The sequence below is a fragment of the Microbacterium sp. NPDC056044 genome (assembly GCF_042267145.1).
Taxonomy (GTDB): Bacteria; Actinomycetota; Actinomycetes; order Actinomycetales; family Microbacteriaceae; genus Microbacterium.
Window position 1 is genome coordinate 517,436 of record NZ_JBHJWZ010000004.1, and the last position, 56,515, is coordinate 573,950.

52 protein-coding genes (2 of these 52 cut by a window edge) are annotated in these 56,515 nt (G+C 70.8%); 37 read left to right on the forward strand and 15 right to left on the reverse strand.

What is annotated here, in order from left to right; all coding sequences use genetic code 11:
* From ACFC1I_RS14270 to rbfA, 5 genes are all read left to right on the forward strand, one after another.
* Positions 1-616: the end of a lipase family protein gene (locus ACFC1I_RS14270; RefSeq protein ID WP_376010546.1), read on the forward strand. Its footprint begins 1,253 nt before the window's first position; only the last 616 of its 1,869 coding nucleotides appear in the window; its start codon lies beyond the left edge, outside the window; the stop codon is at positions 614-616.
* A 126-nt stretch (positions 617-742) separates the two neighbouring features.
* Positions 743-1,732, forward strand: coding sequence for a transcription termination factor NusA (nusA, locus tag ACFC1I_RS14275; RefSeq protein ID WP_376010549.1), 990 nt, complete (start codon positions 743-745; stop codon positions 1,730-1,732).
* A 40-nt stretch (positions 1,733-1,772) separates the two neighbouring features.
* Positions 1,773-2,024 carry a YlxR family protein gene (locus ACFC1I_RS14280; protein ID WP_376010551.1) on the forward strand — a complete coding sequence of 84 codons (252 nt, stop codon included), beginning with the start codon at positions 1,773-1,775 and terminating at the stop codon, positions 2,022-2,024.
* 95 nt (positions 2,025-2,119) lie between these two features.
* Positions 2,120-4,927 carry a translation initiation factor IF-2 gene (infB, locus tag ACFC1I_RS14285; protein WP_376010554.1) on the forward strand — a complete coding sequence of 936 codons (2,808 nt, stop codon included), beginning with the start codon at positions 2,120-2,122 and terminating at the stop codon, positions 4,925-4,927.
* A 66-nt stretch (positions 4,928-4,993) separates the two neighbouring features.
* Positions 4,994-5,428 carry a 30S ribosome-binding factor RbfA gene (gene rbfA, locus ACFC1I_RS14290; RefSeq protein ID WP_045296353.1) on the forward strand — a complete coding sequence of 145 codons (435 nt, stop codon included), beginning with the start codon at positions 4,994-4,996 and terminating at the stop codon, positions 5,426-5,428.
* A gap of 69 nt (positions 5,429-5,497) precedes the next feature.
* Here the strand turns inward: rbfA and ACFC1I_RS14295 are convergent, their stop codons facing one another.
* Complete coding sequence (locus ACFC1I_RS14295; protein ID WP_376010556.1) at positions 5,498-6,364, reverse strand: A/G-specific adenine glycosylase; 867 nt, start codon at positions 6,362-6,364, stop codon at positions 5,498-5,500.
* A gap of 130 nt (positions 6,365-6,494) precedes the next feature.
* On the opposite strand from ACFC1I_RS14295, the gene ACFC1I_RS14300 reads away from it, so the two are divergent.
* The 11 genes from ACFC1I_RS14300 (at position 6,495) to ACFC1I_RS14350 (ending at position 15,494) form a co-directional block, all read left to right on the forward strand.
* Entirely contained in the window at positions 6,495-7,133 is a 639-nt protein-coding gene (locus ACFC1I_RS14300) for a hypothetical protein (protein WP_376010559.1), read from the forward strand.
* Positions 7,134-7,168: 35 nt separating this feature from the next.
* Positions 7,169-7,849, forward strand: a complete 681-nt coding sequence (locus ACFC1I_RS14305; protein WP_376010561.1) for a uridine kinase — start codon at positions 7,169-7,171, stop codon at positions 7,847-7,849.
* Entirely contained in the window at positions 7,849-8,736 is an 888-nt protein-coding gene (gene truB / locus ACFC1I_RS14310) for a tRNA pseudouridine(55) synthase TruB (RefSeq protein WP_376010563.1), read from the forward strand. The genes ACFC1I_RS14305 and truB overlap by 1 nt, the downstream gene beginning before the upstream one ends.
* Positions 8,733-9,101: a hypothetical protein gene (locus tag ACFC1I_RS14315; RefSeq protein WP_376010565.1), complete on the forward strand. Its 369-nt coding sequence runs from the start codon at positions 8,733-8,735 to the stop codon at positions 9,099-9,101. Before truB ends, ACFC1I_RS14315 begins: the two co-directional genes overlap by 4 nt.
* Positions 9,102-9,142: 41 nt before the next feature.
* Entirely contained in the window at positions 9,143-9,589 is a 447-nt protein-coding gene (locus ACFC1I_RS14320) for a hypothetical protein (RefSeq protein WP_376010567.1), read from the forward strand.
* Positions 9,586-10,593 carry a bifunctional riboflavin kinase/FAD synthetase gene (locus tag ACFC1I_RS14325; protein ID WP_376010570.1) on the forward strand — a complete coding sequence of 336 codons (1,008 nt, stop codon included), beginning with the start codon at positions 9,586-9,588 and terminating at the stop codon, positions 10,591-10,593. Before ACFC1I_RS14320 ends, ACFC1I_RS14325 begins: the two co-directional genes overlap by 4 nt.
* 33 nt (positions 10,594-10,626) lie before the next feature.
* Positions 10,627-11,019: a hypothetical protein gene (locus ACFC1I_RS14330; protein ID WP_376010573.1), complete on the forward strand. Its 393-nt coding sequence runs from the start codon at positions 10,627-10,629 to the stop codon at positions 11,017-11,019.
* Positions 11,020-11,114: 95 nt separating this feature from the next.
* Entirely contained in the window at positions 11,115-12,059 is a 945-nt protein-coding gene (locus ACFC1I_RS14335) for a sugar-binding transcriptional regulator (protein WP_376010575.1), read from the forward strand.
* A gap of 52 nt (positions 12,060-12,111) precedes the next feature.
* Positions 12,112-13,119 carry a deoxyribose-phosphate aldolase gene (deoC, locus tag ACFC1I_RS14340; RefSeq protein ID WP_376010578.1) on the forward strand — a complete coding sequence of 336 codons (1,008 nt, stop codon included), beginning with the start codon at positions 12,112-12,114 and terminating at the stop codon, positions 13,117-13,119.
* Between the two features lie 18 nt (positions 13,120-13,137).
* Positions 13,138-14,634, forward strand: coding sequence for an aldehyde dehydrogenase family protein (locus ACFC1I_RS14345; protein WP_376010581.1), 1,497 nt, complete (start codon positions 13,138-13,140; stop codon positions 14,632-14,634).
* Complete coding sequence (locus ACFC1I_RS14350) at positions 14,631-15,494, forward strand: aldehyde dehydrogenase family protein (protein ID WP_376010583.1); 864 nt, start codon at positions 14,631-14,633, stop codon at positions 15,492-15,494. The genes ACFC1I_RS14345 and ACFC1I_RS14350 overlap by 4 nt, the downstream gene beginning before the upstream one ends.
* Positions 15,495-15,741: 247 nt before the next feature.
* On the opposite strand, the gene ACFC1I_RS14355 is transcribed toward ACFC1I_RS14350, so the two are convergent.
* The gene (locus ACFC1I_RS14355; RefSeq protein ID WP_376010586.1) at positions 15,742-16,458 is read right to left on the reverse strand and encodes an NRDE family protein; all 717 of its coding nucleotides are present in this window, start codon (positions 16,456-16,458) and stop codon (positions 15,742-15,744) included.
* A gap of 70 nt (positions 16,459-16,528) precedes the next feature.
* Here ACFC1I_RS14355 and coaBC point away from each other — a divergent pair, with 70 nt between their 5' ends.
* The 6 genes from coaBC (at position 16,529) to ACFC1I_RS14385 (ending at position 26,071) form a co-directional block, all read left to right on the forward strand.
* Positions 16,529-17,764, forward strand: a complete 1,236-nt coding sequence (coaBC, locus tag ACFC1I_RS14360) for a bifunctional phosphopantothenoylcysteine decarboxylase/phosphopantothenate--cysteine ligase CoaBC (protein WP_376010589.1) — start codon at positions 16,529-16,531, stop codon at positions 17,762-17,764.
* Positions 17,765-17,843: 79 nt separating this feature from the next.
* Positions 17,844-18,740 (forward strand): glycerophosphodiester phosphodiesterase, encoded by an 897-nt coding sequence (locus ACFC1I_RS14365; protein WP_376010591.1) that lies wholly within the window; start codon positions 17,844-17,846, stop codon positions 18,738-18,740.
* Positions 18,741-18,846: 106 nt separating this feature from the next.
* A complete protein-coding gene (locus ACFC1I_RS14370; protein ID WP_376010892.1) occupies positions 18,847-19,485 on the forward strand; it encodes a hypothetical protein in 639 nt (212 codons plus the stop codon).
* A gap of 237 nt (positions 19,486-19,722) precedes the next feature.
* A complete protein-coding gene (locus tag ACFC1I_RS14375) occupies positions 19,723-21,873 on the forward strand; it encodes a DEAD/DEAH box helicase (protein ID WP_376010594.1) in 2,151 nt (716 codons plus the stop codon).
* A gap of 161 nt (positions 21,874-22,034) precedes the next feature.
* A complete protein-coding gene (locus ACFC1I_RS14380) occupies positions 22,035-23,063 on the forward strand; it encodes an ATP-dependent 6-phosphofructokinase (RefSeq protein ID WP_045297351.1) in 1,029 nt (342 codons plus the stop codon).
* 86 nt (positions 23,064-23,149) lie between these two features.
* Positions 23,150-26,071 carry an AAA family ATPase gene (locus tag ACFC1I_RS14385; RefSeq protein WP_376010597.1) on the forward strand — a complete coding sequence of 974 codons (2,922 nt, stop codon included), beginning with the start codon at positions 23,150-23,152 and terminating at the stop codon, positions 26,069-26,071.
* A gap of 106 nt (positions 26,072-26,177) precedes the next feature.
* On the opposite strand, the gene ACFC1I_RS14390 is transcribed toward ACFC1I_RS14385, so the two are convergent.
* A complete protein-coding gene (locus ACFC1I_RS14390) occupies positions 26,178-28,301 on the reverse strand; it encodes a S9 family peptidase (protein WP_376010600.1) in 2,124 nt (707 codons plus the stop codon).
* A gap of 156 nt (positions 28,302-28,457) precedes the next feature.
* Here ACFC1I_RS14390 and ACFC1I_RS14395 point away from each other — a divergent pair, with 156 nt between their 5' ends.
* From ACFC1I_RS14395 to ACFC1I_RS14415, 5 genes are all read left to right on the forward strand, one after another.
* Positions 28,458-29,762, forward strand: a complete 1,305-nt coding sequence (locus tag ACFC1I_RS14395) for an anion permease (protein WP_376010603.1) — start codon at positions 28,458-28,460, stop codon at positions 29,760-29,762.
* On the forward strand, positions 29,759-30,088 hold the full coding sequence (locus tag ACFC1I_RS14400; protein WP_376010606.1) for a peptidase: 330 nt from the start codon (positions 29,759-29,761) through the stop codon (positions 30,086-30,088). Before ACFC1I_RS14395 ends, ACFC1I_RS14400 begins: the two co-directional genes overlap by 4 nt.
* A gap of 53 nt (positions 30,089-30,141) precedes the next feature.
* Positions 30,142-31,053: a phosphodiesterase gene (locus tag ACFC1I_RS14405; protein WP_376010608.1), complete on the forward strand. Its 912-nt coding sequence runs from the start codon at positions 30,142-30,144 to the stop codon at positions 31,051-31,053.
* 148 nt (positions 31,054-31,201) lie between these two features.
* Positions 31,202-32,683: an aspartate ammonia-lyase gene (locus tag ACFC1I_RS14410; RefSeq protein ID WP_376010611.1), complete on the forward strand. Its 1,482-nt coding sequence runs from the start codon at positions 31,202-31,204 to the stop codon at positions 32,681-32,683.
* 62 nt (positions 32,684-32,745) lie between these two features.
* A complete protein-coding gene (locus ACFC1I_RS14415; protein WP_376010613.1) occupies positions 32,746-33,318 on the forward strand; it encodes a DUF4190 domain-containing protein in 573 nt (190 codons plus the stop codon).
* Between the two features lie 66 nt (positions 33,319-33,384).
* On the opposite strand, the gene ACFC1I_RS14420 is transcribed toward ACFC1I_RS14415, so the two are convergent.
* Positions 33,385-34,248: a fumarylacetoacetate hydrolase family protein gene (locus tag ACFC1I_RS14420; RefSeq protein WP_376010616.1), complete on the reverse strand. Its 864-nt coding sequence runs from the start codon at positions 34,246-34,248 to the stop codon at positions 33,385-33,387.
* Between the two features lie 85 nt (positions 34,249-34,333).
* On the opposite strand from ACFC1I_RS14420, the gene ACFC1I_RS14425 reads away from it, so the two are divergent.
* From ACFC1I_RS14425 to ACFC1I_RS14435, 3 genes are all read left to right on the forward strand, one after another.
* The gene (locus tag ACFC1I_RS14425) at positions 34,334-35,560 is read left to right on the forward strand and encodes a PrsW family intramembrane metalloprotease (protein ID WP_376010619.1); all 1,227 of its coding nucleotides are present in this window, start codon (positions 34,334-34,336) and stop codon (positions 35,558-35,560) included.
* A gap of 196 nt (positions 35,561-35,756) precedes the next feature.
* A complete protein-coding gene (locus ACFC1I_RS14430) occupies positions 35,757-36,125 on the forward strand; it encodes an FKBP-type peptidyl-prolyl cis-trans isomerase (RefSeq protein WP_056370156.1) in 369 nt (122 codons plus the stop codon).
* Between the two features lie 173 nt (positions 36,126-36,298).
* A complete protein-coding gene (locus ACFC1I_RS14435) occupies positions 36,299-36,862 on the forward strand; it encodes a YceI family protein (protein WP_376010621.1) in 564 nt (187 codons plus the stop codon).
* Positions 36,863-36,931: 69 nt separating this feature from the next.
* On the opposite strand, the gene ACFC1I_RS14440 is transcribed toward ACFC1I_RS14435, so the two are convergent.
* Positions 36,932-37,579 (reverse strand): NAD(P)-dependent oxidoreductase, encoded by a 648-nt coding sequence (locus ACFC1I_RS14440; RefSeq protein ID WP_376010624.1) that lies wholly within the window; start codon positions 37,577-37,579, stop codon positions 36,932-36,934.
* Between the two features lie 98 nt (positions 37,580-37,677).
* On the opposite strand from ACFC1I_RS14440, the gene ACFC1I_RS14445 reads away from it, so the two are divergent.
* On the forward strand, positions 37,678-38,625 hold the full coding sequence (locus ACFC1I_RS14445) for an AraC family transcriptional regulator (RefSeq protein ID WP_376010626.1): 948 nt from the start codon (positions 37,678-37,680) through the stop codon (positions 38,623-38,625).
* 22 nt (positions 38,626-38,647) lie between these two features.
* Here the strand turns inward: ACFC1I_RS14445 and ACFC1I_RS14450 are convergent, their stop codons facing one another.
* Positions 38,648-39,586: a DMT family transporter gene (locus tag ACFC1I_RS14450; RefSeq protein ID WP_376010629.1), complete on the reverse strand. Its 939-nt coding sequence runs from the start codon at positions 39,584-39,586 to the stop codon at positions 38,648-38,650.
* A gap of 230 nt (positions 39,587-39,816) precedes the next feature.
* Between ACFC1I_RS14450 and rpsO the strand changes: the two genes are divergently transcribed.
* Positions 39,817-40,086, forward strand: a complete 270-nt coding sequence (gene rpsO, locus ACFC1I_RS14455; protein ID WP_005048780.1) for a 30S ribosomal protein S15 — start codon at positions 39,817-39,819, stop codon at positions 40,084-40,086.
* A gap of 84 nt (positions 40,087-40,170) precedes the next feature.
* Here rpsO and surE read toward each other — a convergent pair whose 3' ends face one another.
* From surE to ACFC1I_RS14480, 5 genes are all read right to left on the reverse strand, one after another.
* Positions 40,171-40,941 carry a 5'/3'-nucleotidase SurE gene (surE, locus tag ACFC1I_RS14460; RefSeq protein ID WP_376010632.1) on the reverse strand — a complete coding sequence of 257 codons (771 nt, stop codon included), beginning with the start codon at positions 40,939-40,941 and terminating at the stop codon, positions 40,171-40,173.
* A complete protein-coding gene (locus ACFC1I_RS14465; RefSeq protein WP_376010635.1) occupies positions 40,938-41,960 on the reverse strand; it encodes a 1-phosphofructokinase family hexose kinase in 1,023 nt (340 codons plus the stop codon). The genes surE and ACFC1I_RS14465 overlap by 4 nt, the downstream gene beginning before the upstream one ends.
* 81 nt (positions 41,961-42,041) lie before the next feature.
* Complete coding sequence (locus ACFC1I_RS14470) at positions 42,042-43,064, reverse strand: isopenicillin N synthase family dioxygenase (protein ID WP_376010638.1); 1,023 nt, start codon at positions 43,062-43,064, stop codon at positions 42,042-42,044.
* A gap of 99 nt (positions 43,065-43,163) precedes the next feature.
* On the reverse strand, positions 43,164-44,366 hold the full coding sequence (locus tag ACFC1I_RS14475; protein WP_376010641.1) for an oxygenase MpaB family protein: 1,203 nt from the start codon (positions 44,364-44,366) through the stop codon (positions 43,164-43,166).
* Positions 44,367-44,536: 170 nt separating this feature from the next.
* Positions 44,537-45,715, reverse strand: a complete 1,179-nt coding sequence (locus ACFC1I_RS14480) for an acyltransferase family protein (protein ID WP_376010643.1) — start codon at positions 45,713-45,715, stop codon at positions 44,537-44,539.
* A 132-nt stretch (positions 45,716-45,847) separates the two neighbouring features.
* Between ACFC1I_RS14480 and ACFC1I_RS14485 the strand changes: the two genes are divergently transcribed.
* Both ACFC1I_RS14485 and ACFC1I_RS14490 read left to right on the forward strand, forming a co-directional pair.
* Positions 45,848-47,344 carry a carboxylesterase/lipase family protein gene (locus tag ACFC1I_RS14485; protein ID WP_376010646.1) on the forward strand — a complete coding sequence of 499 codons (1,497 nt, stop codon included), beginning with the start codon at positions 45,848-45,850 and terminating at the stop codon, positions 47,342-47,344.
* Between the two features lie 13 nt (positions 47,345-47,357).
* A complete protein-coding gene (locus tag ACFC1I_RS14490) occupies positions 47,358-48,239 on the forward strand; it encodes an alpha/beta fold hydrolase (RefSeq protein WP_376010648.1) in 882 nt (293 codons plus the stop codon).
* Between the two features lie 38 nt (positions 48,240-48,277).
* On the opposite strand, the gene ACFC1I_RS14495 is transcribed toward ACFC1I_RS14490, so the two are convergent.
* Genes ACFC1I_RS14495 through ACFC1I_RS14510 form a run of 4 tightly spaced genes read right to left on the reverse strand, consistent with a single transcriptional unit; the run spans position 48,278 to position 53,623 of the window.
* Positions 48,278-49,195 (reverse strand): carbohydrate ABC transporter permease, encoded by a 918-nt coding sequence (locus ACFC1I_RS14495; RefSeq protein WP_376010651.1) that lies wholly within the window; start codon positions 49,193-49,195, stop codon positions 48,278-48,280.
* Positions 49,195-50,133 carry a carbohydrate ABC transporter permease gene (locus ACFC1I_RS14500; RefSeq protein WP_376010653.1) on the reverse strand — a complete coding sequence of 313 codons (939 nt, stop codon included), beginning with the start codon at positions 50,131-50,133 and terminating at the stop codon, positions 49,195-49,197. Before ACFC1I_RS14500 ends, ACFC1I_RS14495 begins: the two co-directional genes overlap by 1 nt.
* Position 50,134: 1 nt before the next feature.
* A complete protein-coding gene (locus tag ACFC1I_RS14505; protein ID WP_376010655.1) occupies positions 50,135-51,421 on the reverse strand; it encodes an ABC transporter substrate-binding protein in 1,287 nt (428 codons plus the stop codon).
* A 33-nt stretch (positions 51,422-51,454) separates the two neighbouring features.
* Positions 51,455-53,623 (reverse strand): alpha-galactosidase, encoded by a 2,169-nt coding sequence (locus tag ACFC1I_RS14510; RefSeq protein ID WP_376010658.1) that lies wholly within the window; start codon positions 53,621-53,623, stop codon positions 51,455-51,457.
* Between the two features lie 125 nt (positions 53,624-53,748).
* On the opposite strand from ACFC1I_RS14510, the gene ACFC1I_RS14515 reads away from it, so the two are divergent.
* From ACFC1I_RS14515 to ACFC1I_RS14525, 3 genes are all read left to right on the forward strand, one after another.
* Entirely contained in the window at positions 53,749-54,864 is a 1,116-nt protein-coding gene (locus ACFC1I_RS14515) for an ROK family protein (protein ID WP_376010660.1), read from the forward strand.
* A 167-nt stretch (positions 54,865-55,031) separates the two neighbouring features.
* Positions 55,032-56,231: an LLM class flavin-dependent oxidoreductase gene (locus ACFC1I_RS14520; RefSeq protein WP_376010895.1), complete on the forward strand. Its 1,200-nt coding sequence runs from the start codon at positions 55,032-55,034 to the stop codon at positions 56,229-56,231.
* Between the two features lies 1 nt (position 56,232).
* Positions 56,233-56,515, forward strand: partial view of an FMN reductase gene (locus ACFC1I_RS14525; protein ID WP_376010663.1) — the 5' portion only. The gene runs 368 nt beyond the window's last position; the window shows 283 of its 651 coding nt (coding positions 1-283); it begins with the start codon at positions 56,233-56,235; its stop codon lies beyond the right edge, outside the window.

Consider the following 56,515-nt stretch of genomic DNA (forward strand, 5'->3'; position numbering starts at 1 on the left):
GCAGATCGCGGAGGACTACGCACCCGGCCTCGACGTGCGCGGCACCGCGCTGCTGGCGCCCGCCGCGGAACCCGTCGCGCTCGCGGAGGAGCTGACCAGCGGCGACGCGAACGCGCTGCTGTCGATCCTCATCTCGTGGGTGCTCGTGCCGTACGCCGACACGTACGACGACGTCGACCTCACCCGCTACATCGCCCCCGGCTCGGAGGCGATCGTCCGGGAGATGACGCAGCGGTGCCCGTCGGAACCCGGCGTGATCGTGTCGGTCGCGACCGCGCTCGGCGTCTCGGAGGACCGTCCGCTGTACGTCGGCGACCTCACCGCCGGGGCGCTCGGCCGGCGCCTGGAGGACAACACCCCGAACGGGCCGTGGACCCAGCCGATCCTCATCGCGTGGGGCGACGAGGACGAGGTCATCCCGCCGCACCTGCAGGACGAGTTCGTGGACCGGCTCTGCGCCGACGGCAATCAGGTGCGGAGCCTCCAGTACCGCGGCTACGACCACCTGCGCACCCTCCTTCCGGGATCGCATTTCGTGCCGGTGCTGATCGAATGGACCGACGCCCGGTTCCGCCACTCCGACACCCACGTGGACGACTGCCCGGCGCAGGGATGAGCGGTGCGACGGCGGCCCCGTGGGGCTCGGAGCCGACTCGCAGAACCGCCGGACGCGGCATCCGGTAATGTTGGAGGGTTCCGGCGCGCGCAGGCGTGCCGGTGAGAGCTGAATACGGAGGCCACTGTGGACATCGATCTCGGACTGCTGCGGACTGTCGAGCGCGAGAAGGAGATCCCCTTCGACGAGCTTGTGCGCATCATCGAACAGGCGATCCTGACCGCCTACGCCAAGCACACCTCGCCCACCGGCGAGCTGCCGGAGGGCGCGCGCGCGGAGCTGGACCGCAAGACCGGTCACGTGGCCGTGTTCATCCCGCTGCTCGACGACGAGGGCGCGGTCGTCGGCGAAGAGGAGTCGACCCCCGAGGACTTCGGCCGCATCGCCGCGTTCGCCGCGAAGCAGGTCATCAGCCAGCGCCTCCGCGACATCGCGGACGATGCCGTGCTGGGGGAGTTCCGCGGCAAGGAGGGCGACATCGTCGCCGGCGTCGTGCAGCAGGGCCCGAACCCGCGCATGGTGCACGTCGACCTCGGCACCGTCGAGGCGATCCTGCCGCCCGAGGAGCAGGTGCCCGGCGAGGACTACGCCCACGGCGCCCGCCTGCGCGTCTACGTGACCTCGGTCGCGAAGGGCACCAAGGGCCCGCAGATCACCGTGTCGCGCACGCACCCGGGGCTCGTCCGCAAGCTCTTCGCGCTCGAGGTGCCCGAGATCCCCGCGGGCCTCGTCGAGATCGTCTCGCTCGCGCGCGAGGCCGGCCACCGCACCAAGATCGCGGTGAAGGCCAACGACCCGTCGATCAACGCCAAGGGCGCCTGCATCGGCGAACTCGGTCGCCGTGTGCGCGCGGTCACCGAGGAGCTCGGCGGCGAGAAGATCGACATCGTCGACTACGACCCCGAGCTCGCGAAGTTCGTCGCGAACGCGCTGTCGCCCGCGAAGGTGACCTCGAGCTTCATCCTGGATGCCTCGAACAAGGCCGTGCGCGCGCTCGTGCCCGACTACCAGCTGTCGCTCGCGATCGGCAAGGAAGGGCAGAACGCCCGCCTCGCCGCGAAGCTCACCGGCGCGAAGATCGACATCCAGCCGGACTCGATCCTCGAGGAGCGCTGAGGCGCCCGCGCGGCGCTGGCTCCCAGCCCCGGGGTGTAACATGGAAGCCGTACGAACGTGCGTCGGATGCCGTACGCGTACTCTCCGGTCCGCTCTCCTCAGAGTGGTCTCCATCGATTCCGTCCTCGTCGTCGACGAGCGCGCATCGATGCCCGGAAGAGGCGCGTGGGTGCACGAGACGCCGGAGTGCGTGGATGCCGCCATCCGGCGCCGCGCCTTCGTGCGGGCATTGCGTGTGTCAGGCCCGCTTGACACGCAGACCATCGAAAAGCACATCCAGCGAAAAGGCTGAACGGCTATGGAAACAAAGTGAACGGCTCGAAATGAGACCCGTCCGCGAATAACGGTCTGCCCTGTCCCGGGGTGGACCCCAGACAGGAGAAATTAGTGGCTGGCAAACCACGCGTGCACGAGATCGCTTCCGAGCTCGGCGTCGACAGCAAGGTCGCACTCGAGAAGCTGAAGGCGCTCGGCGAATACGTCAAGAGCCCCTCGTCCACCATCGAACCCCCCGTAGCGCGCAAGCTCCGCGCTGCGCTCGAAGCCGACGGCGCGGCCAAGTCCGCTGACGCGGCGCCCGCTGCGGCGAAGCCCTCTGCGGCGCCCGCCGCCCCCGCGGCGAAGCCCGGTGCACCTGCGGGTCGTCCCGGCCCGGCTGCGAAGCCCGGCCCGGCGCGTCCGGCAGCCCCCGCCGCTCCGGCGGCGAAGGCGGCACCGGCGGAGGCCGCACCGGCGGCTCCCGCCGCGAAGGCCCCTGCTGCTCCGGCACCCGCCGCCCAGGCGGCTCCCGCCGCCAAGGCTCCGGCCGCGCCCGGCGCGCCCAAGCCCGGCCCCGCCGCGGCGACGCCGCAGCCGCCGCGTCCGGGTGGCACGCCGCGCCCCGGCAACAACCCCTTCGCGTCCTCGCAGGGCATGGGCCAGCGTCCCGCCGGCCCGCGTCCGGGCAACAACCCGTTCGCGTCGTCGCAGGGCATGGGCCAGCGCCCGAGCCCCGGCAACATCCCGCGTCCCCAGGCCCCGCGCCCTGGCGCTCCTCGCCCCGGCGCCCCGCGTCCGGGTGGCGCAGGTCGCCCCGGTGGCGGCGGTCGTCCCGGCGCCCCGTTCCAGCAGCGTCCCGGCGGTCCCGGTCGTCCCGGCGGTGCCGGCGGCTTCCAGCGTCCCGGCGGCGCGCCCGGTGCGGGCGCACCCGGCGGCTTCGCCGGTCGTCCCGGTGGCGGCGGCGGTCGTGGCCGTGGCCCCGGCGGTGGTACCGCAGGTGCCTTCGGCAAGGGCGGCGGCAAGTCGAAGCAGCGCAAGTCGCGTCGGGCGAAGCGTCAAGAGTTCGAGATGCGGTCGGCGCCGGTCGTCGGCGGCGTCAACGTCTCGAAGGGCAACGGCGAGATCATCCGCCTGCGCCGCGGCGCATCGATCGCCGACTTCGCCGACAAGCTCGAGGCCCTGCGCGGCTACACCGTGCAGCCCGGCACGCTCGTGACGATCCTCTTCAACCTCGGCGAGATGGCCACGGCCACCGAGTCGCTGGACGAGGCCACGTTCGAGGTGCTCGGCGCCGAGCTCGGCTACAAGATCCAGATGGTCTCGCCCGAGGACGAGGACAAGGAGCTCCTCGAGGGCTTCGGTCTCGATCTCGAGGCCGAGCTGGAGGCGGAGAACGAGGAAGACCTCGAGATCCGGCCTCCGGTCGTGACCGTCATGGGTCACGTCGACCACGGTAAGACGCGACTGCTCGACGCCATCCGCCAGACCAACGTGGTCGCGGGCGAGGCCGGCGGCATCACGCAGCACATCGGTGCCTACCAGGTCTGGACCGAGCACGAGGGCATCGAGCGCGCGATCACCTTCATCGACACCCCGGGTCACGAGGCGTTCACCGCCATGCGTGCCCGTGGTGCGCAGGTGACCGACCTCGCGATCCTCGTGGTCGCGGCCGACGACGGCATCATGCCGCAGACGGTCGAGGCCCTGAACCACGCGCAGGCGGCCAACGTGCCGATCGTGGTCGCGGTGAACAAGGTCGACAAGCCCGACGCCAACCCGGCCAAGGTGCGCCAGCAGCTCACCGAGTACGGCCTGGTCGCAGAGGAGTACGGCGGCGACGTCATGTTCGTGGATGTGTCGGCCCGTCAGGGCACCGGCATCCAGGAGCTGCTCGACGCGGTGCTGCTCACGGCGGACGCCGGCCTGGACCTCACGGCCAACCCGAACAAGGACGCCCGCGGTGTCGCCATCGAGGCGAAGCTCGACAAGGGTCGCGGATCGGTGGCCACGGTGCTCATCCAGTCCGGAACGCTGCGCGTCGGCGACGCGATCGTCGCGGGCACGGCCTACGGCCGCGTCCGTGCCATGGCGGACGAGAACGGCGACCCCGTGCTCGAGGCCTACCCCTCGCGTCCGGTGCAGGTGCAGGGTCTCAACTCGGTGCCGCGAGCCGGCGACACGTTCATCGTGACCGAGGAGGACCGCACCGCCCGCCAGATCGCCGAGAAGCGTGAAGCGGCCGAGCGCAACGCGCAGCTGGCCAAGGCCCGCAAGCGCATCTCGCTCGAGGACTTCACCCGTGCTCTCGAAGAGGGCAAGGTCGAGTCGCTCAACCTCATCATCAAGGGTGACGTGTCGGGTGCCGTCGAGGCGCTCGAGGAGTCGCTGCTCAAGATCGAGGTCGACGACTCCGTCCAGCTGCGGATCATCCACCGCGGCGTGGGTGCGATCACCGAGTCCGACATCAACCTCGCGACGATCGACAACGCGATCGTCATCGGCTTCAACGTCCGTCCCGACACGAAGGCGCGCGAGCGCGCCGCCCGCGAGGGTGTGGATGTCCGGTTCTACTCGGTCATCTACAACGCGATCGACGACGTCGAGCAGTCGCTCAAGGGCCTGCTCAAGCCGGAGTACGAAGAGGTCCAGTCGGGTGTCGCCGAGATCCGCGAGGTGTTCCGCTCCTCGAAGTTCGGCAACATCGCGGGTGTCATCGTCCGCTCGGGCACGATCACGCGCAACGCCAAGGCGCGCGTCATCCGCGACGGCGTGGTCCTCGCGGACGGTCTGGCGATCGAGTCGCTGCGCCGCTTCAAGGACGACGTGACCGAGGTCCGCACGGACTTCGAGTGCGGTATCGGCCTCGGCAAGTACAACGACATCCAGGTGGGCGACGAGATCGAGACCACCGAGATGGTCGAGAAGCCCCGCGCGTAAGCCGCGCACCGTGAGGGGCGTCCTGATCCGTCAGGGCGTCCCTCACGCTTCGAAAGGAGCACGTCAATGTCTTCTGAACGTCAGGCCCGTCTGGGCGACCGCATCCGCGTGATCCTGGCCGAGCGTCTCGAGAAGGGTCTGCGCGACCCGCGGCTGGGCTTCGTCACCATCACTGACGTCCGCGTCACCGGCGACCTGCAGCATGCGTCCGTGTTCTACACGGTGCTGGGTTCGGCGGAGGAGCGCGAGGATTCCGCGAAGGCCCTCAAGGCGGCGACCGGGATGCTGCGCTCCGAGGTGGGCAAGCACCTCAACGTGCGTCTCACCCCGTCGCTCGAGTTCATCCCCGACGCGATCCCCGAGAACGCCGGTCACATCGCCGACCTGCTCCGCGAGGCGCAGGAGCGGGATGCCGCGGTCGCGGGTCTCGCCGCGTCGGCCACGTACGCCGGCGACGCCGACCCGTACCTCAAGCCGCGCGAACTCGACGAAGACGAGTAAGCGCCCTCCACGCACGCAGAACGCCGCGATCGAGTTCCTCGGTCGCGGCGTTTCGCGTCGACGGCGCCGTCAGGCCGGCAGCCGCAGCATCCCGTCGACAGCTTCGGCGAGTCCGTCTGTGATGAGCGAGTCGATGGCGCGGTCGCGCTGCAGCGCGTCAGGCCAGTCCGGTACGACCTCGGCCAGCGGGACTGCGTGGGTCGCGGCATCCCTCAGCGTCTTGAGCACCGCGCCCCGCGCCTGCCGGTCGCTGCCTTCGTACCGTGCCTGCTTGCGCCGCTCGTCGCCCGTGTCGGGCCTGCCCGCGGCGAGCCAGGCGCAGCGATCGCTGAGCGGGCAGACGTCGCACCGAGGAGTGCGGGCCGTGCACACCGTCGCCCCGAGCTCCATCGCGGCCGCGTTCACGATGGCAGCCGTCTCGCGGTCGCGGGGGAGGATCGCGTCCATGGCGTTGAGGTCGCGCCGTGCCGGGGGACCCGGCTGCGACCTGCCGTCGACGGCGCGTGCCAGGACGCGACGGGTGTTCGTGTCGACGACCGGATGCCGGTCGCCGTATGCGAAGACCGCCACGGCACGGGCGGTGTAGTCGCCGATGCCGGTGAGGGCGAGGAGTGCGTCGACATCGCGCGGGACGACGCCGTCGTGACGGTCTCGGATCTCGACCGCGGCACGGTGCAGCCACAGCGCCCGCCGGGGGTACCCCAGGTTCGCCCACTGCCGCACCGCGTCGGCGGGGGCGGCTGCGGCCATGTCGGTGGGCGTCGGCCATCGTTCAAGCCACGCCTCGAGGTGGGGGATCACGCGGTTCACCGGCGTCTGCTGGAGCATGAACTCGCTCACCAGCACCCCCCACGCCCCGAACCCCGGCCGCCGCCACGGCAGGTCGCGCGCATGCTGTCGGTACCACTCGACCAGCGGAGCGGCGAGGTCGGGCATGTCATCCAGCGTAGGCGTCGCGCACCTCGGATCGGCCACGCATCACGACTGCGTCACGAAGCGGGGGCTTCGTCCGCGCGACCCTCCGGCGGCCTTGTACTGTGCTCGTGACATCCCTCAGGAGAGATTCATGCGCCTCACGGCATCCGCCGCCCTTCTTGTCTTGACCGCCGTCGTTCTGGCCGGCTGCGCGAGCCCGGCCGGGCCGCAAACCTCGACGCCTCCGACGCGTCCCGACGCCTCTGCCACGGCAGCCGCAGCGGAACCGAGCGCGACCGCCGGCGCGACACCGACGATCGACCCCGAGGACCCCTCGACCTGGCTGATCACGGACTCTGGAATCGGTCCGATCGAGCTGGGCATGCCGTTTTCCGCTGCGCTCGAGCTGATGCCCCCGGGCACGACGAACGATCCTGAGCGGTGCGCCTGGCTGGCGTGGTGGACCGCGGAGGACCAGGACTACAACGTTTACACCGCCGGATCCTCAGACGCGGCGGACGCCGGTCCCGTCGGCCTGGTCGCGACGGAGGCATGGGCGAACGCCGTGGCGGGGCCCGGCCCTCGTACGGCGGACGGCATCGGCGTGGGCTCGACGGTGGACGAAGTGCGTGCCGCCTACCCCGAGGCGGTCGAGACGGTGGACACGATCGACTCGTCGATCGTGCACCTGCGGGCAGGAAGGATCTTCTTCACCTATCGGGAGGATCCGGTGATCGCCTCCGTCACCGTGACGGCCATGGAGATGCCCCCGTACGAGCTCTGCGGCTGACGAAGGCGTCCCGCCGCCGGCCGTAGGCTGGAGGCATGCGCCTGCCCGTCACCCCGACCACGACGCTGTGGCGCGAGCTGCGCGACCGCGTGCGGCGGAAGTACCCCGCCGGGCGGGTCATCGTCGCGATCGACGGGTTCGACGGCGCGGGCAAGACGGTGTTCGCCGACGGCCTCGCCGAGGTGTTCGCCGAGACCGGCGATGCGGTGTTCCGCGCCGGCATCGACGGCTTCCACCGCTCCCGTGCGGAGCGCTACGCCCGCGGGCGACGCAGCCCCGAGGGCTTCTACCGGGATTCCTACGACTACGCCACGTTCCGGCGCGTGCTGATCGATCCCTTTCGCGACGGAGCGCAGACCGCGGGTACGACAGGGTTCCAGCTGACGGCGTTCGACGTCGCGCGTGACGCGCCGGTCGAGTCGCAGTGGGTCACCGCCCCGCTCGACGCGGTGCTCGTCGTCGACGGCATCTTCCTCCACCGGCCCGAGCTGCAGGACCTGTGGGACTGGTCCATCTGGCTCGACGTGCCGTTCGACGTGGCATACGCCCGCATGGCGCTCCGCGACGACTCCGATCCCGATCCCGATGCCCCCTCGAACGCGCGCTACCGGCAAGGACAGGAGATCTACCTGAACGAGGCGCAGCCGCGGGACGCGGCATCCGTCATCGTCGACAACGCCGACCTCGCACACCCCCGGATCGTGGGGCGCAGCTGATGGCCGCCCCCGGAATCCTGCTGGTCGACAAGCCCGGCGGCATCACCTCGCACGACGTCGTCGCGCGTGCGCGACGCGCGCTCGGAACGCGCAAGATCGGCCACGCCGGCACGCTCGACCCGATGGCGACGGGACTGCTCGTCCTCGGCGTCGAGGGCGCGACGCGCCTCTTGACCTTCGTGGTCGGGCTCGACAAGACGTATGAGGCGACGATCCGCCTCGGGGTCGCGACCGACACCGACGACGCCGAGGGCCAGGTGATTTCCCAGACGGATGCCTCGTCCCTGGACTCCGCCGCGATCTCCGCGGGCATCGCGGCGCTGACCGGGCGCGTCTCGCAGGTTCCGAGCACCTATTCGGCGATCAAGGTCGACGGGCGCCGTGCCTACGACCTCGCGCGGTCGGGGGAGGACGTGCAGCTCAAGGCCCGCGAGGTCACCGTGTCGCGGTTCGACGTCGTCGCCGAGCGCCGGACGGGCGCCACCGTCGACCTCGATGTCGTCGTGGACTGCTCGAGCGGCACGTACATCCGCTCGCTCGCGCGCGACCTCGGCACCGCGCTCGGCGTCGGCGGTCATCTGACCGCCCTGCGGCGCACGCGCATCGGCCCCTTCGACGTGGCCGAGGCCGCGGCCGTCGACGCGATCGCCGAGGCGCCGCTGCTCGATCCGGCCGCCGCGGCCGCCGCCGTGCTCGGCCGGTTCGACGTGACCGCCGACGAGGCGCGGGACCTCCGCCACGGCAAGCGGCTCCTCGGCGCCGCCGAGCGCCTGCCGGCGAACCCGACCGCCGCGATCGACCCGGCCGGCGTGCTCGTCGGCGTCGTCGAGCGGCGCGGCGCCGACGTCAAGAGCGCCATGAACATGCCCGAGGAGGCAGCCCGTTGATCCTGTGGTTCACGATCGTCCAGGTCGTCGCCGCCGTCGTGGCGGGACTCTTCTGCATCATCGCGGGCCTCGCCGGCCGTCGCCCCAGCGACTGGACGGTCGGCTCGCTCGCGGTCGTCGAACTGCTGCTGCTCGCGCAGGTCGTGATCGCGATCGTCGCGCCGTTCGCGGGCAACCCGCCGTCGGGGAGCCTGCTCGAATTCTGGGTCTATCTCGTCTCGGCCGTGCTGCTGCCGCTCGCCGCCGTCGCGTGGGCGCTCCTGGAACGCAGCCGCTGGAGCACCGTCATCATGGGCATCGCGGCGCTCTCGATCGCCGTCATGGTGTGGCGCATGTACGTCATCTGGACCGTGCAGGTCGCGTAGCGCGGCTCGGCCACAGCGACACGAACTAAACTCGTCTGGTTATGTCGACCACTTCCGCTCGCCCCCGCATGACCGGCATCGGCCGCGTGCTCGTGATCGTCTACGCGATCATGGCCCTCGGCGCCACCGGTCGGTCCTTCGTGCAGATCGTCGAGCGCTTCGACGAGGCGCCGGTCGCCTACACGCTGTCGGCGCTGTCGGCCGTCGTGTACATCGTCGCGACGCTCGCGCTGGTGTTCGCAGGCCGCCGCGGCTGGTACGCGGTGGCCTGGGTGGCGATCGTGTTCGAACTCGTCGGCGTGCTCGTGATCGGAACCCTGAGCCTCGTCATCCCCGAGCTCTTCGCGCACCCGACGGTGTGGTCGTGGTTCGGCATGGGGTACCTGTTCGTGCCGCTGGTGCTGCCGTTCCTCGGCATCTGGTGGCTCGCGACCCATCACCCCGTCGCCGAGGCGCCTGCGCCCGCAGCCGCGGCGGCGCTGTCGTGATCGTCTTCCGCGACCCGCGCGAGGTGCCGGCGGGCTTCGGCCCCTCGGTCGTCGCGATCGGCAAGTTCGACGGCGTGCACTCAGGACACCGTGCGGTCATCGATCGCGCGATGGTGGATGCTGCGGCCTCCGGTGCGCGCGTCGTCGCGGTGACCTTCGACCGCAACCCGCTGGCGCTGCTGCGCCCCGAGATCTGCCCCGAGAGCCTGGTCGGCGTCGAGCAGAAGCTGCGGCTGCTCGCCGACGCCGGCGTGGACGCGACCCTGATGCTCACGTTCGATCGCGCCCTCGCCGACCTCGGGGCGCGCGAGTTCGTCGAGCACGTGCTCGTCGGCGCACTGGGTGTGCGCATCGTGATGGTCGGTGCGGACTTCCGCTTCGGCCGCGGCGGCGCCGGCAACCCCGACCTCCTGCGCGAGATGGGGGCCGAGTTCGGCTTCGAGGTCGACGTCGTCGACGACGTCCGCGCCATCGACGCCGGCCGCCGCGTCTCGTCGACGTGGGTGCGCGAGCTGCTCGACGCCGGCGACGTCACCGGCGCGACCCGTCTGCTCGGTCGCCCGCACGCCGTGCGCGGTGAGGTCGTCCACGGACTCAAGCGCGGTCGCGAGCTGGGCTTCCCTACGGCGAACCTCTCTGCCGACCTCGAAGGATTCGTGCCCGCCGAGGGCGTCTATGCCGGCTGGCTCGTGGACGAGGGCGTGCCAGGGGACGGGGCATCCGTCCCGCGCAGCAGCGTGCGGTACCCGGCGGCGATCAGCATCGGCACGAACCCCACGTTCGACGACGTGAAGGTGCGCCAGGTCGAGGCGTACGTGCTCGACGAGACCGACCTCGACCTCTACGGCCACGTCGTCGAGATCGAGTTCGTGTCGCGGATCCGCGGCATGGTCGCGTTCGAGGGGATCGAGCCGCTGATCGAGCAGATGAACGACGACATCGACCGCGTCCGGCACGAACTCGCCGGGCCCGCCGGGTCGGCCCATCCGTCCGCTCACCCGTAGACCCGCGCGCCCGCTCGCCCCTACGATCGAGGCGTGCACGCGCTGGACCTGCTGGCGGCCGCCGGTGCCGCCGATTCCGTCAACCTGTGGGGTGCGCTCGGGTGCGCCGTCGCGTACTCGGCCTCGCTGCTCGCGACGCTCGACGCGTTCGCCGACCTCATCCTCGCGCGCGGCGGCTCGCCGGCCGGCCGGCTGACGCCGGGCATCGGCATGAAGTTCGCGTCGAAGCTCATCGCCGCGGCGATCGCCGTGGTGTCGGCGGCCATCGTTCTCGCACTCGACAGCAACTGGTTCGCGTTCACGACGCTGTCGATCGCGTTCGTCGTCGTGGTGGGCATCGGCATCATCTTCCTGCTGCGGCACGCGAAGGTCACCGCCGCACCGCCGGCCACTGCGGGCGGCGGAGGCGTTCGTCCTGCCTCCTGATTCGGGGCGCCGTGCTCATGTGAGCAAAGTTTGTGCAGATGTTGGCGCGTCACCGCGGTCTGTGTCAGCCTGGAAGGGACGACGAAGGGAGGATCGTGGACGCCGTCGACGAACTCCTCTCGATCCGTGCCGCCGAGCTCTACTACGAAGAGAACCTCACGCAGGAGGAGATCGGCAAGAACCTCCAGATCACGCGCTGGAAGGTCGGGCGCCTCCTCACGCAGGCGAAGGAGGAGGGCTTCGTCCGCATCGAGATCCTCCACTCGCGCGCCCGCCGGCCGCAGCTCGAGCGCCGGCTGCGCGACGAGCGGGGCCTCGCCGATGCCGTCGTCGTGTCGCGCGCGGGCGTCCGCAGCGAAGACGAACTGCAGCAGCGCGTCGCCCAGGCCGCCGCCGACTATCTCGCGGGACTCCAGCCGAGCCCGCCGGTGCTGGGCGTCAGCTGGGGGCGCACCCTCTCCGACATCGCGCATCATCTGCGCGACGGCTGGTCGCGCGGCACCGACGTCGTGCAGATCAACGGCGGCGTCAGCATGAGCCAGCGGCCGGGCACCGCGGCGGCGACCGCGGTCAGCATCGCGCAGAAGGGCGGGGGAGCGGCGGCGCTCCTGCCGAGCCCCGCGATCCTCGAGCGGCGCGCGACGAAGGAGGCCATCGAGGCCGACCGCGTCGTGGCCCGCGTGCTCGACGCCGCCCGCTCCGCGAACGCGTACCTGTTCAGCGCGGGCGCCGCCGACCACGGGTCGGTGCACGTCGGCAGCGGCTATCTCACGACCGCCGACATCGACCGCCTCGTCGCGGCCGGGGCCGTCGGCGACGTCGTCGGCCGCTACATCGCCGCCGACGGCCGCATCGTCGACGACGAGCTCGATGCCCGCACGGTCGGCCTCTCGCTCGACGAACTCCGCGCCGCCGACGTCGCGATCGCGGCGATCACCGGCACGCCCAAGCGTGCGATCGCAGCCGCCGTCGTCGCCTCCCGCCTGTGCACCGTGCTCGTCACCGACGAGTCGACGGCACAGCACCTGCTCGACGGGTGACCGCGGGCCGCGGCATCCATCTTCCGATTCCCAACGAAAGCCAGGTCAGGACATGTCAGGCACCTCCATCGTGACGCTGCCCGAGCGGGCCGTCGAGCTGCTCGGCGGGCAGCCCGACGACACGACGCTGCGGCGCTACCTCCACGGTCTCGCGGGCGTCGACGCTGTCGGCCTCGAGCAGCGCGCTGCCGCGCTCGGCACCCGCTCCATCAAGACCACGTCGAAGGCGTGGGCACTCGACAAGATCATCGAGCTGATCGACCTCACGACGCTCGAAGGCGCCGACACCCCCGGCAAGGTGCGGTCGCTCGTCGCGAAGGCATTGAATCCGGATGCCTCGGATCCGGCGTGTCCGCGCGTCGCAGCGGTGTGCGTGTACGGCGACATGGTGCCCTACGCCGTCGAGGCGCTCGGCGCCGCCCACGGCGACCCCGACGACGGGCTCGTGTCGGTGGCGGCGGTCGCGACCGCGTTCCCGAGCGGTCGCGCGTCGCTCGACATCAAGCTCGCCGACACCGCCGAGGCGGTGGCCCACGGCGCCGACGAGATCGACATGGTGATCGACCGCGGGGCGTTCCTCGCGGGCCGCTACGGGCTGGTGTTCGACCAGATCGCCCGCGTCAAGCAGGCGTGCCGCCGTGCCGACGGCACCTACGCGTCGCTCAAGGTGATCCTCGAGACCGGCGAGCTCAACACCTACGACAACATCAAGCGCGCGTCGTGGCTGGCGATCCTCGCGGGCGGCGACTTCATCAAGACCTCGACGGGCAAGGTGCAGCCGGCCGCGACCCTGCCGGTGACGCTCCTCATGCTCGAGGTTGTGCGCGATTGGCACCGTGCCACCGGCGAGAAGGTCGGGGTGAAGCCTGCGGGCGGCATCCGCACGTCGAAGGACGCCATCAAGTACCTCGTGACCGTCGCCGAGACGGTGGGCGAGGAGTGGCTGCAGCCGCACCTCTTCCGGTACGGGGCATCCAGCCTCCTCAACGACGTGCTGCTGCAGCGACAGAAGCTGCAGACCGGGCACTACTCCGGCGCCGACTACGTGACCATCGACTGAGATCAGGGACCAGAAGACATGAGTTTCCTCGAGTACGCCCCGGCGCCCGAGTCGCGCGCGATCCTCAACCTCAAGCCCGAGTACGGGCTGTTCATCGAAGGCGACTTCCGCGACGGCTCGGGCGAGTCGTTCGTCACGATCTCGCCCGCCGACGAGAAGCACATCGCCACCATCGCGACGGCGAGCGATGCGGATGTCGACGCCGCCGTCGCCGCCGCGCGCCGCGCCTACGACAAGACGTGGTCGAAGATGAGCGGCCGCGACCGCGGCAAGTACCTGTTCCGCATCGCGCGCCTCGTCCAGGAGCGCGCCCGCGAGCTCGCGGTGGCCGAGAGTCTCGACAACGGCAAGCCCATCAAGGAGAGCCGCGACGTCGACGTGCCGCTGGTGGCCGCGTGGTTCTTCTACTACGCCGGCTGGGCGGACAAGCTCGACTACGCAGGCCTCGGCGCCGACCCGCGCTCGCTGGGGGTCGCCGGCCAGGTGATCCCGTGGAACTTCCCGCTGCTCATGCTCGCGTGGAAGATCGCGCCGGCCCTCGCCGCCGGCAACACCGTGGTGCTGAAGCCCGCCGAGACGACGCCGCTGTCGGCGCTCATCTTCGCCGAGATCCTGCAGCAGGCCGACCTGCCCCCGGGCGTCGTCAACATCGTGACGGGTGCGGGAGCGACCGGCGCGGCGCTCGTGCGCCACCCGGACGTGAACAAGGTCGCCTTCACCGGGTCGACCGCCGTCGGCCGCGAGATCGCGAAGGCCGTCGCCGGCACCGACAAGAAGCTCACGCTCGAGCTCGGCGGCAAGGCCGCGAACATCGTGTTCGAGGACGCCCCCATCGATCAGGCGATCGAGGGCATCGTCAACGGCATCTTCTTCAACCAGGGGCACGTCTGCTGCGCCGGCAGCCGCCTGCTCGTCCAGGAGTCGATCCACGACGAGGTCGTCGACCGGCTGAAGGACCGCCTGTCGACGCTGCGCCTCGGCGACCCGCTCGACAAGAACACCGACATCGGCGCCATCAACTCGCGCGAGCAGCTCGACCGCATTCGCGAGCTCAGCAAGGTCGGCGAGGAGGAGGGCGCCGAGCGCTGGAGCGCGCCGTGCGTCATCCCCGACAACGGCTTCTGGTTCGCGCCCACGATCTTCACGAACGTGCAGGCGTCGCACCGCATCGCGCGCGACGAGATCTTCGGCCCGGTGCTGTCGGTGCTGACCTTCCGCACGCCCGCCGAGGCGATCGAGAAGGCCAACAACACCCCGTACGGACTGTCGGCCGGCATCTGGACCGACAAGGGCTCGCGCATCCTCGCCGTCGCCGACCGCCTCCGTGCGGGCGTCGTGTGGGCGAACACGTTCAACCGGTTCGACCCGTCGTCGCCGTTCGGCGGCTACAAGGAGTCCGGCTACGGCCGTGAGGGCGGCCGTCACGGACTGGCGGCGTACCTCAAGGGTGCGCCCGTCGGAACCGGCGCCGCCCGCGTCGAAGCCGGCCGTTCGAAGAAGGAGGTCTCGGCATGAGCAAGCGACTGACCGTTCCTAAGACGTACAAGCTCTACATCGGCGGCGCCTTCCCGCGCAGCGAGTCGGGCCGCACGTACGAGGTCGACACGCCCAAGGGCGACTTCCTCGCGAACGCCGCGCTGGCCTCCCGCAAGGACGCCCGCGATGCCGTCGTCTCGGCGCGCGGCGCCGTCAAGGGCTGGTCGGGCGCCACCGCGTACAACCGCGGCCAGGTGCTCTACCGCGTCGCCGAGATCCTCGAGGGTCGTCGCGCGCAGTTCGTCGACGAGATCGTCCAGCAGACCGGCGTCTCGGCCGCGGTCGCCGGCGCCGAGGTCGACGAGTCGATCGACCGCTGGGTCTGGTACGCCGGCTGGTGCGACAAGTTCGGCCAGGTCGCAGGCAACGGCAACCCCGTCGCCGGCCCGTACTTCAACATCTCGGTGCCCGAGCCCACCGGCGTCGTCGGCGTGATCGCCCCGCAGGACACCGCGCTCGTCGGCCTCGTGTCGGCGATCGCGCCCGCTCTCGTCACCGGCAACTCGGTCGTCGTCGTCGCCTCGCAGCGCTACCCGCTCTCGGCGATCTCGCTCGCCGAGGTGCTCGCGACGAGCGACGTGCCCGGTGGCGTCGTCAACGTGCTGACGGGCTCGCCCGCCGAGATCGCCCCGTGGCTCGCGTCGCACCCCGACGTGCACGCCCTCGACCTCGTCGGCGCCGGCGACCTCGACTGGATCGACCTGCAGATCGCCGCGGCCGAGACGCTGACGCGGGTGCTGCCTCCCGAGAACGGGACGGATGCTGCGGCCCCGAGCCTCGCCCGCATCACCGCGTTCACCGAAACCAAGACCGTCTGGCACCCGAAGAGCCTGGTCTAGCGCCGCGGGTCGCGCGACATCGCGGAGCGGGATGCCTCGTGCCGAGGCATCCCGCTTTCGTGTGGTCACCCCCTTCCGCGCACAGAATCGGATCCGCAGGAGCGGACGACCGGCGCAACACGCCGGTCGCCGGCGCCGACCACCGGCGTGTCGCCCTCGGCGTCCGCAGGTGCGGATCCGATTCTGTGTCGAGGGGAAGTGGGTGCCCATCGATGGCGGGACCCACGGGCACACCCAGGGCGGTGGGTCAGCGAAGCTCGAGGCCGCCCCACTGACCGGGCTCGCGGAGCTCGCCGTAGTGCACGTCCACGTCGTCGGACGTGACCGAGGCGACGCACGCGAGGAGCGACAGGGTCGGGTAGCCGAGCGGGCGGTTGTCGCGGATGATCGCGCCGTCGTCGGTCGGCGCGAGCTCGGCGGAGCGCTCGAGCACCTCGACCCACGGCATCCACCATCGTCCTTCGGTGGCGGGCTCGGTCGCCTGGAAGTCGCCCAGCCACCGGGCGATGCGCGGCGTGGCGCTGTCGTCGACGTCGTCGTGGGCGATCATGTGCGTGCCGGGTGCGAGCTCGGTCGTGCGCAGGGTGACGCCGTCCCACGTGTGCACGCGTGCGTGCGGGCCCTCGACCTGGACGAGGTTGAAGCCGTGCGTCGACGGGTCGCCGGCGGGGGAGCGGCCCGCGACCGCCTCGAGCACGATGCCGCCGCGCGAGACGAGCTCGGACTCGGGTCGCGTCGACTCGTCGGCACGGTTGAGGAGCACGGCGAGCCGGCCCGCCGTGGGGTCGGCCGCGAGCCACGCGCCACCCGCACGCACATCCCGCACCCCGACGACGCCGTCGTGGGCCTCGGGCCACCAGCGGCCGAGCGGGTTCCACGGCCGGGCGGGGTCCTCGTCGCGGATCGCGAGCACACGCGTGGGCTCATCCGCCGAGTCGGGGACGCGGATCACGACGGTGCACATTGCGAGGGCTCCTCGGGTGGTCTGACGGCTGGTGGGCCGGGTGTTCGGGCAGTCGTGCCAAGATCGGAGGGTGTTCGTCGTGGTCGGGGTCACCGGTGGCATCGCCGCCTACAAGACGGTTCAGCTCGTGCGCCTGCTGGTGAAGGCGGGGCACGAGGTCCATGTCGTCCCCACTGAGGATGCACTGCGCTTCGTGGGGATGCCGACCTGGGAGGCGATCAGCCGCCACCCCGTGACGACCTCCGTCCACGACGACGTCGCACGCGTGCGTCACGTCGCGCTCGGCCAGGCGGCCGACCTCGTGATCGTGGCGCCTGCGACGGCGAACACCCTGGCGAAGATGACCGCGGGGCTTGCGGACGACCTCCTCGGAACGACCCTACTCGCCACCACGGCACCGGTCGTCGTGGCGCCGGCGATGCACACCGAGATGTGGCGGCACCCGTCGACCGTGCACAACATGGTCGTCCTGCGCGAGCGCGGCGTCGTCGTGGTCGGCCCCGAAGAGGGCGAGCTCACCGGCGGCGACAGCGGACCGGGACGGATGTCGGAGCCCGAGATCATCCTCGAGACGGCGCTCGCCGCGGCCGAGGGCGGCGCCGGCGACCTGCGCGGACTGCGCGTCGTCGTGAGCGCCGGAGGAACCCGCGAGCCGATCGATCCCGTCCGCTACATCGGCAACCGCTCCAGCGGGCGGCAGGGCGTCGCTGTCGCACTCTCGGCCGCGGATCGCGGGGCCGAGGTGGTGCTCGTCGCCGCCCATGTCGACGACGGCGTGCTGGCCGCAGCATCCGCTCATCCGGGTCTGCGGGTCGTGCGCGCCGGCACCGCGGCCGAACTCGGCGAGGTCGTCGGGGCCGAGGCGGGAACCGCCGACGTCGTCGTGATGGCGGCGGCCGTCGCCGACTACCGCGTGGCTGAGGTGTCGCCGCTGAAGCGGTCGAAGGACTCCGCGCCCGTCGGCGGGATCACGCTCGATCTGATCGAGAACGCCGACATCCTCGCGGGGCTCGTCCGCGACCGGCGCGAGGGGCAGACGATCGTCGGGTTCGCCGCCGAGACACCGGGCGACGGTGAGACGCTGCTCGACCGGGGCCGCCGCAAGGCGGCGCGCAAGGGCGCCGACCTGCTCGCGGTGAACGAGGTCGGCTGGTCGAAGGGATTCGAGGCCGCCGACAACGCGGTCACGATCCTCAGCGCCGACGGCGAGGTCGTCGGCGCCCGGCGCGGCAGCAAGGACGACGTCGCAGACGCACTCTGGGACGCCGTACGCATGGTGCGTGAAAGCCAAGCCAAAACAAAGTAACGAATAAGTAACGGCGCATGTAGAGTGGTCCGCACCACGTCGACGAGGACGTGGGGTACGACCCCGGAGGACATGCCCGATGCCCTACTCCGCGGCATCCGATCGCGCCCGCGACCGGATCCACGCCCTCTCCGTCATGTGCGTGCTCGCGGTCGCGAGCGTCGTGATCGCGGTCCTCGGCGCCACCCCCGCGCGGGTGAGCTCGCGGGAGCTGATGGGCGACGAGCGGACGCCCGGAGAGGCCGCCTTCATCGCCAGCCATCGCGGGGGAGCGGCCACCGCGCCCGAGAACACACTGCCCGCCATCACCGCCGCCCTCGCCGCCGGCTTCGACTACGTCGAGGTCGACGTCGCGCTCACGGCCGACCGGCACCCGGTGCTCATGCACGACAAGACCGTCGACCGCACGACCGACGGCCACGGGAGGCTCTCGTCCCTCACCCTCGCCGAGGTGAAGGCGCTCGACGCCGGCTCGTGGTTCGACCGCGCGTACGCCGGCACCCCGGTGCCCACCCTCGTCGAGTTCCTCGACGCGCTCGTCACGGCAGACGGCCGCGCGATCGTGGAGCTGAAAGGCGAATGGGATGCTGCGGCCGTCGACGCGGCCGTCGCGGAGGTCGCCGCGCGCGGCCTCGAGCGTCGCATCGTCTTCGCGAGCTTCGATGCGCGGACGCTGGCGCTCGCCGCAGCAGGGTCGGACGTCCTGTCGCGGCTGCTCATCCTCAAGCAGCTGCCCTCGGACGTCGTGAGCGCGGTCGCCGAGGCCGGTGCGCGCGGCGTGGTCGTGAACCGGAAGGCGGTGCTCGCGCGTCCGGGCATCGTCGACGAGCTGCACGCCGCAGGCGCCCGCGTCGTGGTCTACACGCTCAACGACGACTCCCAGTGGGACGAGGTCACGGCGCTGGGGGTCGACGGCATCGTCACCGACGACCCGCATACGCTGTCGGAGTGGCAGAGCGCCTACGCCGGGCCGTGAGGCCTGTGCGGGTGCGCGCGGCGTGGCCCGCAGCATCCGTCCGCGGTTCTCGTTAGGGTCGGATGCGCGCCACCTGCCGCGGCGCATGACGAGAGGTGGCGTGGGGATGGTCGTGCAGAGCCGGTGGACGCGGATCGTGATCGGGTGCGTCGCACTCACCGCGCTGGCCACGGTCGTCACCGGATGCCGGCCCGAGGGTGAGGCGGCCCCGTCGAGCAGCCCCTCGGCCACGGTGGAAGAGCCCACACCCGAGCCTTCGGCGACGCCCACCGCGACCGAGACGCCCCAGGCGTCGTTCGAGGTGCCGGGCGCGTGCGAAGAGATCTACTCCGCCGCGATGCTCGCCGAGCTTCAGTCGGCGAACCCGCCCCTCAACGACCCCGGCGTGACCATGCTGTCGACCGAGAACGCCGACCTGCTCGAGATCGTCCACGGCGGCGCCCCCACGCTGCGGTGCTCGTGGGGCAAGCCCAGCGAGTACGGCCTCGCCACCAACGTCACCGCCATCGACGCCGACCAGCAGAACGCCGTGCTCGCGGCGTTGCCCGCGGCGGGCTTCGGGTGCGAGGCGCTCGGCGACGGCACCGTCTGCCGCATCGAGCAGAAGGGCATCACGCTCGACGACAACGAGTACACGCGGGGCGAGACGCACTACGTCGGCGATGGCGGACTCGTGACGACAGCCTGGATCAACTTCGCCCCCGAGGGCTACACCGAAGACGTCGTCGCGACGCTCTGGGGCTGAGCCCCGCGAATTTCCGCGCCGGTGTGCCCCGTTCGGGGCCTGTTCCCCTAGAATGGTGCGCGGGGAAACCGCTGACGATGTCGCAGCTCGCAGAAGCGAGTGCCCGCGACCGCCGGCGGCGAATCCCTGATCCCGCGTTCGCGACGGCGTTCGCGCCGCCCGCGGGAGCACGCAGAACCATCGGTGTCACCCGATTACCGCCGGACTCCCTCTCCGGCATTCACGCTCAGGAGGAGCATGCCGACCACGGCACCCGCCCAGACGGCGCAGCGTCGCCGCAAGTCCTCGTCCGCGCGCCGCGACGACGAGGCCCCCATCATCCCGATCCTCGCCCGCAAGGTGCGCGAGGTCGAGGCGAAGGCCCAGCGCGGCAAGCTCGGGCCGACCAACCGCGTCAAGTTCCAGGTGATCGCCTTCCTCGTCCGCGAGGAGCGCGCGCGTGTGAAGGGCGACACGGAGCTGACGGATGCTGCGCGCGCCGAGCTGCTGAAGCGGCTCGACGGCGTCGCCACCATCCTCGCGAAGACCGCCGCGCGTGACACGTCGCTCATCCAGCTGCTCGAGGTCGACCAGGCCACCTCGCCCGTCGCGCGCCGCATGCGCCGCGACTGGCTGCTCGAGTCGGGTGCCGAGCTCGCGCCCGACGAGCTCATCATCACCGACGTCGCCCCGGTCGCGGCGACCGTCGTGCCCGCCGCGCTCGCGGAGCGCCAGGTGGTGCCGCAGCAGGTCGAGGCCCGCCGCGAGTCCAACCCGTTCCTTGCGCCCGATCTCACCATCCGCGCCCCGAAGCAGACGCCGCGCCGCCGCCTCGACAGCTGGGAGCTCATGGGGCCGCTGTACAAGGCGTTCGAGACCGGCGCCGGCGGGGCCACCGCGTCCATGGACCTCCCGCCTGTGCCCGAGTTCGACCGCCTGTCGCCCCGGGGCCTCGAGGTCATGCCGCACCAGTCGCGGTTCCTCGAGTCGGTGCGCGCGGGCCACCGCACGTTCCTCCTCGCCGATGAGCCGGGCCTCGGCAAGACGGCGGAGTCGGTGCTCGCCGCATCCGTCGCGAACGCGTACCCGCTCCTCGCGGTCGTGCCCAACGTCGTGAAGATGAACTGGGCGCGCGAGGTGGAGCGCTGGACGCCGCACCGCCGCGCGACCGTCATCCACGGCGATGGCGAGGGCATCGACGCGTTCGCGGACGTGTTCATCGTCAACTACGAGATCCTCGACCGCCACCTGTCGTGGCTCGGTTCGATCGGGCTGAAGGGCATGGTCGTCGACGAGGCGCATTTCATCAAGAACCTCACGTCGCAGCGCTCGCAGAACGTGCTCGCGCTCGCGACGCGCATCCGCGAGCAGACGCCCAACCCACTGCTGCTCGCCCTCACCGGTACGCCGCTGATCAACGACGTCGAGGACTTCGACGCGATCTGGCGCTTCCTCGGCTGGACCACCGGCGAGAAGCCCGGCCCGGTGCTCATGGAGAAGCTCGACGAGACCGGTCTCACCCCGGCCGACAAGGCGTTCTATCCCGAGGCGCGCGACGCGGTCATCTCGATGGGCATCGTGCGGCGCAAGAAGAAGGATGTCGCGGCCGACCTGCCCGACAAGCTCATCGCCGACCTCCCCGTGGAGCTGGACGACGAGTTCGGCCGCTCGATCCGGGCAGCCGAGCGCGAGCTGGGGGAGCGGCTGGCCGCGAAGTACCGCCGCATCATCGAGGCGCGCGGCGACCGCGGCCACGGTCCCGGCCACATCGATGAAGACATCGTGCGCCTTGTGGCGCACAACGAGCTCGAGGAGTCGAAGGCCGCCGGCACCGGCTCCGAGAACGTGTTCACCATGGTGCGCAAGATCGGCCAGGCCAAGGCCGTGCTCGCCGCCGACTACGCGGTGCAGCTGCAGCGCTCGGTCGGCAAGGTCGTCTTCTTCGCCAAGCACATCGACGTCATGGACACCGCCGAGGCGCACTTCGCGGCCGCCGGACTCAAGACGGTGTCGCTGCGCGGCGACCAGGCCACCACGGCCCGCCAGCAGGCGATCGACGCGTTCAACAACGATCCCGACGTGGGCATCGCGGTCTGCTCGCTCACCGCGGCGGGCGTCGGCGTCAACATGCAGGCGTCGTCGAACGTCGTGCTCGCCGAGCTGTCGTGGACGGCCGCCGAGCAGACGCAGGCGATCGACCGCGTGCACCGCATCGGCCAGGACGAGCCCGTCACGGCGTGGCGCATCATCGCCGCGCACACGATCGACACCAAGATCGCCGAGCTCATCGACTCCAAGCAGGGCCTCGCCGCCCGCGCGCTCGACGGCGAGGCCGTCGACCCGCAGTCGAGCGACTCGGTGCAGCTGTCGGCGCTCATGCACCTGCTGCGTCAGGCGCTCGACGCGTAGCGCGTGAATGCACAGAAGGGCGGTGCGGTTTCGCACCGCCCTTCGTCGTGCCGGGGCACGGCTCGGCCGGCCCGTGTGGCAGGGCACGCGTTCCGGCACTAGTGTCAGGGGAGGCAGCGACGCCGACCCTCTTCACCGACCCGACAGCGAGGAACACAGCAATGAAGATCGGCATCCTGACGAGCGGCGGCGACTGCCCCGGGCTCAACGCGGTCATCCGTGGCGTGGTGCTCAAGGGCACGACGACCTACGACCTCGAGTTCGTCGGCATCCGCGACGGCTGGCGCGGTGTCGTCGACGGCGACTTCTTCCCGCTGACCCGTCACGAGGTGAAGGGCCTGTCGAAGGTCGGCGGCACGATCCTCGGCACCTCGCGCACGAACCCGTACGAGGGCCCGCGCGGCGGCGCCGAGAACATCGCCAAGACGATGTACGGCCACCGCCTCGACGGCATCATCGCGATCGGCGGCGAGGGAACGCTGGCCGCCGCGAACCGTCTCGCGAACGACGGCATCAACGTGCTGGGCGTCCCGAAGACCATTGACAACGACCTGCGCGCCACAGACTATTCGTTCGGCTTCGACACCGCTGTGAACATCGCGACCGACGCGATGGACCGCCTCCGCACCACCGGCGACTCGCACCAGCGGTGCATGGTCGCCGAGGTGATGGGCCGCCACGTCGGCTGGATCGCCCTGCACGCCGGCATGGCCGCGGGCGCCCACGCGATCTGCATCCCCGAGGTGCCGATGTCGATCGACGAGATCACCGCGCTCGTCTCCAAGGCTCACGACCGCGGCCGCGCGCCGCTCGTGGTCGTGTCGGAGGGCTTCACCCTGACCGGCATGGACGAGGCTTACAGCGACAAGGGCCTGGACGCCTTCAACCGCCCCCGCCTCGGCGGCATCAGCGAGATCCTCGCGCCCGAGATCGAGCGCATCACGGGCATCGAGACCCGTGCGACGGTCCTCGGTCACATCCAGCGCGGCGGCTCGCCCTCGGGCTTCGACCGCGTGCTCGCGACGCGCCTGGGCCTCCACGCCGCCGACGCGGTCGTCGACGGCGCCTGGGGCCAGATGGTGGCGATGCGCGGCACCGACATCGTGCGCGTCCCCTTCGCCGACGCCCTCGGCGAGCTCAACACGGTCCCGCTCTACCGCTACGAAGAGGCCGCCGCGCTCTTCGGCTGACGTTCCGTGATGGATGACGGATGCCTCGGCCCGAGGCATCCGCCTGCCCCCTGACGTGACGCTCGCACGCGTGCCACGATGGCGTCGTGGCTGGGGTGGCCGTGAGTCCCGTGCTGATCGGACGCCAGGCGGAGTTCGACGCGCTCCGCGGCGCGCTCGCGGACGGCCGCGCCGGCACGCCGCGTGCCCTGGTGGTCCGCGGTGAGGCGGGGATCGGCAAGACCCGGCTCGTCCAGGAGGCGATCCTGTCGTTGCGGGCCGACGCCGCACCGGATGACCCGGTCGTGGTCGTCGCGACGGCGCAGTGCGTGGACGGGGGCGACAGCGCGCCGCCGTTCCACGCCCTCCGCGGGCTCGTCCGCGATCTGCGGGCCGGCGTGGGCGACGATCTACTCGGGGTCGTGTCGGCGTCGCCCGGGGCGGTGCGCACGCTCGAGGTGCTGGTGCCCGAGCTCGCGGATTCGGGGGCGTCGCCCGCACGCGAGCCCCTCGAGCCCTCGTCCGACATCGTGGCGGACACCGTCGAGACGATCGTCGAACGCCTGAGCGAACGGTTCCACGTCGTGGTCGTCGTCGAGGACCTGCACTGGGCGGACCCGCTCACCGCGTCCTTCGCCACGTTGCTCGCGCTCACCCGCCGTGGTCGTCACCTCACGGTCGTGCTGACCTATCGGTCCGATGAGGTGGTGGGTCGGACCAGTATGTCGGGCGTCGTGGCGCTCGAGGCCCGGCGAGACATCGAGCACCTGGAGCTCGCGCGGCTCTCCGGCGCGGAGGTCGGCAGCCAGGTCGAAGCGATCGCACCGGGCCGGCTCTCGCGCGCGGAGACGGACGCCGTCGCCGCCCGGAGCGGTGGCGTGCCGTTCCTGGTCGAGGAGCTCGTCGCGCTGGAGGGGGAGGAGCTCTCCGGCGCGCTCCGGGATCTGCTCCTGCTGCGGCACCGGAGCACCTCACCGCGTGCGCGGCAGGTGGTCGAACTGCTCTCCGCCGGCGGGGACGACGTCGAGCACGACGTCATCCTGTACGTCTCCGGCGGGGACCGCACGCTTCTCGACGACGGCATCCGCGAGGCGCTGGACCGGGGGATCATCGCGATCACCCCGACGGGGTACGGATTCCGTCACGCCTTGCTCCGGGAGGCGGTGTACGGCGACCTGCTGCCCGGTGCGCGCCGCGATGCCCACCGGGCGTACGCCGACGCGCTCGAGCTCACCGGCGCCTCCTTCTCGACTCTGGCCGCGGTCGCCGACCACAGGGCGCGCGCGGGCGATCTGTCCGCGGCCTTCGACGCCACTGTGAGATGTCTGTCGCAGCCCGGCGCGGAACTCGCGCCGTCAACGACGGCGGTGCTGTGGCGCCGGGTCTCCGAGTGGTGGGATGCGGTGCCCGATGCGCGGGACCGCGTCGGCGGCGCGTCGCGAATGGAGGTGCTGCGGCGTGCGGCCGAGTCGCTGTGGCACGCCGGGGACTACCTCGAGGCGCGCTCCGTCGTCACCGCCGCGCTGGCGCTTCCCGGGCCGGGGGACCCCGTCGAGCGCGCCGCGGCGCTGTGGTGGCTCGTGATGTGCGAAGGCTGGATCAGCGTGCGGGCCGACGAGGCGGCGCTCGCCGAAGCGGACGCCCTGCTCGCCGGCCACGACGAGCCGGCTGCCCGCGCGCAGCTGGCGCGGGTGCGCAGCATCATCGGCCGCCACGACGTCGGCGCGCTGCGGGAGGCCGTCGCGATCGCCCGCGACGCGGGGGACGCCGAGACGCTCGCGATCTGCCTGACCAATCTGGCGGTGCGCCTCGTGTACGAGGGCGACGACGAGCCCGGGGCCGCCGCCGCTCGCGAGGCGCTCGCAGTGACTTCCCGCGCGGGCGAGAGGCACCGCGCCCTGCTGATCCTCGCCAACCTCAGCTTCTTCAGCGGACACTACCGCGACGCCTCCGAGATCTTCGAGCAGATGCGCCGGGAAGCCCTGGCAGCGGGACGCGAACGCGGACACGGCGCCATCGCCGCACTCGGGCTCGCGCAGACGCTCATCTCCCTCGGCCGGATGGACGACAGTGCGACCCACGCTCGTCGCGCGCTGCAGCTGCTCGTCGTGCCGTTCGACCGGTCGGCCGCGCTGCGCATCCTGGCCGAGGGCGATGTGTGGGGCGACCGACCGGACGCCTACGCCGAGAAGCGGCGATCGATCCGCGACGAGATGCCCGACGTCCTCGATGTGCCGGACGAGGACTTCGGCTGGCGGCGCCTCGATCTGCTCGACGCGCTCGTCCGCATCGTCGACGAGCCCGACGACCGCCGCCGGCTCGAGCTGGTGCGCGGTGCGACGGTGCTCGAGTCCGACCTCCGTGCCGCCGAGACGCAGCCGTGGGTGCGCGCGTGGTCGCTGCCGCTGTCCGCGTGGCTGGTCGCAGAGGGGCACCGCCTGGGCGGCAGCGACGCGCTGCTCGACCGCGACATCGCCTCCGTCCGTGACGACGTCGAGGCGACGGTCTCCGTCCCGCGATCCCGCGGCGTCGTTCCTGCGCTCGTCGCCTTCGTCGCGGCACAGCTGGCGACGGGCGACGACCTCCAGTCCCGCCTCGCCGCGTGGCGCGGGGTACTGGCCGAGGCGCGCGACGGGGAGGGCCTCGCCGTGCCGTACGCGCATCTCGCGAGACTCCGGTTGTCGGAGGCGCTCCTCGGGGTCGGCGACAGAGCGGGAGCCGAGGCGCAGCTGGCCGGGTGGGTCGATGCGGCCCGCGCGGCCGGCGACACGCTCGTCGCCCGATGGGCCGACCAGCTCGCGGCCCGCGCCGGCCTCGGCGGCGACCCGGGCACGAGGATCGCAGCCCTCACCGAACGCGAGTCACAGGTTCTCGAGCTCGTGGCGCGCGGCATGACCAACCCCCAGATCGGCCGCGAGCTCTTCATCAGCCCGAAGACGGCGTCGATCCACGTGTCGTCGATCCTCACGAAGCTCAGCGTGGCCAACCGCACGGAGGCCGCCGCGTTCGCCCGCGACGCCCGCACGTGACCGGACCGGCCCGCCGGGCTCATCGAACCCGAGAGATCCGGCCGAGACCGAGGACGTCGTCCCCGGTCTCGGCCGAGATCCCCGGTCTCGACATCGTCGCGCCGGCTCAGGCGTCGGCGACGCCGAGCACGTCCAGCAGCCACGCGAGCTCGAACGCGCGCTCGCGCCAGGCGTTGTAGCGGCCCGAGACGCCGCCGTGGCCGGCGACCATCTCGCACTTGAGCAGGGCGTCGGCCCCGACTTCGCGCAGGCGCGCCACCCACTTCGCGGGCTCGACGTACAGGACCCGGGTGTCGTTGAGCGAGGTGACCGCGAGGATGCGCGGGTACGCAGCATCCGTCCGCACGTTCTCGTACGGCGAGTACGACTTCATGTAGGCGTAGACGTCGGCGTTGTGGAGCGGATCGCCCCACTCGTCCCACTCGATCACGGTGAGCGGCAGCGACGGGTCGAGGATCGTGGTCAGCGCGTCGACGAACGGCACGTCGGCGAGCACGCCGGCGAAGAGCTCGGGCGCGATGTTCGCCACAGCGCCCATGAGCAGGCCGCCGGCCGAGCCGCCCTCGGCGACGAGCTGCGAGGCCGTCGTGTAGCCGTTGTCGATGAGGTGCAGCGCGCTGTCCACGAAGTCCGTGAAGGTGTTGCGCTTGTTGAGGAGCTTGCCGTCCTCGTACCACTGGCGGCCCATCTCGCCGCCGCCGCGCACGTGGGCGACGGCGAACACGACGCCGCGGTCGAGCTCCGACAGACGCGGCACCGAGAAGCCGGGCTCGATCGAGTGCTCGTACGAGCCGTAGCCGTACAGGTGCACGGGGCGGGGCGCCACGCCCGCGTCGCCGAACGAACGCTTGTAGACGAGCGAGATCGGGATCTGCGTGCCGTCCTGCGCGGTCGCCCACACGCGCTCCTGCGCGTACTCGGACGGCTCGTACCCGCCGAGCACCGGCTGGCGCTTGCGCAGGTGCAGCTCACGCGTCGCGATGTCGAGGTCGTAGACGGTGCCGGGCGTGACGAACGAGCCGTAGCCGAGGCGCAGCAGCGGGGGAGCCCACTCGGGGTTGCCGCCGGTTCCCACCGAGTACAGCGGCTCGTCGAACGTGATCTCGTCGACGGCGCCCGTCGCGTAGTCGAGCATGCCGAGGCAGGCGAGGCCGCCGCGGCGGTAGCCCACGACACCCCAGTCGCGGAACGTCGAGACGCCGAGCAGGCGTTCGCCGGGACGATGAGGGATCACGACCGAGCGTTCTCCGGACGGATCGGATGCTGCGACCCGCACCAGTTCGAAGTCCAGGGCGCCGTCGTTGTGGAGGATGAAGAGCACGTCCTCGCCGTCCACGACCGCGTGCTCGCTGTCGTATTCGACCCCCTCGGTGCGCGGCCACACCACACGCGGCTCGCCGCGGAGGTCGTCAGCATCCAGCAGCCATTCCTCGCTGGTGATCGAGGAGCCCAGGCCGATCACGAGGAAGCGGTCGCTGCGGGTGAACCCTGCGCCGACCCAGTACTTCTCGTCGGGCTCGTGGAAGAGCTTGGCGTCGTCGGCGACCGGCGTGCCGAGCTCATGCAGCCAGACGGTGTCGGGGCGCCACGCGTCGTCGACCGTCGTGTAGACGATGAAGCGGCCGTCGGGGGAGAAGGTCGCACCGGCGAAGGTGTCGGGGATCTCGTCGGGCAGCTGTTCACCGGTGACGAGGTTGCGCACGCGCACCGTGTAGCGCTCGTCGCCCGCGACGTCGACGCCGTAGAGCATGAGCGTGCCGTCGTTGGAGACCTCGAAGCTGCCGAGCGAGAAGAACTCGTGGCCCTCGGCCTCGACGTTGCCGTCGAGCAGGACCTGCTCGCCCGCGACCTCGACCTCGGGTGAGAGCTCGGGCGGCGTCCAGTCGTCGGCGGACGCGAGCGGAGCGCGGCACTGGATGCCGTACTGCTTGCCCTCGAGCGTGCGGCCGTAGTACCACCAGTCGCCCCGGCGGGTCGGCACCGAGAGGTCGGTCTCGAGCGTGCGGCCCTTGATCTCGCCGAAGATGCGCTCCCGCAGGCCCTCGAGGTGCGCGGTGCGCTGCTGCGTGTACGCGTTCTCGGCTTCGAGATGCGCGATGACGGCGGCGTCCTCCTTCTCGCGGAACCACTCGTAGCGGTCTTCGACGTCGTCGCCGTGATGCGAACGGACGCTCGGACGGATGCCGGCGACGGGGGCGGACGGGGCGGGTGCGGAGTCGCTGAGAGTCACCGTTCCACGGTAGTCGCCTCCGAGTTGACCGTCAGGGTCGCCGATGTAGGATTCTTCCTGGCCGGTTGCCGGTTCCTGAACTCTTGGTGAACTCTTCGTTCGTCGCGCCGATCCCGTCGGCACACCCCTCCACATTCTCCTCACCGAAAGCGAACGGTGGAAACCGCAACCCTCATCATCGTTCTGGTGATCGCGCTGGCGCTGTTCTTCGACTTCACGAACGGCTTCCACGACACGGCGAACGCGATGGCCACGCCCATCGCGACCGGCGCGCTCAAGCCCAAGACCGCAGTCCTCCTCGCCGCCGTGCTCAACCTGGTCGGCGCGTTCCTGTCGACAGAGGTCGCCCAGACCATCTCGGGCGGCATCATCAATGAGGAGCAGATCTCCCACAGCATCTTCCCCGAGATCATCCTCGCCGGTCTCATCGGCGCGATCACGTGGAACATGCTCACGTGGCTTCTGGGCCTTCCCTCGTCGTCGTCTCACGCCCTCTTCGGCGGGCTCATCGGTGCGACGATCGTCGGCGTCGGCGTGACCGCGGTGAACTTCGGCGTCGTGATGTCGAAGGTGATCCTCCCGGCGTTCATCGCGCCGGTCACCGCGGGCGTGATCGCGTTCACCGCGACGAAGCTCGCCTATGCGCTCACCCGCCGCTACGACAGCAAGCCCGACGGGCGCGACGGATTCCGGGTCGGTCAGATCTTCACGTCGTCGCTGGTGGCGCTGGCACACGGCACGAACGACGCCCAGAAGACGATGGGCATCATCACGCTCCTGCTCATCACCTCGGGCCTCCAGTCCGCCTCGAACCCCGAGCCCCAGACATGGGTGGTGTTCGCGTGTGCGATCACGATCGCGCTCGGCACCTACATGGGCGGCTGGCGCATCATCCGCACCCTCGGCAAGGGCCTCACCGAGGTCAAGCCGGCTCAGGGCTTCTCGGCCGAGGCGTCGACGGCCTCGACGATCCTCGCGTCGAGCGCTCTCGGCTTCGCGCTGTCGACCACACAGGTCGCGTCGGGATCGGTCATCGGCTCCGGCCTCGGACGCCGCGGCTCGCAGGTGCGGTGGCGCACCGCCGGCCGCATCATGGTCGGCTGGATCCTCACGCTGCCCGCCGCGGGCGCCGTCGGCGCGGCCGCCGCGCTCATCGTCGTGTGGCTCCCGGTCTGGGGCGTCATCATCGACGCCGTCCTGGCCGTCGTCATCATCCTGGCGCTCTTCATGCGTTCGCGCCGCGACGAGGTCACCGCGGCGAACGCCATGAGCGAGGTCGCCGACTCCGGGAAGGCCGTCAAGGTCAAGCGCAACCCGCCGCCCACGCGCCGCCAGCGCGCGCTCGCCCGCGAGGAGGCGCGCCGCGTCGCCGCTGTTGCGACCGCGGAGAAGAAGGCCGCGAAGGCGGCGAAGTCCGCAGACCGATCCGAGAGCGGACCGAAGGACGGAGGCGCACGATGATCATCAACTGGCTCGCCTTCGTGCAGGTGTTCATCGCCGCCTTCATCTCGGCCGTCGTGGTCGTCTCGTTCTACGCGCTGGGCCTCCGGCTGCTCGTCCGCGCCGGACGCGCGCCCGTCGTCGCGCCTGCCGAGTTCACCGACGCCATCACCGTGATCTCCGAGAAGGAGGCGCGGCGCGCCGAGAAGGCCGCGGCCAAGGCCGCCAAGCGCAGCCCGCTCACCGAAGGGCAGAAGCGGTTCGCCCTCGTCGGCGCCTACGCGTGCTTCGCGGTCTGCGCGGCAGCCGTGCTCGGCGGACTGCTGCTCATCGTCTTCAACCACTGAGTGGTCCCCGCCGGGACTGATCGCTGTCGGGGCGACGGCTTAGGCTGAGGCACATGGCCACCGCCGCACCTGTCCAGTTCGGTCAGTACCCTCCCGCGCGGCGGACGCTGCTGCATGTGAGCGACACGCACCTGCTCGCGGGCAACGCGCCGCTCGGCGGTCGTTTCGACACCGCGGCGAACCTCGCCAGGACGCTCGAGGCGGCCGAGGCCACCGGCATCCGTCCCGATGCGATCGTGTTCACGGGCGACCTGACGGATCTCGGCGAGCCCGCGGCGTACACGGCGCTGCGCGAGGCGGTCGAGCCGGTGGCAGAGCGCCTCGGCGCGCCCGTGGTGTGGGTCGCGGGCAACCACGACGAGCGCCCGGCGCTGCGCCGCGACCTGCTCGGGCTCGAGCCGACCGAGGAGCCCGTCACCGGCGTGTGGGACCTCGCCGGGCTGCGGGTCATCGCGCTCGACTCGACGGTGCCCGGCTGGCACCACGGCGACCTCGACCACGGCCAGCTCGAGTGGCTGCGTCACGAACTGGCGACGCCGGCGCCGCTCGGAACGATCCTGGCGCTGCACCACCCGCCGCTGCCGTCGCATGTGCCGCTGTTCGACATCCTCGAGCTGCGTGATCAGGGGCGCCTCGCCGAGGTGATCGCCGGCAGCGACGTGCGCGCGATCCTTGCGGGTCACCTGCACTACTCGACCAGTGGCACGTTCGCGGGCGTGCCGGTGTCGGTCGCCGCGGCCACCTGCTACACCATGAACCTCGCGCGCCCCGCGGTGGACGTCAACGGCATGGACGCCGGCCAGTCGTTCCACCTCGTGCACGTGTACGACGACACCGTCACCCACGCCGTCGTGCCCGTCGTCGAGGCGCCGACCGGCGACGTCTTCTCGGCGGAGTGGGTCGAGCGGATGTCGCGGCTCACGCCCGAAGAGCGGCTCGAGGCGTTCTCCCGCAAGCGTCGCTGAGGGCACTCCCGGCGCTGTCGGGCGACCGCCCCCGTGTACGTGGAGGCGGGGCTGAGTGTACGCCGTGTACACCCCGGCGGACAGGAGCCGCGGGTAGGCTCGAAGCATCCCCGCACACCGCTGTGAACGACCCACGAGGACTGCACACATGGCTCTGGACGCAATGACGCGAACCCGCATCGAGACCGACTCCCTGGGATCCCTGGAGATCCCCGCCGACGCGTACTGGGGCATCCACACCGCCCGTGCGCTGGAGAACTTCCCCATCTCGAAGAGGCCGATCTCGGTCTACCCCGACCTGGTGCGGGCACTCGCGATGGTGAAGCAGGCCTCTGCCCGCGCGAACCGCGAGATCGGGGTGCTCGACCCCGCGAAGGCCGACCTCATCGACCGCGCGTGCCAGCTGGTGATCGACGGCGAGTTCCACGACCAGTTCGTGGTGGGCGTCATCCAGGGCGGTGCCGGCACGTCGACCAACATGAACGCGAACGAGGTCATCACCAACATCGCGCTCGAGCTCGCCGGTCGTGAGAAGGGCGACTACGCCTATCTCTCGCCGATCGACGACACCAACCGCAGCCAGTCGACGAACGACGTCTACCCGACGGCGATCAAGGTCGGCCTCGGCCTCGACCTGAAGACGCTGCTGGAGGAGCTGGATCTGCTCCGCCGCTCGTTCCTGGCGAAGGCCGTCGAGTTCCACGACGTGCTGAAGGTCGGCCGCACCCAGCTGCAGGACGCCGTGCCCATGACCCTCGGCCAGGAGTTCCACGGGTTCGCCACGACGCTCGGCTACGACCACCAGCGCCTCACCGAGAACGCCTACCTCCTCTACGAGGTGAACATGGGCGCCACGGCGATCGGCACCGGCATCACGACGCACCCGTCGTACGCGCCGGCGGTCCTGCGCCACCTCCGCGAGATCTCGGGCCTCGACCTCGACACCGCCTCCGACCTCGTCGAGGCGACCAGCGACACCGGCTCGTTCATGTCGTTCTCGGCGTCGCTCAAGCGCAACGCGATCAAGCTGTCGAAGATCTGCAACGACCTGCGCCTGCTGTCGTCCGGCCCGCAGGCCGGGTTCGGCGAGATCAACCTGCCGGCCCGCCAGGCGGGGTCGAGCATCATGCCCGGCAAGGTGAACCCCGTCATCCCCGAGGTCGTGAACCAGGTGGCGTTCTCGGTCGCCGGTGCCGACCTCACGGTGACGATGGCAGTCGAGGGCGGGCAGCTGCAGCTGAACGCGTTCGAACCGGTCATCGCGCACTCGATCTTCCAGTCGATCACGTGGCTGCGCCAAGCGATGTACACCCTGCGCGTCAACTGCGTCGACGGCATCACCGCGAACCGTGAGCGCCTCGGCGCGATGGTCGGTTCGTCGGTCGGCGTGATCACCGCGCTCACGCCGTTCATCGGCTACGCCGCCGCCGCGGCGCTGGCCAAGACCGCCCTGCTCACGGGGCGCGGCGTCGCCGACCTCGTGGTCGAGGCGGGCCTCATGTCGCGCGACGAGGTCGCCAAGCAGCTCTCGCCCGCCCGCTTGTCGGGACTCGAGACCATCACCGCCGCGATCCCGGTCGTGGTGGCGCCCGAAGAGATCCCCGACGAGGCCCCTGCGGACACGCGCTGAACCGGTTGCCGCGGGCGGCTCCCGATCGATAACGTCGGGGAGACTCGAACGAAAGGCGAGAAATGACCGATCCGCAGAACCCGGCCGCACCCGAGCCGCCGCAGCAGCCCGCGTCGCAGCCCACTGCGCCTCAGCCGCCCGCCGACGCGCCCCTGCCGCCCGCGGCCGAGCCGGCCGCTCCGGCGCCGGACTACGCAGCGCCGGCAGCCCCGGCACCGGACTACGCGGCCCCGGCCGCGCCCGCTGCCCAGCCCGAGTACGCGGCGGCACCGCCGGCGTACCCCGCAGCCGCTCCGGCCTACAACGCCGCGCCGCCGGCCGCCTACGGCGCACCGGGGCCCGACGCGCCCGTCCCGGGCAAGACCCTGGGCATCGTCGCATTCGTGCTGTCGTTCTTCCTTCAGCTCGTCGCGCTGATCCTCGGTATCGTCGCGCTCGTCCAGAGCCGCAAGGCGGGCGTCAAGAACGGCTTCGCCCTCGCCGCCATCATCATCTCGGCGGTGCTCATGGTGGTCGCGATCATCGTGACGATCATCATCGTGGTCGCGGTGGTGGGCGGGCTCGCGGCCGCGTGCGCCGAACTCGGCCCGGGAGTCTGGGAGCTGCAGGGCGGCGGCCAGATCACCTGCAACTGACGCAGCATCGACATCGAGGGGCGGGTCCGCGGCGCGGACCCGCCCCTCGTGTCGTCAGGCGCGACGTCAGTCGAGGATGCGGCAGTGCGTCGTGAGCGCGCCGATGCCGTCGATCCCGACGGTGACCGTCGAGCGGTCGCGGAGGAACACCTGCGGGTCCCGCGAGTAGCCGGCGCCGCCCGGGCTGCCGGTCGAGATCAGTGTGCCCGGCAGCAGCGTCGCCGACTTCGACAGGTGCGAGATGAGCGTCGAGACCGGCCGCACCATCTGGCCGGTGGTGGCGTCCTGCAGCGTGGTGCCGTCGAGCACCGTCCAGATGTGGAGGTCCTGCGGGTCGGGCACCTCGTCTGCGGTGACGACGAACGGACCCGTCGGCGTGAACCCGTCGAACGACTTGCAGCGCGACCACTGTGCCTCGGAGTACTGGATGTCGCGCGCCGTGATGTCATTGACCACCGTGTAGCCCCACACGTGGTCGAGCGCGTCCTCGGGGGAGACGTCCTTGGCCGGGGTGCCGATGATCACGCCGAGCTCGGCCTCGTAGTCGACCGACTCGCTGAGCGAGCGCGGCCAGATGGTGGTGTGGTCGTGCCCGGCGAGAGAGTTCGGCCAGAGCACGAACACAGTCGGCGTCGAGTCCGTCTTGAGGCCCAGCTCACTCGAGTGCGCAGCGTAGTTGAGGCCGATCGCGAGAATGACCGGTGGCGAGAGGACGGCGGACGCGAACCCCATTCCTTCGAGTGGATGCCTCGTCGCGGCGCCCGCCGCGTCGCGCACGCGGTCGAGCAGCTCGTCGCCGCCGGCGATGAGCTCCTCGAGCACGCGGGGGGCGCCGTCGAACAGCTCCGCGACGATCATCATCTCGTCGCCCTCGACGAGCGCGAGCCTCGGCTCACCCGAATCCGGCGGGACGACGTGGGCGAAGCGCATACCCTCCAACCTAGTCGCCGGGGTGCCGGCGCAGGCCCTCCACAGGCCGTGGCACCGGCGTCCGCCGCCCCCATAGGCTGTGCGCATGACGCTCGACCCCGGTGCCTCCCGTCCCCGGCCCTCACTCACGCCGCCCGAGTTCGCCTCGCCGCTCGCGCAGCCGCGCGTCGCCGCTCCGGCGGCGATCACGCCGCCCGCGACCTCGCCCGCACCCGTGCAGATCCCCGCGGAGGCGCCGGCGCGCCGCGGGCGCAGCGCGTCGATCTGGATCATCGGCGTCCTCGTGCTCGTGCTGATCGTGCTCGTCGCGTACTTCCTCGACGCGCTCGGCCCTGCGGCGTCCCTCATCGGCATGGTGCTCGCCGTCGTGCCCCTCGTGGGCGTGCTGTTCGCGGTGCGGCTCGTGGACCGGTGGGAGCCCGAGCCTCTCGGGCTGCTCATCCTGGCGATCGCGTGGGGTGCGGTCGCAGCCGTCGGCATCGCGCTCGGTGTCGACCTCGTGCTGTCGATGATGTTCGGCCCCGCGGCCGGGGCCCGCGAGGTGCTGCAGACGGTCGTCCAGGCGCCGGTCGTCGAGGAGTTCGCGAAGGGGCTCGGCGTCTTCCTCATCTTCGCGACCGCCCGGCGCGCGTTCGACGGTCCGATCGACGGCATCGTCTACGGAGCGCTGGTGGGCGCGGGCTTCGCGTTCACCGAGAACATCCAGTACTTCGCCGTGAGCTTCATCGAGGGCGGCGCCGCCGAGACGACCACGACGTTCTTCCTCCGCGGCATCCTCTCTCCGTTCGCCCACGTCATGTTCACCAGCGTCACCGGCTTCGCCCTCGGCCTCGCCGCGCGGCGAGGGCTGTCGGCGGGGCAGGCGATCGGGCCGGGCCTGGTCGGTCTCGCGGGCGCGATCGCCCTGCACGCGTTCTGGAACGGGTCGGCGATGTTCGGCGACTTCTTCTTCCTCTACCTGACGCTGCAGGTGCCGCTGTTCATCGGCTTCATCCTGGGCATCGTGGCGCTGCGACGCGAGGAGTCCCGCCTCACGCGGCGCCGGCTCGGCGAGTACGCCACCGCCGGCTGGTTCACCCCGCAGGAGGTCGACATGCTCGCGACCTCCGCCGGACGCAAGGCCGCGCTCGCGTGGGCGCGCACGCTGCGTGGCGACCGGACGCCGCTCATGAAGACCTTCATCACGGATGCCACGGCTCTGGCCGCGACCCGTCAGCGGGCGATCACCGGCCGCGACCCGCAGGCGGCGGCGGAGGAGCGCGACCTGCTCGCGAAGACCGCGGCGACCCGCGCGGCGATGTTCGCCCCCTGATCGCGGAACCGCGCAGAAGCCCCGGTACCAAGACTCAGCGCTCGGTGCCGCGGCGATGCCTGCGTGTCTACCGAGCGCTGAGTTGGTCTGCCCCCAGCATGCCGGGAGGCCCGCGCGGGTGTCAAGAGAACCCCGGCGGTTCCCCTGACGGCGAACTCGCTCGGCGCGCGCGGCCTGTCGATGGTTGGATGGACGCATGACTGACGACCGCACCAAGCCCGAGATCGACGCACCCGCCGGCCCGGCGCCGGCCGACCTCGTCGTCCGCGACATCGTCGTGGGCGAGGGCGCCGAGGCGAAGCCCGGCGACACCGTGACCGTCCACTACGTGGGCGTCGAGTACGAGACGGGCGAAGAGTTCGACTCGTCGTGGAACCGGGGCGAGAGCATCCAGTTCCCCCTCCGCGGCCTCATCCAGGGCTGGCAGGACGGCATCCCGGGCATGAAGGAGGGCGGTCGCCGCGAGCTCGTGATCCCGCCGCACCTCGCCTACGGTCCCGCCGGCGGCCACTTCCTCGGCGGCAAGACGCTGATCTTCGTCATCGACCTCATCAAGGTCGGCTGACCGACACCTCGATCGCCCGAAGGGACGGATGCCGCAGCATCCGTCCCTTCGTCGTCTTCCAGAGTTCGCCGGTAATTTGCATTCACGGGAATAGAACATCTGCAAGGCTGTGTTGGAGCCCGTATGCCCGTCGCCACGGGCGCCCCACACGGACCTGAACACGAAGGACGACCATGACCGACTCCACCACGATCGACGTTCCCGGCTACAAGGCGGGCACCTGGGTGCTGGACCCCGCGCACAGCGAGGTCACCTTCAGCGTGCGCCACATGATGATCTCGAAGGTGCGCGGCACCTTCGGCATGAAGAGCGCGACCCTCGTCGCCCCCGAGAACCCGCTCGAGGCGAAGGTCGAGGCGTCGGTCGACGTCACCTCTGTCGACACCAAGGACGAGGGCCGCGACAACCACCTGCGCTCGGCCGACTTCTTCGACATCGAGAACCACCCGACGATGGAGTTCGTCTCGACCGGCGCGCGCGTCGAGAAGGGCGACTTCCTCGTCGACGGCGACCTGACCATCCGCGGCATCACCAAGCCCGTCACGTTCGAGTTCGAGTTCGGCGGCTTCGGCGTCGACCCGTGGGGCAACTACAAGGCGGGCGCGACGGCCAAGACGGTCGTCAACCGCGAGGACTTCGGCCTCACGTGGAACGCCGCCCTCGAGACCGGCGGCGTGCTGGTCGGCAAGGACGTCACCATCACGCTCGACCTGCAGGGCGCGCTCCAGCAGGACTGACCCTCTCGCACGTGCAGAAGAGTGGATGCCTCGCCCCGAGGCATCCACTCTTCTGCGTGTTGTGCGCGGTCAGCCCGACACCGATACCGTCTCGCGCACGCTGAGCGCGCCCTCGACGAGGTCGGCGTGGACGTGCGCCACCCCGCGGCGCGCGACCTTGCTGCGGCGGATCGAGCCGTCGATCGACGTGAAGTGTTCGGCCGAGTCGCCGTCGGTGAGGTACACCGGCTGCACGATGGTCCAGTCCAGCTCGGAGCCGCGCAGCACGCCCTCCTGGATCTCGGAGTCGATGATCTGCGGGCGGATGAGCAGCGCGAACAGCATGCGGTCGGTCAGGCGCAGGAGCGACCGCGTGTCGCCCACGCCGTACGACGACTGCACCACGAGGCGGCGGACGCCGGCTCGGCGCGCAGCCGCCACGATCTCGGCGGTGCCCTTCGACCGGACATCGTTGCGCGTGCCCTGAGCGCCGCGCAGCCTCACGCGCAGCGTCGGCTCCGAGATGCCCAGCGTGACGACGATCGCGTCGTGCCCGGGGACCACCGCATCGAGGACGGACGCCCGGGTGGTGTCGCCGTCGACGCGCTCGAGGCCCGGGCGAGCGGGGAGGGCGGACGCGTGGCGAGCGAGCGCCGTCACACGGTGCCCGCGTTCGAGGAGGGCGTCGCAGACGGCGCGGCCGGATCCGCCGGTGGCGCCGATGACGAGGATGTTCATGAGGGTCTCCCTTCGGTGGTGCTCCCACCCTCGCAACAGTGGCCCGGATGATCTATCGTCAGGAGTACGCATTTCATGATCGATCGTCCGGAGAGCGTATGAGCGTCGCGATGCCGTGGGAGAGCGAGGACGCCTTGACGGCGGCCCTCTACCGGGTGCGCATGCGCGGAGCGTTCTACTCGTGGACCGAGGCGTCGACGGAGTGCGCCGTCGAGATGCCGCAGTTCGCGGGCACGCTGAGCTTCCACATCGTCGCGCACGGCACGGCGTATCTCGAGGTCGACGGTGCCGAGCCGGTGCGTCTGGCGGCCGGTGAGCTCGCCCTCGTGCCGCGCGGCATCGGGCACCGCGTCGCGACGACGCCCGGCGCCGAGGTGGTCGGCCGCGCCGACCTCCTGCCTCAGGTGATGCTCGGCGATGCGTTCTCCGTGCTGCGCATCGGGCCCGAGGTCACCGAGCCGCCGCTGGCGCTGCTGTGCGGCGTCGTCGCCTTCGACTCGCCGGCGGTCGACGACATGCTCGCCGTGCTCCCGCCGATCGTCACCGTCGACTCGGCCCGCCACCCCGTGATGGCGGCGCTGCTGCCGCTGCTGGCCCGAGAGCTGCGCGAGCCCAAGCCGGGCGGCGACGCCGTCGCCACGCGTCTGGCCGACGTCCTCGTCGTCGAGACGGTCCGGGCCTGGCTGGCCGATGAGCGCGCCGATTCGAACGGGTGGCTCGCGGCGCTGCGCGACCCGCAGCTGGGCGCAGCGCTCGCCGCGGTTCACCGCGATCCGGGGCATCCGTGGACTCTCGACGCCCTCGCGCGGCGCGCGACGATGTCGCGGTCGGTGTTCGCGGCGCGGTTCGCGTCCGTCGTGGGGATGCCGCCGATGGCGTACGTGTCGGCGGCGCGCATGCGCGGTGCGCGCGCGATGCTCGCCGAGGGGAGGAGCGTGGCCGCGGTCGCCGCCGCGCACGGCTACGGATCCGAAGCGGCCTTCAGTCGTGCTTTCACGCGCGTGACGGGCGAGACCCCGGGGCGCGTGCGCCGCGGCGCGGCCTGAGGCCGCAGGCCCGCCGCAAGCGTCAGACGCGTGAGCGGGGACGGAGCCGGTCCTGCGCGAGCAGGATGCCGAGGAACACCACGAGCGCGCCGACCGGCTCGTTCCACGTGACCGTCTCGCCGAGGATCAGGATGCCGAGGATCACGCCGACGACCGGCGTGATGTAGGTGACGGTCGAGGCGCGGGTCGGGCCCCACGCGCGCACGGTGTTCTGGTTCCACACGTACGCGATGCCGGTGCCGAGGCAGCCGAGCAGCAGCAGGCTCACGACGATCGGCACGTCGAGCCGCACCGGCGTCAGCACGAGGAACGGCGTGAGCAGCGCCATGACGACGCCGGCCATCGCGATGTACCCGAACGTGAACGCCAGCGCCGACATGCCGGTGTTCGAGACGAAGCGCCGCATATAGGCGAAGCTGAAGCCGTAGCTCGCGGTCGCGCCGAGGATCGCCAGTTCGGCGACGAGGCTGCCGTCCAGCGCGATGCCCTGCCACGGGGCGATGATCACCACGACACCGAGGATGCCGACGCCGATCCCGAGGACCTGCAGGGCCTTGAGCCGCTCGACGCGGAACACCAGCCACGCCATGATCGCGGTCATGATCGGCGTGGTTGCGTTGAAGATGCTGGCGACGCCCGAGCTGACGTGCTGCTGGGCCCTCGAGAACAGCAGGAACGGGATGACGCAGAACGTGAGGCCGAGCACGGTGAGATGCGCCCACACCCTGATGCTGCGCGTCAGGTGCTCGCGCCGCAGGAGCACGAGGGCGCCGAGCGTCAGCGCGCCGAGGAGGATGCGTGTCCACGCGACCTGCGCGGGGGAGATGCCGGTGAGCGACACCTTCATGAAGAGGAAGCTCGCGCCCCACACGATCCCGGCGAGCACGAACTGCACCGTGATCCAGCGCGGGGACGGCAGTCGCTCGGCACGTACCGCCGGGGGAGTTCGCGTCGTGGTCACGCAGGCCACGGTACGCCCGCCCGCCGACGCCCGAACCCGGGATGGGATGCGACGTCCGAAATCCGCCGATGTGCGGCGGTCAGGCTACGCACCCGCGCCGACGACGGCGCGTTCGCCGCGGCATCCGTTCGCTGGTAGACTCTTCAGGTTGCCGTTGGATCGGCCGCGGAGAAAGAGAGCTCGCACATCGGGTGACGGGCACCGCGCAACAAGCAGAGAGGGGATCACCTATGGCACTGGAAGCAGACGTCAAGAAGGCGATCATCGAAGAGTACGCGACGCACCCCGGTGACACCGGATCCCCCGAGGTGCAGGTCGCGATGCTGACGCAGCGCATCAAGGACCTCACCGAGCACCTCAAGGAGCACAAGCACGACCACCACTCGCGTCGTGGTCTGTTCCTGCTCGTCGGTCAGCGCCGCCGCCTGCTGGGTTACCTGCAGGACATCGACATCAACCGTTACCGCTCGCTCATCGAGCGCCTCGGTCTCCGTCGATAAGGCATCGACCAGCGTTCAATCGCGCAAAACATTCTTGGAAGGCCTCCCCACGGTGTGGGGAGGCCTTCATCGTTCCCGGGCGTCTCAGCGCGACGGGCGAGCGGATGCCTCGACCCGGGCGAACCCCAGCGGCACGTGCGAGACCGGGTCGAGGCCGGTGAGCGTCACCCAGCCCTCGGCGAGGTAGGCGGCGTCGCTGCCCGGCTCGGGCGTGTTCGGCAGGTCCTCGACAGCGAGCCGGATGTGCCCGGCGTCGCGCTCGGTGAGCGTGGTCTGCACGATGCCGAAGGGCGCGAGCGATGCCTCGACGATGCCCCGGTTCGTCGGCGCGTTCGGCGCGTTGAGGTTCACCACCGTGCCCCGCGGGCGCTCGAGGACGAAGGGCAGGATGTCGAGGGCGGCGGCGGCCGCGGCATCCCAGTGGAACTCGGTGGGGTTCATGCCGACGTCGAGCGAGATCGCGACGCCCCATGCGCCGTTCAGCCCGCCGGTGAGCGCTGCGCCCACGGTGCCGGAGTGGAGGATGGCGCGGCCGACGTTCGCGCCGTGGTTCACCCCCGAGAGCACGAGCTCTGCCGGATCGCCGAACGCGCCGTGCGCGGCGATGAGTGCGACGAGCCCGGGCCCGCCGCGCACCGCGAACGCGGGCACGCCGTCGAGTCCCGGGAGTCTGCGCTGTTCGATCGCGATGCGGCCGTCCTCTTCGGCGGCGACGATCGAGGCGCTCGTCCCGCTCGACTGCCGCATCGGGGCGGCGACCGTCACGTCGAGCCCGGCGGTGCGCGCGGCCTGTGCGAGGGCGTGGAGCCCCGGCGCGTCGATGCCGTCGTCGTTGGTGATGAGGGTGCGGGTCATCGCGGCACCTCCGCGTCGGGGTCCTGCGGATCGGCGAGCGCGGCCAGGCCGTCGGGGCTCACGTGTCCGGTGACCGGCTGGGTGACACCGGCGGCCGAGTCGTCGACGAGCGGGCGGACGGTCACCGCCTCGCGCAGCTGCGCGATCGCATCCGGATCACCGGTGCCGAGGCCGTGCCGCGTGACGTTGAGCGCGCCCGCGGCAGCGCCCGTCACGACGGCCTCGCGCGCCGACTCACCGCGCGCGATGCCCGCGGCGACGCCCGCGGTGAGGGAGTCGCCTGCGCCGCGCGTGTCGGTCACCTCCATCCGCGGGGCCTCGACCTCGACGAATCCGTCGGCGTCGAGCAGCAGGAGCGGCTTGCTCGCGCGCGACACGATGACGGCATCGGCGCCCCGCCGATGCAGGTCTCGCATGGTCGCCAGCAGCGTCGCGGGGGAGTCGTCGGTGAGCAGGCCGTCGGCGACGAGCTCCTCGTCGCTCACCTTCAGCACGTCGACGCCGCCTTCGAGCGCGGCCACCAGACGTTTGCTCGCGAGGTCGACGACGACCTTCGCGCCGCCGGCACGCAGGTCGGCGGCCAGCCGGCGGTAGGTGTCGGCGGGCAGCGTCTCGTCGCCGGCCGGACCGCTCAGGATCACGAGACCCGACTCGAGTCCGTCCCGCAATGCGACGCCGTAGAGCTCGTCGAGGTCGTGGCGGGCGAGCGGCTCGCCGGCGGCTTCGGCGATGATGCGGCGCTCGCCGCCTCGGCGGTCATGGACGTACGCCGAGCCGGTGCCCTCGCGCTCGACCCCGACGACGGTGAGGCCTTCGTCTTCGAGCAGGTGGCGCAGCATCCGTCCGATCTCACCGGTGAGGGCGCAGCACATCGTGACCGAGGCGCCCAGCCGGACCAGCATGCGGGCCTGCCACACACCTTGACCGCCGGCGTGCAGGTGGATGTCGGGCTCGCCGTCGTGCTCCTCGACGGTGACGGTGAGCGTCGGGGACGGTGCGAAGATCGTGACGTCGCTCATGTCTTCGACGCTACGAAAGCGCGAGCGCGGCGACGACCCCCTTGCGGGCGCCGCAGAGGTCGTGCAAGGACTAGGAAGCGATCAGAGGGATGCTGCGGCCCGGGCCGCGACGAGATCCGCATGGTGGATCTCGGCGACATCGGGATGCGCGCGCAGTCGCGACTTCAGCGCGTTCTCGCCATAGAGCGCGTGGATCGGGTTGGACGGATCCTGCGTCACTCCGCGCGCCTGCGCCGCGAGCTCGACGGGCAGCTCGATGAGCGGCAGGCGCTTGTCGAGGGCGGGGTTGAAGAAGAACGGCACCGAGATGCGGTCGTCGGGGAACCGGGGCGAGATCACGCGGTGCTTCGTCGCGATGAGGTAGCCCTGCGTCGCGTACTCGAGCAGCTCGCCGATGTTGACGACGAACGCGCCGGGCACCGGGGGAGCGTCTACCCACTCGCCGTCCCGCTCCACCTGCAGGCCGCCCGTGCCGGGCTCGACCCACAGCAGCGTCAGCACGCCCGAGTCCTTGTGGGCGCCGACGCCCTGCTGCGGCGTGGGGTCCTCCTTGCCGGGGTAGCGGACGATCTTGATGAGCGTCGAGGGCTCGCCGAAGTGCTCGTCGAAGTAGTTCTCGGGGGCGCCGAGCGACAGCGCCCACGCGCGCAGCAGCCGGCGGGCGACCCCCGAGAGGTGGTCGTGCCACTCCGAGACGACCTCGCGGAGCTCGGGCTGCGCGTCGGGCCACAGGTTCGGGCCGATGAGGCGTGAGAAGTCGGGGGCGTCGGCGTCGGTGACGGCCTCACGCTCGGGACCGATGTCGATCTGCTCGCGCCAGTCGACCTTGCCCTGCGTGCGCTCGCCGCCGACGCGGGTGTAGCCGCGGAAGTGCGGGCTGTTGACGTTCTCGATCGCGAGCTTGTCTGCCTCGGGGAGGGCGAAGAAGTCGCGCGCCGCCCCGTGCAGGCGTGCCTCCAGCTCGGGGGACACTCCCGTGCCGGTCAGGTAGAAGAAGCCGACGTCGTGGGTCGCGGCGCGCAGGTCATCGCGGAACTGCGCGGCCGCCTCGGGGCCCGCGTCGAGCCGGGAGAGGTCGAGGATCGGCAGGTTGAGGTCGGTCATGGTGCGAGAGTAGGCGGCGGTCGCAGCATCCGTCCCGTTTGTTGCCGAGGGTTACCGCCGCGATGACCGGGCCGGTGTGCGGCCCGGCCATCGCGGTCCTCACGGGGTCGGGCGGTTCATGTCGGGGATCGTGATCGGAGTGGTCAACCCCGACTGCCCCCGGTTGAGGAACGCCATGGCGATGCCGCGCAGCAGCTGGTCGAACAGGTAGAAGTTCGCGGGCATGAGCGGCAGCAGCCCCTCGCGGAACGCGATGTAGCTCGGCCAGCCGACCCGGATCGTCGCGGCCGACACGTAGTCGCGCTTGAGGCCCAGCCAGTCGCCGATGTCGTTGCCGAGCTGATAGCGGACGAACTCGTTGAGGAAGCCGCGCGTCACGCCGAGGTCGACCTGCGCAGTGAGACCGAGGAGCGTCTCGGCGAGCTCCTGGCCTTCGGGGGTCCACGAGAGCTTGGGCGTGAGGATCTGCGCGGCCTGCGCGTGCGCCGCGTCCCACGTCGCCGGGATGTACTCGTCGTGCACGCCGAGGAAGTGCAGCGCCACCTGCCAGGAGTGCAGGAAGGCGTCTTGGTCGGCCGTCGACATCGGCACCCGCCACTCCTTCAGCTTCTTGTGCGCGAAGGTGCCGGTGCTGTGGAACGTCACGAGGATGTCGTGGTTACTGATCGGGATCTGCTCGTCGTGGCCGCTCGCCTGCCAGTGCGGCGACTGCGGCAGGAGGTGGCGCACGGCGGAGTGGACCATGCGCGTCTTGTTCGACGTCACCATGAACTGGCCGGTCCGTTCGAAGGCGTTGATGTCGCTGAGGTCGTAGCCGAAGCTGAACGTCTTCGCCGCGCGGTCCTGCATGTCGGCGCCGCCCTTGGAGTGATACACCGAGCGCGCCTCACGCGGGATGACGGTGCTCATGATGCCGCCGCCGATGCCGTAGATCAGGAACAGGTACGTGTCTTTGCGGCGGTTGAAGTCGGCCGCGCGCCGCAGCTTCGTCCGGTCGGCCCACGCCGGCAGCTGCGTCGAGCTCTGGAGGAAGCTCGCCAGCTCCGGCGGCAGCCCGGTGGGGACCGGCTGCCAGTTGTTGACCCAGGGGAGGATCGCGTCGTTGACGGCGGCGGTCTGGCCGTTGCTGATCATGGCGGCGATGATGCGGTCGAGGTCGTCGTCCCAGACCCACTGCGGGTCGACGCCCGAGCCGGTGCCGAGCACCGACCCGGCGGGCGACCACGACCACGCCGCTTTGGGGACGGCGACACCGGCGAGCCCGAGCGCTGCTCCCAGGGTCAGGACGGAACGTCTGGTCATTTCAGGCATGGGGGTACCCGCTTCCCGACAGGGGACGGATCACGCCCGGCGTCATCCTCGACGCCGGTTCCCGCGTGTCGATCCATCCAGGACGAATGTGATTCGCCGTTAACATATGGTCTGCGGGCGCGCCGCACAACCCCCTCTTGTCCAGGGGTTTCGGAACGGAGTCAGCCGTTCTGCCGCGGATCGGGTCGCGGCATCCGCGATTCCTCCCGCGGTCGGCGCGAACCTGTGGGGTCGTTGCGGCGGCCTTCGCGCCGGGCGAGCGTGGCGTCGGCGAACAGCCACGTGGGGCGCGGCTCGACCAGCGGGCGGAAGACGCGGCGCACGGGTCTGGTCGCGAGTCCGAGCGCGATGAGCACGGACCCGACGATCACGAGAGGCAGCCAGAGCCACGTCGGCTCGGCGTTGCGCAGCAGGCCGTTCTCGCGGAACGGGTAGAGCACGAACGAGTGCAGCAGATAGACGTACATCGTGTACTGGCCGAAGTGCGTCCACCAGTGCGTCTCGCGCGGCACGAGCGCGAAGAACGCGGCCGACAGCACCACCGCGACGCCCATCAGTGCGAGGCGCACGCCGCCGGCCCACCACTGGGTGCCGCCGATCGACGCGTAGTTCTCGTCGTAGAAGAGCCACTCCCTGAGGTTCATCGCGCGCCAGTCGTCGACGAAGAACCACGCCGCCCAGCCGGCGACGGCGAAGAGCCCGAGGCCCCCGGCGAGCGCCCACCACGGCCGCCGGTCGAGCAGCCGAAGGCGCGCGACGATGTCGTGCTCGCGCAGCCACCAGCCCAGCGTGAAGAAGGGCAGGAGGCCCAGCGTCCGCGACAGCGAGAAGGTCGAGCCGATGTTGGGCAGGTAGCCCGCGCCGATCGAGATCACCACGGTCCACACGAGCGGCCATCGCAGCAGCGCGAGATAGGGGAGCACGAGCCGGAAGATGCCGAGCGCAAGCAGGAACCACAGCGTCCACGACGGCTGGGTGATGTTCGGGTTCGCCTGGCCCTCGACGATCCACTTGGTGAGGGTCCACAGTCCCTCGAACACGAGGTACGGCACCAGGATGTCGGTGATCACGCGCGCCATCTGCGTCTTGGTCGGGGCGTCCGACTTCGAGAAGTAGCCCGAGATGATCGCGAATGCCGGCATGTGGAACGCGTAGATGACGAGGTACAGGCCCAGCGCGATGTCGGAGTCGTAGGTCAGCCGCTGCACCGCGTGGCCGAGCACGACGAACACGATGCACGCGAAGCGCGCGTTGTCCCAGAACGGCGTGCGGCGCCGCGGACGGGCGACGGATCCCGTGGGGGTCGCCGTCGCCGGGGGCGGAACGCTGCTGCCGGTCATCGTCACCTCTCGCCGGGGCGCAGACCACACTAGCCGCGTGCTGCGCGCCGCGCTTTCGCTTGACACCGAGTCCCGCGCTGGCTGAGTCTGAGTACGAGCGTGCCGACGGCGGTCGCCGGGAGGGAATCACCGATGACGGATGCTGCGACCCACGCGGGCTCGACGGACTCGGCGACCACCCGTCCCGTCGTGACGGTGAGCACCGGCGCCGTCCGCGGCACCCGCGAGGGTGCGCTCGACCGCTTCCTGGGCATCCCCTACGCTGCCCCGCCCGTGGGTGAGCGCCGCTTCCGGGCTCCGCAGGCCGCGCAGGCCTGGGAGGGGGAGCGGGATGCCTCGGCCTTCGGCCCGACCGCACCGCAGCGTCCGTACAGCCCCGCGATCGCGAAGTACCTGGACTCCGTCGAGGTGCCCGGCGACGACATCCTCACCGTGAACGTGTGGGCGCCCGCGGACCGTGCGCCGGGCGCGGCGCTGCCCGTGCTGGTGTTCGTGCACGGCGGTGCGCTCACGCGCGGGACGACGGCGCTTCCCACCTACGACGGCGAGCGCTTCGCGCGGCACGGCATCGTGCACGTCTCGATCCAGTACCGGCTCGGGCAGGAGGGCTTCGCGGTCCTCGACGACGTGCCGCAGAACCTCGGCGTGCTCGACCAGCAGGCGGCCCTGCGCTGGGTGCGCAGCGAGATCGCAGCGTTCGGCGGCGACCCCGCCCGGGTCACCGTGATGGGGCATTCGGCGGGCGCCAACACCCTGACGGCTCTCCTCGCCCTCCCGCACGCGAAGGAGCTGTTCGACCGCGCGATCCTGCAGTCCGGTCCGCTCGAGGCCCGGCCGCCCAAGAAGGCGGGCCGCATGTCGCGCGAGATCGCGAAGCGCCTCGAGGTGGCCACCACCCGTGCGGGATTCTCGTCCGTGCCGGCGGACGAGCTCGTCGCGCAGCAGACCGCGCTCGCCGCGGGCGGCTCGCCCCTCGGCGGCGGGCCGACGGTCGCGCTGGCGATCGGCGGCGAGGCCGTGCCCCGCAATCCGCTGCACGCCTTGATCGAGGGCGAGGGCCGCGGCATCCCGGTGCTCATCGGCTCGACGAGCGAGGAGTACCGGCTGTGGCTCGTGCCGTCGGGGGCGGTCGACAAGGCGAGTTGGCTCACCGTCGCCCTCGCGCGGCTGGCAGCCCGGGTCCCTGCCCGCATCGTGCGTGCCCACCGTGCGCGCCGATACGGCGCGAAGCCGGGCGAGGTGCTGGGCGAGGTGATCACCGACATGCTGCTGCGCGGTCCGATCACGCGGTTCGCCGACAGCCGCGTCGGCGCGGACGCGTCGCCCACGTGGGTGTACGAGTTCCGGTGGCGGAGCCCCGTCGACGCGCTGGGCGCCGCGCACGTCATGGAACTCGGGTTCGTGTTCGACCGGCTGGGCGAGCCCGACGCGATCGGCATCGGCGGTCCCGACGGACCGCAGACCCTGGCCGACGCGATGCACGGGGCGTGGGTGTCGTTCGTGGTCGACGGCGATCCGGGCTGGGAGGCGTGGTCGGCGCGCCGGCCGGTGCAGGCGTTCGACGCCGACGGCGGCCACATCGACTACGCGCCGCGCCAGAACGAGCTCGACGGCCTTCCCGAGGGGTAGTCTCGCAGGCGCGATGACGACGATCGACGACGCTCTCCAACGCGACCAGGCCATTGGCGACCGCGACTGGCACGTGTTCCCCGCCGGCACCGAGCGCGATGTCTTCCGTGCTCCGAGCGGCGGCCTCGCGCGAGTGCGCCTGGGCGACCCCGATGCGCCCCGCGTGCTGCTCGTGCCGGGCGTGGCCGGATCCAAGGAGGATTTCGTCCTGCTGTTCCCGCTGCTCGCCGCCGCCGGATACCGGGTCGAGTCGTACGACATCGCAGGCCACTACGAGTCGGCCGCCGCCGGCCCGCAGCACCTCGACCCCCCGCGCGACGCGTACGACTACGCGCTGTTCGTCGACGACCTCGTCGCGATCCTCGAGGACGGCGGTGCGGCGCACGTCCTCGGCTACAGCTTCGCGGGGCTGGTCACCGAACTCGCGCTCGTCGCGCGTCCCGAACTCTTCCGCAGTCTGACGCTCATGGCCGCCCCGCCCGCGACCGGGCAGGTGTTCCGCGGCGTGAAGCACATCGGGCCGATCTCCGACATGTCCCCCCATCGCGCGGCGGGCCTGATCCTGTGGGGCATCCGTTACAACCTCAACCGCACACCCCCGGGACGCATCGCCTTCGTGCGCGAGCGTCTCGGCGTGACCGGTCGTGCGTGCATCGACGACGTCGTCGGCCTCATGATGACGACGCCCGACTTCGCCGACGACGTGGCGGCCACCGGCATCCCGAAGCTCATCGCCGTCGGCGACCAGGATCTCTGGCCGCAGGCGCAGCACGAGGCCTACGCCGCGCGCATCGGCGCCCGCGTCGCGACGTATCCGACTGGCCACGCGCCGTGCGAGACCGCCCCGCACCAGCTCACGCGCGACATGCTGCGGCTCTTCGCCGACGCGCAGTGAGGGGTGGATGCCGCGGGCCGCGGCATCCACCCCTTATCTCACTTGATCGAGCCCCGCGTGACGCCCGAGATCACCCAGCGCTGGCTGAAGATGTAGACGATGAGCAGCGGCGCCATCGCCATCAGGTAGGACGCGAACGCCACCGTGTAGTCGGTGTTGAACTGCCCCTGGAAGACGTACTGCGCGAGCGACAGCGTCCGCGCCGAGGGCTCGGTGAGCACGACGAGCGGCATGATGAAGTCGTTCCACGCCCACACACACGTGAGGATGCCGACCGTCGCGTTCATCGGCATGAGCAGCGGGAAGATCACCTGCCAGAACACCCTCCACGTCGAGGCGCCGTCGACGCGTGCGGCCTCTTCGAGCTCGATCGGAATCGAGCGGATGTAGGCCGTGTAGATGAAGATGTTCAGCGACAGCCCGTAGATCGTGTAGAGGATGATCATGCCCGCTTGGTTGTCGAGTCCCAGGATGGACGTCTGCTTGACGAGCGGGAGCATGATGATCGGGAACGGGATGAACAGCGCCGCCAGCAGGTAGAAGAACACGCCCTTGAAGAACGGGCGATGGATGTTGCGTGCCAGCGCGTACGCCACGATCGAGCTCGTCAGCAGTGTGAACGCCACCGAGCCGACGGTGATGATCGCCGTGTTCAGCAGCGCCTGCGGAAAGCTCGTCCGCACCCAGGCGTCAGCGAAGTTCTCCCACCGGATCGGGTTCGGCAGTTCGAACCCGGTGCCCTCGGTCAGCTGATCCGGCGTCTTGAGAGCGACGACGACCGCCAGGTACAGCGGGATCAGCACGGTGAGCGAGCACACCGCGATGAGAGCCGTCGCCCACCAGTTGGTCTTGCGCGTGTCATCGTCAGGCTCCCTGCGACGCTTGCGGCGATCGTTCGCCGTGACGGCGTCGACCTCCTGCTCGAGCTGGGACGCGGTGTTGGTCATGGTGGTCATCAGAAGTCGGCCTCTCTGCGCTGAAGGACCCGGAACTGCAAGAGCGAGACGACGGTGATCACGATGAAGAAGATCACCGCGTTGGCCGTCTGGTAGGCGAACTCGCCGCCCGAGAAGCCGCCCCGGAAGATGAGCAGCGTCACCGATTCGGTCGACGTGCCCGGGCCGCCGTTGGTGAGGGCGACGATCGGGTCGAAGACCTGGAGGAACCCCTTGAGGCTCAGCACCACGTTGATGGTGAAGAAGGCGCCGATGAGGGGGAAGGTGATCGACCGGAACTGCCGCCACGGGCTGGCGCCGTCGAGGGACGACGCCTCGTACAGCTCCGACGGAATCGTCTGCAGCCCCGACAGGTAGATGATGATCGCGAAGGCGCACGCCTGCCAGACGGCGAGTGCGACGATCGCGGTCCACGCCCACGTCTCGTTGGTGAGGATGTTGTCGCGGAACAGCGGGATGCCCGAGAGGATCTTCGGCAGCGAGTTCGAGAAGAAGAACTGGAACACGTAGCCGATCACGAGGATCGCGAGGATGTAGGGCACGAAGTACACGCCGCGCCAGAAGTTTCGCGCCTTGATCTTCGCGTTCAGTCCGAGGGCGATCGCCAGCGAGAACACGTTCGTGAGGATCGTCGCGACGATGGCGAACAGGAACGAGAAGCCATAGGCCTGCAGCACGCGGTCGTCTTTGAACAGGTTGAGGTAGTTCGACAGACCCACGAAGTTCCAGGCGCCATAGCCGGCGTAGTTCGTGAAGCTGAAGAAGATGCCCACCACGACCGGGAGGGTGTGGAACGCGGCGAACGCGATGACCGCGGGCCACACCATCCAGTAGTAGGTGGGGAGGGCACGCGAGGAGTCGCTGCGCGTGCGGGTCGCACGCTTGCGCGCGGTGCCGACCGGAGTGGACCGAACGGCTTGGGTGAGGGTGGTGGCCATGTCATTCTCCCGTCACGGGGATCGTGCGGGCGGCCACTTTGGCCCACTCGCTGTCGAGGGTCTGGAGCGCCTTCTGGGCGTCCCCGTCGAACAGGAACTGCTGGTCGGTGGGGATGAGCGGAAGGGCGGGCGGGATCTGGTGGTCGATGAAGCCGGTGATCCGCTGATCCTCGAAGTACGGCCGCACCGACTGCAGCGCGGGATCGTCGCTGAGCTCGGCGCCCTCGACCGAGGGCACCATGTTCTGCGAGGCGGCGAACTTCTCGATCACCTCCGGCTGGAACACGTAGTCGATGAAGCGCATCGCCGCGTCGTGCTTGGGGCTGTCCTTTCCGAGGGTGAAGACGACGTCGACGCCCGAGACGAGGAGGCTCTCACCCGGCTCGTCGGTGGGGTAGGGGAAGATCCCCATCCGGATGTCGGGGTTCACCTGCTTGATCGGGTTGGTGGCCCAGATGCCTTGCAGCAGCATCGCCGACTCGCCGCGTGCGAACGCGGCGTTGCCGTCGTCGTAGGTCTTGCCGCGGTAGCCGTCCTGCATGTACGAGTACAGCTGGTATTGGCGATCCATCGCCTCGGCGAAGTCCTTCTCGAATGACACCTCGGAGTCGGGGCCGACGTTCTCGCCCTCTTCGCGCATCTTGTCGAAGAAGCCGTCCTGCGCCGGGTAGGCTCCCAGCGCGTTCCACGAGGGAATGCCGGTCCACGAATCCGCGAGCGTGCCGTAGAACGGCTGGATGCCGGCATCCTGCAGTGCGTCGCACACGGCGATGAACTCGTCCCAGGTCTGCGGGACCTCCAGCCCCTGCTCCTCGAAGATGTCCTGGTTGTAGATCACACCGTTGGCGTTGTTGACGTAGCCGAGCCCGTTCACCTCGTCGCCGTAGGTGCCGAGGTCGGCGAGGATGTCCTGCACGGCGGGGCTGATCGTGTCGAGCACCGGCTCGTTCGAGAAGTCGTAGAACACGCCGGCCTGGGCGAGCCGGCCGAAGTTGCCGTTCGCGTTGAGGGTGATGACATCGGGGATGCGATCCTTCACCAGCAGCGTTCGGATCGCCGTATCGGCATCCGCGACCTGGTTCTGGACCACCTTGATGTCGGGGTTCTCCGCCTCGAAGCCCGCGATGATCTCGTTGAAGTCCTCGAGCGCCTCGCCCTTGAACTGGAAGAAGTTCAGGGTCGTCACGCCGTCGGCGGGGTTCTGGGCGCAGCCGCCGACGGCGACGGCGGCTGCGGCGGCGACCGCGACCGCGAACGGCCGGATCCATCGTCGGTGAATGGTTCTCATCGTGCGCCTCCTTGCGCGTGGGGTGGGGAGTGTTCAGTTCTCGGCGATGAGTTCGACGACCATCGCCTGCTGCGGGCGCTGCACGGGTGGGCGCACGCCCACTTCGGCGAGCTGCAGCCCGGTGAGCACCGTCGTGGTCTCGGCCCATTCGAGGGAAGACTGCCCGGCGTCGTCTCGGTCGCGCGTCAGGACGCGAAGCCGGTACGTCCATGCCGGCTCGAGTCCCGGCATCCGGATGCGTCCGGGCGGGTAGGTGGTGCTCGTCGCGGTCTGGACGATGGTGAACACGGCGGATGACGCATCCGCCGCGACCACACCGCGCACGTCGATCCCCGGCTCGACGCCGTCGACATGAACCACACGACCGGACGCGACGAGCGGGCGCAGGCGCTTCGCCAGCGCGACCCACTCTGCGACCTCGGCACGACCGGCGTCGTCGAGGGTCGTCAGATCCCACTCGATGCCGAAGTGGCCGAGCAGGGCGACAGCGCCGCTGAGGCCGACGGAGACCGTGCGACCGGAGGAGTGGACGACGGGGGTCGTCAGGTGCATGCCGAGCATCTCGGGCGGCACCACGATGCCGGTGTGTTTCTGGTTGTCGAGCCGCTCGAGCGGATCGAGGCTGTCGCTGGTCCAGACGCGGTCGGTGCGGTCCAGGATCCCGAGGTCGACGCGCGCGCCACCGGAGGCGCAGCTCTCGATCTCGAGTCCGGGGTGCGCCGCCTTGAGCTCGTCGAGCAGGCGGTAGACCGCGAGCGTGTGCTCGTGGACCCGGGCGGAGCCGGCGGGTCCAGTCGCCGCGTCGACGAGGTCGCGATTGTGGTCCCACTTCAGATACGCGATGGGGTACTCGTCGAGGAGCGCGTGCAGGTGCTCGGCGATGTGGGCGTACGCCTCCGGGTGTGCGAGGTCGAGGACCTGCTGCTGGCGTGCCGATGGTGGCAGCGACATCCGTCCCCGCAGGATCCAGTCCGGATGCCGGCGCGCGAGGTCGCTGTCGGGGTTGACCATCTCGGGCTCGACCCAGATGCCGAACTCCATGCCGAGCGCGCGCACGTGGTCGACCAGCGGGTGCAGGCCGTCCGGCCACACGTCGGTGTCGACCGTCCAGTCGCCGAGTCCGGCGGTGTCGTCGCGACGGCCCTCGAACCAGCCGTCGTCGAGGACGAAACGCTCGATGCCGACGGATGCCGCGGCATCGGCGAGTGCGGTGAGGCGCTCGAGGGAGTGGTCGAAGTAGACCGCCTCCCAGGTGTTGAGCGTGACAGGGCGGGCTCGCCGCGGATGCTGCGGGCGCGCGCGCCACTCGGCGTGGAAGCGCGCCGAGAGCTCGGTCAGGCCGTCGCCCCACGAGCCGATCACCCAGGGGGAGCTGTAGGCGGCGCCGGCGGCCAGCACGACCTCGCCCGGCAGCAGCAGCTCGCCGCCCGCGAGGAAGGCGTCGCCCGTGGTCGTCCGCTCGGCGATGACCCGGTGGTTGCCGCTCCAGGCCACGTGGATGCCGTGCACGCGCCCCCGCTCGAAGCCGAAGCCCGGCCGGCCGGCCGCGAGCAGGATCGCGGAGTCGGCGCCGGTGCGGCCGCGACGGCTCTCGCGGACGTGGGAGCCGATGCCCAGGGTGCGACGCTGCGGTGAGCGCTCGCGGAGGTGGTGGCCCGTCGTGTCGAAGACTTCGGTGGCGTCCCAGGGCAGGGGGAAGGTGGGATGTGCCGACTGCAGCGTGTAGGGCGTGCCACCGGTGTTGCGCACGGTGATGCGCTGGTGGAACAGGCCGCTCATGCCGATCCTCACCTCCACGCGCACCGCGAGGCCCGCCTCGGCGTCGGCGAGAGCGATGCTCGCGCGGTGGTCGCCGGCCTGCACATCGGCCAGCGCCAGCCTGGTGCTCAGCCCCGAGCCTTCGCGGTGACCCTCGAGACCGGGGGTTCCGAACCAGCCCTCGGCGCCGGTGGGGAGCAGCGTCAGCGCGGGCGTCGCGTCGAGACCTCCCGACACGCGCTGTGCTCGGGCGGCGATGGCGAGCGAGCGGAGCGTCTCCGGCGTCGAATCCGCGAGAGCGGCGCCCCAATGAACGATGGCCGGCGCGGGGGCGGCATCGAGATCGATGACGACACTCGTTCCTCCCCGGCCGAGGTGGAGAACGCGAGGATCCGGGGCAGAGACGGTGTGCTCGGCGGCGAGCTGCCTGTCGGTGCTGTGCATGGAGTTAGTTCTACCATGGAAGTAATAAAGGGAGCAAGAGGCGGATCATGCGCGGTTGTCCCGCTTCAGCAGTGCGATTCGTGCCAGACTGAAAGCATTTCGGCCCGGATGGGAGATCGACGAGGATGCTGACCGACAGCGAGCGCGCACTCGCCCGAGCCGTGCTCATCCATGGCCCGATCGCTCGCAGCGCACTGACGACCCGCCTGGGGCTCTCGCCTGCGAGCCTCACTCGACTCGCGAAGCCCTTCCTCGATCGCGGGTACCTCGTCGAACTCGACGACCTCGCCGACGGGTCGGTCGGGCGGCCGGTGCGCCCGCTCGACGTCGCGCCGGGCCTAGGGAGCTTCGCCGGAGTGAAGATCACCGGCGACGCGATCGAAGTGGTCGTCACCGACGTTCGTGCGGGGCTCCTCGCCCAGCGCACGCTGCCGCTCGACACGCACGAACCCGTGATGGTCGCGGCACGCATCGCCGAGGCGATCCGCGCGCTCGACATCGACTCGCTCGTCGGAGTCGGCGTCGCGCTCGGCGGAGCCGTCGACGCGGGCACCGTGCGATACGCCCCGTTCCTGGAGTGGGAGGATGTCGCCTTCGCGTCGCTGCTCGAGCAGCATCTCGGTGTTCCGGTCGCGCTCGAGAACGACCTCGTCGCGCTCGCCGAGGCCGAGCGCTGGTTCGGGCTCGGTCGGGGCATCTCCGGATTCGTGGTGCTGACCATCGGTGCGGGCGTCGGCTACGGCCTCGTCGTGGGCGGCGAGGTGGTGCGCACGGCGGAGGCGGGGCTCGGTCTGGGCGGCCACATCCCCCTGAGTGACAACGGTCCGCTCTGCCAGGCCGGCCATCGTGGCTGCTCGCAGGCCATGCTCACGTCGGGGTCGATCGCCGCGCAGGTGTCGGCGGCACTGCAGCGCCCCGTGAGCTACGGCGAGGTGCTGGCACTCGCCGCCGCGGGTGAACCTGCCGCCGTGACGGTGGTCGACGCCGCGGCCGACGCGCTCGGCCGGTTCATCGCGCTCGCGGCCAATCTCACCTTCCAGACTGCGGCGGTGCTCGCCGGCGAGGGCATCGGGCTCTACGCGATCGGCGAGGAACGCGTGCGCGCGGCGATCTCCGCGGGGCGGGATCCGCGGGCGGAGCCCGTTCGGCTCTTCGTCGATGACTCGGCCTTCACCGCGTGGGCGCGCGGCGCGGCCGCCGTCGCGATCCAGGCGGCCGTCGACCGGCTGCGGCTCGACTGAGCACCGGAGTGCGCGGACTGAGCGAGGTCGCGGCATCCGTTTCGGAATAATCTTGGTGCGCACACGTTGCACGAGATACATTCATTTGCATGGATTCGCACGACGGAGAACCCGCACGGCGAAAGAGCGGAGAAGCGATCGTGAGCGAGAGCACCACGTGGTCGGGTATGCAGTTCGGCATCTTCACGGTGAGCGACATCACCCAGGACCCGACCGACGGCACCACGCCGAGTGAGGCGGAGCGGGTCAAGGCGACCCTGAAGATCGCCAAGCACGCCGAGGAGGTGGGTCTCGATGTCTTCGCGCTCGGCGAGCACCACAACCCGCCGTTCTGGTCGTCGTCGCCGACCACGACGCTCGCGTACATCGCGGCGCAGACCGAGCGCCTCATCCTCTCGACCGCGACGACGCTCATCACCACGAACGACCCGGTGAAGATCGCCGAGGACTACGCGATGCTGCAGCACGTGTCGGACGGTCGCGCCGACCTCATGATCGGCCGCGGCAACACCGGCCCGGTGTACCCGTGGTTCGGCAAGGACATCCGCCAGGGCCTGCCGCTCGCGATCGAGAACTACAACCTGCTGCACCGCCTCTGGCGGGAGGACGTCGTGGACTGGGAGGGCCAGTTCCGCACGCCGCTGCAGGGATTCACCTCGACCCCGCGCCCCCTCGACGGCGTGGCGCCCTTCGTGTGGCACGGCTCGATCCGCACGCCCGAGATCGCCGAGCAGGCCGCGTACTACGGTGACGGCTTCTTCGCGAACAACATCTTCTGGCCCAAGGAGCACTACCAGCGCCTGATCCAGCTCTACCGCCAGCGCTTCGCGCACTACGGTCACGGCACGCCTGAGCAGGCGATCGTCGGCCTCGGCGGACAGGTCTTCATGGCTGCGAACTCGCAGGACGCGGTGAAGCAGTTCCGCCCGTACTTCGACAACGCGCCGGTCTACGGCCACGGCCCGTCGCTCGAGGACTTCAGCGAGATGACCCCGCTCACGGTGGGCTCCCCGCAGCAGGTCATCGACCGGTACGCCGCGATGCGCGAGACGTACGGCGACTACCAGCGTCAGCTGTTCCTCATGGACCACGCCGGCCTGCCGCTGAAGACCGTCCTCGAGCAGCTCGACATCCTGGGTGGCGAGGTGGTTCCGGTGCTCCGCAAGGAGCTGCAGAAGAACCGTCCGGCGGACGTTCCGGATGCCCCGACCCACGCGAACCTCGTGACCGCGAAGTACGGCGACGAGGCGCCGCGCCAGGCGGTCCCCGGCGCGAACCGCGGCGACAACCTCGTCGGCGCGAGCCCGTACGCCGACAGCCCCGCGCCCGCGGGCGCAGCGTTCGGCCTCGGCCGCAAGGAGGCGTGAGATGACCAACTCGGCTCGCCGCATCGCGGTGATCTCGGCCGGGCTCTCGAACCCGTCGTCGACCCGCATGCTCGCCGATCGGCTCGCCGCCGCGACCGTGAAGCAGCTCGCGGAGCGCGGCATGGAGATCGAGGTCGACGTGTTCGAGCTGCGCGACTACGCGCACGACATCACGAACAACCTGCTCACCGGGTTCGCGCCGCCGGCACTCGAGTCCGCGATCAACGCGGTCGTCTCGGCCGACGCCGTGATCGCGGTCACGCCGATCTTCTCCACCAGCTACT

What these genes read in the sequence shown, in the direction of transcription:
- ACFC1I_RS14520 (WP_376010895.1), top strand. Translation starts at nt 55,032, where the DNA reads ATGCAGTTCGGCATCTTCACGGTGAGCGACATCACCCAGGACCCGACC.
- ACFC1I_RS14410 (WP_376010611.1), top strand. Translation starts at nt 31,202, where the DNA reads ATGGCTCTGGACGCAATGACGCGAACCCGCATCGAGACCGACTCCCTG.
- ACFC1I_RS14345 (WP_376010581.1), top strand. Translation starts at nt 13,138, where the DNA reads ATGAGTTTCCTCGAGTACGCCCCGGCGCCCGAGTCGCGCGCGATCCTC.
- surE (WP_376010632.1), bottom strand. Translation starts at nt 40,941, where the DNA reads ATGACCCGCACCCTCATCACCAACGACGACGGCATCGACGCGCCGGGG.
- ACFC1I_RS14515 (WP_376010660.1), top strand. Translation starts at nt 53,749, where the DNA reads ATGCTGACCGACAGCGAGCGCGCACTCGCCCGAGCCGTGCTCATCCAT.
- ACFC1I_RS14425 (WP_376010619.1), top strand. Translation starts at nt 34,334, where the DNA reads ATGACGCTCGACCCCGGTGCCTCCCGTCCCCGGCCCTCACTCACGCCG.
- ACFC1I_RS14510 (WP_376010658.1), bottom strand. Translation starts at nt 53,623, where the DNA reads ATGCACAGCACCGACAGGCAGCTCGCCGCCGAGCACACCGTCTCTGCC.
- ACFC1I_RS14380 (WP_045297351.1), top strand. Translation starts at nt 22,035, where the DNA reads ATGAAGATCGGCATCCTGACGAGCGGCGGCGACTGCCCCGGGCTCAAC.
- ACFC1I_RS14300 (WP_376010559.1), top strand. Translation starts at nt 6,495, where the DNA reads ATGCGCCTCACGGCATCCGCCGCCCTTCTTGTCTTGACCGCCGTCGTT.
- rbfA (WP_045296353.1), top strand. Translation starts at nt 4,994, where the DNA reads ATGTCTTCTGAACGTCAGGCCCGTCTGGGCGACCGCATCCGCGTGATC.
- ACFC1I_RS14435 (WP_376010621.1), top strand. Translation starts at nt 36,299, where the DNA reads ATGACCGACTCCACCACGATCGACGTTCCCGGCTACAAGGCGGGCACC.
- ACFC1I_RS14405 (WP_376010608.1), top strand. Translation starts at nt 30,142, where the DNA reads ATGGCCACCGCCGCACCTGTCCAGTTCGGTCAGTACCCTCCCGCGCGG.
- ACFC1I_RS14415 (WP_376010613.1), top strand. Translation starts at nt 32,746, where the DNA reads ATGACCGATCCGCAGAACCCGGCCGCACCCGAGCCGCCGCAGCAGCCC.
- ACFC1I_RS14485 (WP_376010646.1), top strand. Translation starts at nt 45,848, where the DNA reads ATGACGGATGCTGCGACCCACGCGGGCTCGACGGACTCGGCGACCACC.
- ACFC1I_RS14475 (WP_376010641.1), bottom strand. Translation starts at nt 44,366, where the DNA reads ATGACCAGACGTTCCGTCCTGACCCTGGGAGCAGCGCTCGGGCTCGCC.
- ACFC1I_RS14370 (WP_376010892.1), top strand. Translation starts at nt 18,847, where the DNA reads ATGGTCGTGCAGAGCCGGTGGACGCGGATCGTGATCGGGTGCGTCGCA.
- ACFC1I_RS14280 (WP_376010551.1), top strand. Translation starts at nt 1,773, where the DNA reads ATGGAAGCCGTACGAACGTGCGTCGGATGCCGTACGCGTACTCTCCGG.
- ACFC1I_RS14305 (WP_376010561.1), top strand. Translation starts at nt 7,169, where the DNA reads ATGCGCCTGCCCGTCACCCCGACCACGACGCTGTGGCGCGAGCTGCGC.
- ACFC1I_RS14490 (WP_376010648.1), top strand. Translation starts at nt 47,358, where the DNA reads ATGACGACGATCGACGACGCTCTCCAACGCGACCAGGCCATTGGCGAC.
- ACFC1I_RS14365 (WP_376010591.1), top strand. Translation starts at nt 17,844, where the DNA reads ATGCCCTACTCCGCGGCATCCGATCGCGCCCGCGACCGGATCCACGCC.
- ACFC1I_RS14445 (WP_376010626.1), top strand. Translation starts at nt 37,678, where the DNA reads ATGAGCGTCGCGATGCCGTGGGAGAGCGAGGACGCCTTGACGGCGGCC.
- rpsO (WP_005048780.1), top strand. Translation starts at nt 39,817, where the DNA reads ATGGCACTGGAAGCAGACGTCAAGAAGGCGATCATCGAAGAGTACGCG.
- ACFC1I_RS14470 (WP_376010638.1), bottom strand. Translation starts at nt 43,064, where the DNA reads ATGACCGACCTCAACCTGCCGATCCTCGACCTCTCCCGGCTCGACGCG.
- ACFC1I_RS14420 (WP_376010616.1), bottom strand. Translation starts at nt 34,248, where the DNA reads ATGCGCTTCGCCCACGTCGTCCCGCCGGATTCGGGTGAGCCGAGGCTC.
- ACFC1I_RS14375 (WP_376010594.1), top strand. Translation starts at nt 19,723, where the DNA reads ATGCCGACCACGGCACCCGCCCAGACGGCGCAGCGTCGCCGCAAGTCC.
- ACFC1I_RS14505 (WP_376010655.1), bottom strand. Translation starts at nt 51,421, where the DNA reads ATGAGAACCATTCACCGACGATGGATCCGGCCGTTCGCGGTCGCGGTC.
- ACFC1I_RS14480 (WP_376010643.1), bottom strand. Translation starts at nt 45,715, where the DNA reads ATGACCGGCAGCAGCGTTCCGCCCCCGGCGACGGCGACCCCCACGGGA.
- ACFC1I_RS14440 (WP_376010624.1), bottom strand. Translation starts at nt 37,579, where the DNA reads ATGAACATCCTCGTCATCGGCGCCACCGGCGGATCCGGCCGCGCCGTC.
- ACFC1I_RS14495 (WP_376010651.1), bottom strand. Translation starts at nt 49,195, where the DNA reads ATGACCACCATGACCAACACCGCGTCCCAGCTCGAGCAGGAGGTCGAC.
- ACFC1I_RS14465 (WP_376010635.1), bottom strand. Translation starts at nt 41,960, where the DNA reads ATGAGCGACGTCACGATCTTCGCACCGTCCCCGACGCTCACCGTCACC.
- ACFC1I_RS14500 (WP_376010653.1), bottom strand. Translation starts at nt 50,133, where the DNA reads ATGGCCACCACCCTCACCCAAGCCGTTCGGTCCACTCCGGTCGGCACC.
- ACFC1I_RS14350 (WP_376010583.1), top strand. Translation starts at nt 14,631, where the DNA reads ATGAGCAAGCGACTGACCGTTCCTAAGACGTACAAGCTCTACATCGGC.
- ACFC1I_RS14295 (WP_376010556.1), bottom strand. Translation starts at nt 6,364, where the DNA reads ATGCCCGACCTCGCCGCTCCGCTGGTCGAGTGGTACCGACAGCATGCG.
- ACFC1I_RS14430 (WP_056370156.1), top strand. Translation starts at nt 35,757, where the DNA reads ATGACTGACGACCGCACCAAGCCCGAGATCGACGCACCCGCCGGCCCG.
- deoC (WP_376010578.1), top strand. Translation starts at nt 12,112, where the DNA reads ATGTCAGGCACCTCCATCGTGACGCTGCCCGAGCGGGCCGTCGAGCTG.
- ACFC1I_RS14320 (WP_376010567.1), top strand. Translation starts at nt 9,143, where the DNA reads ATGTCGACCACTTCCGCTCGCCCCCGCATGACCGGCATCGGCCGCGTG.
- ACFC1I_RS14355 (WP_376010586.1), bottom strand. Translation starts at nt 16,458, where the DNA reads ATGTGCACCGTCGTGATCCGCGTCCCCGACTCGGCGGATGAGCCCACG.
- ACFC1I_RS14400 (WP_376010606.1), top strand. Translation starts at nt 29,759, where the DNA reads ATGATCATCAACTGGCTCGCCTTCGTGCAGGTGTTCATCGCCGCCTTC.
- truB (WP_376010563.1), top strand. Translation starts at nt 7,849, where the DNA reads ATGGCCGCCCCCGGAATCCTGCTGGTCGACAAGCCCGGCGGCATCACC.